This window comes from Reichenbachiella sp. MALMAid0571 (assembly GCF_040151475.1).
GTDB lineage: Bacteria > Bacteroidota > Bacteroidia > Cytophagales > Cyclobacteriaceae > CAXBNB01.
This window is the reverse complement of sequence record NZ_JBDKWG010000121.1, coordinates 1-57,671: the sequence shown is the minus strand read 5'-3', so window position 1 is coordinate 57,671 and position 57,671 is coordinate 1. Positions and strand designations below refer to the sequence as shown.

The following is a 57,671-nucleotide window of genomic DNA, read 5'->3' as shown; positions in this document are numbered from 1 at the left end:
ACTTTCTTCTGTAAACCAGTTGTTTTGATTTTGAACAGCCTGAAAAAACTCCTTATCATCACCATTCAAAAGTGCATCAATATAGTCTCCCAGTTGGACGAATGGCACAATTCTGTCTTTGTCTATCATATTTCGGAATTTATCGGATTAAATAATTCAAAATCTTTGGCGGGCAAAATTAATGTTTAATTTTGCACACTTAACTTTTTAAGTACAATAAACACAGAACAAAATGGCAATCATTATAACAGACGAATGCATCAATTGCGGAGCTTGTGAACCGGAATGCCCGAATACTGCCATTTACGAAGGAGGAATTGAATGGACCTGGGCAGGTGGCACAGCACTCACAGAAGTAGAACTGGAGGATGGAACAGAAGTAGATGCAAACGAAAATCAAGAACCGGTATCGGACGAACTTTACTATATAGTACCCGGTAAGTGTACCGAGTGTAATGGATTTCATGAAGAACCACAATGTGCAGCGGTATGTCCTGTAGATTGTTGTGTGGATGATCCTGATTATGAAGAAACCGAAGAAGAATTGCTTGCTAAAAAAGCATGGCTTCACAACGAATAGAAGCCATATAAATATTCGAATGAAAGGGAATGAGGAGATCATTCCCTTTTTTTATGCTTAAAATAATCCCTATTTATTATACCAATTGGTATTTTTTATATATGTTTGCCAGAAATTAATTTACCAATGCTCTCAAAAGCTGAACGTACTTCCCTGTTTATCATCGAAACTGTAGCCCCGGTATTCAACAAACACGGCTATATAGGCACCAGTATGGCTGAAATAACCAAAGCAACAGGGCTTACGAAGGGAGCTGTATATGGTAATTTTGCAAACAAGGAACAACTTGCTCTGTCAGCCTTTGATTTTAATATAAAAAAAATCTCTGAAGAGATGAGATCTTACACCAGAAAGGTAAAAACTCCAATAGAGAAGTTGTATGCAATGACTGAATTCTATAGAGGATACCACGATTACAGCAATACGTTGGGTGGTTGTCCCATATTAAATATAGGCGTAGATGCCAAGAACAATAATCCTCAGTTGCTTCAAAAAGTGCAACAGGTGATTACAGACTTTCAAAACAATCTCGTCTTTTTAATTCAAAAAGGGATAGATACCGGAGGAATAAAAGAGACGGTTAACCCAAAAAAATACGCCTATAGGATTTTTGCACTAATGGAGGGAAGCATTTTCATGGCTGTCACCATGAATGACAGAACATACTTACACGAAATGATGGATTTTTTGGACAAAATGATTGATGAAGAATTGAAAAAATAAAAAAATTTAAACATAAATATACCGTTTGGTATATTATAATCCTTTAAAATTATGATACGCATAATTAAACTCTATTTCAAAACGCTTTCCATGATTACACCTACTCTGGCCGGAAAACATGCATTTCTTCTTTTCCAAAAAACAAGGAAAAAAATTGTCCGAAAAAATGAAAGGCAATTTTACAACCTTAGCCGCCACTTTAGAATTTCCCATCATTTAGAAGACATTGATTGTTATGAATTGGGTGATCCTAAAAACCCTTTAGTACTGCTGGTACACGGGTGGGACAGCAACGCCGGAAGTATGGCTGCCATAGCCTTCCAACTGGTGGAACAAGGATATTATGTAGTAGCATTTAACCTTCCTGCTCATGGGTTTTCCAAACTTAAACGAGCCAATCTCAAAATTTGTCGGGAATATTTTTTGGCTGTAGTTGAAAAAATGTATCCGGATAAGCCCTTCTCGGTAATCGCTCATTCCTTTGGGTCTGCAGTCAGCACATTTTCTTTGGCCGACTCCAGATTCGATATTGATAAACTAGTCCTGCTAACAAACCCCAACAAATTCGGGGAAGTGCTGCAAGGTTATCAATCCTTTGTCAAATTAAGTGATAAGGCGTTCGAAAAAACTCTGGAAATGGCTCAAAAACTCATTGGGAAACCTGTTGCTGAAATGAATATTGAAGACATGCACAAGTCATTTAATTATAATAAGCTACTGCTCATTCATGACCGTCAGGATAAAGTTCTTCCCTATCAAAACTCTATTGCAGTGCATAAAAAATGGAACAACTCAGAACTGGTGACACTTGAAAGCATAGGGCATTACAAAATGCTTTGGAATGAGCATGTGATCAATTCGATTATGCGTTTTATAGCGTCACCTGAAGGTATTGAACTCAAAGAAAGTAAGTCAAAAATAGCCTCTTAATTATGAATGTTAATCCTGGCAATTTTATCCGGTTACTTCAAAATGTACTCTTGCCATTTCTTTTCCATTGATCGCAATAAACAGATAATGACCACCCGGATAATGCTTGCGTGTGGTCAGGTCTTTGAATGACAATTTCTTGTTGAATGAAACTGTCTGTTTTGGCTCAAACGTCAATTCAGATACGTGGAAAATCTTTTCCGATACTTTATCTGAAGCCTTCACATACCCCACCATGTAACCTACTTTCAATGAAGATTTCTTCAAATCCAAATTGGTGATTTTGAAATCAAATTGGAGTTCTTCCCCTATCTTCACCTCAACTTCGGATAAGTTCAGGTCAGAGACTTTTGCATTTACTTTTTCATTGAATCCAAAAATTCGAAGAGCCTCCTGATCGCCTTTCTTCAGCAATGTCCTCATCCCATGTTTAAGTATCCAGTCGGTTTTTGTAGAATTGCCAAACCATGATCTTGCAATTTCTAAAGCAATATCAGGATTGTCTTTTGTGAGGTCGTTGATGTTGTTGGCAACACTCCTTCTCACATATTCAGATTCGTCATTTTTTAGATTTTCCAAAATGGGTAAAACCGGTGAAGGATCTTTTTTGTATTTAGGTAACGCCATAGCCCAAGGCAATCTCGGCCTGCACCCCTCTGAAGAAAGCCTCCTTATGTGATGATTTTCATCTTTTGACCAAACTAACATTCTCTTCATGGCTTGCTCTTCATACTCAATGATAAAGGGCCTAATAGCAAATTCAGCACTAGAGTACCTGGTGAAATGTTCTAATGCATCCAGAGAAATATCCGGAGCATCCAGTCCATGTACCTCAACAAAATCAGAAAATACCATTGCAGTAAAACCATTGAATTTAGGTGCTATTATTTTCAGTAACTCTACTGCTACCTCATATTCCGGTAAAAAAACTCCAAGTGAAACCGATATATGTCTCATCCTGCCTTTGAGCTCTCTGTCTTCCCAATCTTTGTTTATAACTGCCTTATGGAAGCCCACGGAATCGAACAAAGGATATACACCAACAAGTTCGTCAGCCAGACGAGATACAAAATCAGAATCGAAATAGTTTTTAAGAGGTTTTGTCATATCAAAATTTATTGGATGTGTAAGTAGATGGTAAAACCATTCCTAAAGTTATACCCTTGAGAAGGATCAATATAATTCCAGCCTTCATGTTTAATATTTGTTCTTCACTGCATAGCGAAGTATCGTTTTCAACTTTTCAGCAGGAGTTTTTCGTGGGTCTGAAATATACACCTCGTGATGATGCCCACATATTTCTAATCCTTCGTTTGCCACATACTCCAATAATTTATCAATCGAGGGTTTCTCTTCCTCATAAGATCCTATGTGCATTATCTGAACAGATTTTCCCTCTGCGAAATTTTTCAAATAGACTTCATTCGCTAAAGAAATGTTTTTCTTTTGAATTACCTCAGCAATACAATCATCTACTTGTTTTGCTCCAACAAATCCCGGCATTCGTATGAGCAGCTCCCAAAACCATTCTTTTCTCGGTGTTTCGTCGAAAGAAAGGTCAGATTCTACCCACCAAAAACATTCGAGCTTGGGAACGACAAAATCCAGCCCGATCTGTTGGTATCCTTTTTTTACGACGTAAGCCACAGCATAGATGGCTGCAATGCTATCCATAAACAGATTGCCTTCCGGTGCTCCCATTCCAGACAATGACAAAAATTCACTTTCTTCCACATCTATTGTTTCAGGCCTTTTACCCGCTCTATAATACATAGGAAACTCTTTTTTTAAATCAACTTTTTGTGCCATCACTTCCATTACGATACCAGTTTAAAATGATCCATAAATACTACTTTTTCGAAAGAATTTAGCAACTCTTTGTGCTTGCCTTCTTCTCTCACTTTTTCAAACTTTTGAATAGCCACACTTGCAGACTCTGGATTTTCCCAAACTACATGGTCATAATAGACACCATCTTTGTTCAGTGAACTATAAGTATGATAAGAAACAATCCCACCAAATGACAGAATCAATTTCCTGAAGTTTGGTATGATGTCATGGATAAAGCCGTCCGATAATTCCTTTTTAACCTCGTAAACGACAAGTTCTACTACCTGATCTTTCATATTGCTCTTTTAATTGTTTGTTTAAGACAAATGAAAAACTGCGGAGTGACAACCCTATGTCAGTGGTGATAAATTATTTTTTCTTGTATAGAATTTCCTGTAGCAAAACTGCTTCCTGAATGGTTTCACGTACCAAATCCATATCATAAGTCTGGCGAATATCAAACTCAATAAGCCTGACAAACTTACCATCCCCAGTCAAAAGACCATGAACATTGCTCAGTTGCGCACCCTGACAAAACCCTAAAGCCACTATATCCTTTTGTTTTGCAGGAATATACAAGTAACAAAGCCCCCTCAGGTAAGAATAAAACGGAACTTTATAATTGATTTTCTCTTCACATCCGGGCAAAGACTGAAGAATGATATCACGCAATTCAAACATCAGTTTGGCATGAGGTTTTGGCAGGTTCATTATAAAAGATTCTACTGCATTCATACCCAAATATGTGTCATCATGGTGACAACCCTATGTCAGCAGTAGCATAATGTACACTAAGTTCGTTCACAACCTTTACCACTTCTTCTCTTAATTGCGCAGGTTCAACTACATCTGCCTCTGCCCCGTACATAATCAACCATCTGGCAAAGTAGTTTAAATTCCCTACCATATAAGTCATTTCTACATATTCCACTTTTCTTTCTTCACTGACAAATCCGTAGTAATATTTTTGATCTGATATAAACCGTGCAACTTCAAATGAAACTTTTATTTTCACCTCTTGCACCTCACTCCCGTGCATTACACTTCTGATCAGGTGCTTGTATTCTCCATTAAATTTCGGCTCAAAGTGATCTTCTAACAACCGCAGTTTCATAATTCGATCCGTTCTGAAATCCCTCACATCCTGACGCAAACGACAGAAAGCTATCAGGTGCCAATGACCAGAGTAAAAAACCAAACCCAAAGGTTCCACCTGTCGCAGGTTACTCTTATCTGTATATTGGGAATAATAATCAAACTCCACCAATCTATGATTCACCAAGGCTATTTTCAAATCAGCTAAAAAATGATCGGGAAAGTTTTCGTTTTTCGGAACCTGAGGTCTAACAACGGAGATGTACTTGTCGAGATTTTCCACGAAATCTTTTTGTTCTCCCTTTAACACTGAATTGATTTTCATCAATGCACTATTGAAACCCGCAGAGACAGACTTGTCTCCCATTTTCTCCATAAGCTTGCCCGCCAATAAAATTGCACCTGCTTCTTCTTTGGTCAACATTACCGGCGGCAAATGGTAACCATCAACGATAAAGTAGCCTCTGCCCTGATCCAGGCCTATCGGTACTCCGGCTTCTCCCAAAGCCCGAATATCCCTGTAAACTGTCCTCAGGCTAATATCAAAATGGTCAGCAAGTTCTTGAGAAGAGGTAGCACTTTTGCTTTGCAGCTTTACTAAAATAGCGGTGAGGCGATCGATGCGGTTCATTGCACCAAATTATAGATTTATGATGACTTGTCAAATTATTAAAACCTTACGATTCAAGATATGATCAACTTAAGGAAAATCACAATAATACCTTAACAAAAAAACTACTGCATCAAAATACAGTAGCTTTTCCATCATTTCATCTTTGTTACAATCAATATTCAATTAAAAACTGATTGTTCTATTTCTGGCACATACACTTTTAAAGCTCCACTGTTACAAAAGAATTGGCTTCAGGGAAATTGGCAACCAAAGCCCAACCGGAAGTCATTTCGGTAAATGCAAAACCAATTGTTTCTCCAAGTGAACCCAAGGCTGCTTTCGGAATACTAAATTCAATTGCATTTTTTTCTGCCGATATGCTCACTGATCCTGACGAAACCAAACTAGCTCCCGATCCGGCTATGGCATTCCACCCCCAGCCTCCTGCCGGGTCAGTATGCTCATAAAAAGAACCCCATCCATTACTGACCATTGGGCCTTCAAACAAATAATCTGCACCTGAACCTTCCGACCACTGTGAATGCAAAAAGCCAGTTTGGATGTCTCCATCTGAATTGATGTACATATCCACCAATTCCATTTGCATATTGGTATTGCCTTCTAGATATACATTGACTTTTGAACCTACCGTCCAAATTTTCATGGTCTGAACAGAGCCATTTCCAGGAGTATTTTCTGCCGCTACTTCCACATGTTCCCAGTCATCAAACTCACCATCAATTTCTATATCTATTATGATGATCTCAGGAGCTACAATAGTTTTCGATATAAAATCTTCTCCACCTAATTCATTGGTAACAGTTAAGGAAACGAGTATTTCTCCTCCTATTCCGTAGGTATAAGTTGGATTTTCTTCATTAGAAATAAAACCAAGGTCTCCAAAATCCCACCTGTAGGTAGAACCGTTTTCTGAAAGATTGGTGAATGTAAATGTGCTTCCGTCATTTGCATAAGAAAAATCAGCAACAGGTTTAACTCCCATGTCACCATCATCGTCAGATGAGCAGCCGGCTACCAGCACAACCGCTACTATAGACATCAATAAATATATCTTTTTCATAATTATATTATTTAATTTTTTAAAACTCATTATTGCGTAATTATCAACGTGTGTAATAACTTATTCATTCCGGTCTCCTCTTCCCAAATCCCTTCATTTGCCAGATGAATACTAAAATCCGGCCTATCAGCCAGACTTGTGAATTGATCTTCGATTTTCAAAAGCAACTCATATTCTCCTGTAGGAATACCCGACAAATCCACTTCTTCTGCCAACGTATATTCGACCTTTGGAACAACACGACGTATATCAAAGTCCAATTCTACTTTGTGCAACTTATTGTCACTTTTATTTCGTAAAACTAGAAATGTGTTCTTCACATTGTAAACCGGAGCAAATCCAAAATTGCCCAGGGTTATTTTCAAATTATACATCTGGCCTAAACTAGTGCCTGGCTCAAGCTCTGAAGACAGCAATGCAAGCCGGTATCCAAGCTTCCTCTCGAAATCTTCGAAACAACTATTGGCTCTCCACAAGTCCAACACCGGGCCATACCAATCCAAATTGAGATACGACCATTTCAAAAGCGACATTTCCGTTTCGGCAGTATTGCACGAAGCAGAAGGAACACCACTAGGAGGGCATGTTTCTCCTCCTGTAGGCACAAACAAAGCTTCCTGACTAATGTACAACTTCTCTGCTTTGACATCCTGATAAGTACCATAGTCATCCGAACTACCCATAAAACAATCATTGTGAAAACCGATTCTCGCAATATTGTCAGAGGAGTAACCAACGTCAGCATTCATTGCTTCGGTCTCTTCGAAAAATTCCTGCTTAAATGCGGGAGTACGCAGCTGTAGTTTCACTTCGTTTGGCAACACTTCCAACAACTTGTTGATCACAAGTTTTTTGTTTTCCAATGTTGTTAAATTATTACTTGAAGTGTGCCACTCGCCCCATGCACCTATAAATCCAGCCTGAAAAAATGCGATAACATCGGCATTATCATGAAAAACAGGTTTAAGCTGATCCAAATGCCCTTCAATAACATTATAGGGAGCATCATCTTTTTCCATAGAATCTGTATATGCAAAACGCACAATACATTTGACACCTGCCTCCCTCATCCTTAGAAAATCGGTTTTAACCAAACTCAGCTGAGCATCACTTAAAGGCGAATCTTTAAATTTTTCTAAATAATAGACCCTCCACACAAGGCTCACATGTTCTTTCTTCAAATTATTGAGGGCTTCTACACTCACAGGTGTACCTTCAGAAAACACAGACCAGGCATGCACAAAACCACGTTCCGGATTGGAGATCACTTCATCGGTAACTTCATAGATGACCTCTGACTTTTTTACCGGTTCTACCTCTCCTCCTCCACAGCTAATTATCATTAGAGCAGAAAGAAGGAATACTATTGATTTATACTTCATAATTTCAAATCAACTTTAAAAATTAGTGTGTATCCCGGAACAATTATGAGCCGAAACACACACTAACGTAGAATCAATTGTACTTTGGATTTTGTTTGAATTCTCCTTTTCCTTCGCTAATTCTTTCCAGAGAAAACGGGAAAACGTTTTTGTAGTCAGCACTCTCGCTGGCAGCACCATGAAGTAAATTGGCGTGCTCGGTGTATTTGTTGTGTCTGATTAAATCAGCACGATACTGTCCATTTTCACACCAGTACTCATGCGACCTTTCCACAAGAATCATCTCATTGAAAGCGTCAATATCTGAATAGTCTGCCAAATCCAAAGGATCTAACTGCGCTCTATCCCTGACGATATTCACCAGATCTATTGCTTCCTGACCAGGTGTTCCGGTTTTGTTCGCCAATGCTTCTGCCTTAGACAGCAACACATCGGCGTATCGATAAATAATCATATCAACAGTGGTCAATCCGGTATTTCTATCCTGATCCGTAGCTATTTTTAATGGAATAGGGCCGTATTGGATATTGGTTCCAGTATTGGATCTATTGTAGGTAATCCCATCCGTTCCTGTATATTCAGCAATTAGCATGGTTTTACGAATATCATTTGCTTCAAATGAATCATAAAACATCCAGGTACTTTGAATGGTACTCCATCCACCTCTACCCGGATAGTTTTCCGGTAGCACCATCAACTGCCATTGATTTTCGCTTGTTCCGGCATAATCAGCCGGAATCGCCCAGATCACCTCTTTGCTATCTACAGGTGCCTCTAAACCCCACAATCCTACATAATCTTCTTCAAGCTCATAATGATTCATGTCCATAATAGCATTGGCCTGCTCTTCTACATCTGCCCATCTTTTTTCATGCAAATACAGTCTGATTAAAAGCATTCTCGCCATTCCCTGGCTAAACCTGCCATAAGGAGTATCTGCGGGAGACTGCAAATCTTCAGCAGCAGCAATTAGATCCGCTTCTATAAAGTTGACCATATCTTCGTGCGATAGTCTGGCAAGTGGTGCTTCAATCAGCGGATTTTGCAACACCTCCAAAGGAGCTACTACCAACGGCCCATACATATCAAACAGTTCATAACACAACAAAGCCCTGGCACATCTTATTTCGGCTATGCCCTGTTTTTTTACATTTTCATTTACATCGGATTTTTCTATCCTGTCAATGCTCAAAGTCATTCGGCTGATTTTATTATGATACCAGTCATAGTAAAAAACAATACCTGTAGTGGTGGGATTGTAACTGTGAACTGATGCACTCAATTGAACACCAAAACCACCATGAAGTATTTCAGTAGTTGCATCAAGAACAAACATGATCCCCCTTTCGGAAGTAGAGTGGATACCATCCCACCAAGACCCCCTTAAAGGGTGATAAACAGAAGCCAGTATGGCTTCAACATCTGCTTCAGAAGCAGGAAAAATACTTGGGTTGATTTCATCAAAGTTTACGGGCTGAAGGTCTTGCTCACAACCTGTAAACAGAATGGCAAATAACCCAACCATGAATATTTTTAGATTTTTCATTTCTCAGTGTTTTGGATTAAAATTTCAGATCAATACCCAATGTAAATGTCCTCACATTAGGATAAGCAGCGATAATACCATCAGTTTCCGGGTCAATTCCATTGTATGGAGTGATAAGAAAAAGGTTTTGCGCATCAAACCTGATAGCACCGTTTGAAATTACATTTCCAAATAATTTATTGGGAATGTTGTACGACAAAGACAGGTATTGAAGCCTGACAAACCATGCATCTTGTAGAAAAAAGTCTCCTGCCGAATATTGAGAATATCCATACAAAGAACTAGGCCTTGTAGTAGAAGGATTTTCGGGAGTCCATCTATTGAGTACGCTTTTCAGTGCATTATACCCTTGTGAAACGGTTCCATCGGCAGTTACACCATAAACCAAATCGGTGCGATCTTCAATGCTTCGCCCAAACATTCCGTTGAAATGAAAATTCAATTCGAAGTTTTTGTACCTCAATGTGTTGCTAAATCCGGCAATAAATCCCGGATCAGAAGATCCCTTAAGTACCTGATCTGCCTGGTCAATAATACCATCGGGCTCCCCTAGCTTGATAAATCTTCCATTTTCATCCACCACAGGATCTCCAAAAGCGTCTCTTTTGAAACCGTCAAGGTCTTGAAGCTTTATTTGTCCCGGCAGCAATGTTGGCTGTGCAGCTACGGTTTCGCCTATTTGCATTATCCCGTCCGACAGGTAAAAAAACTGCGAACGGATAGGGTCATCAGCATTTTCAAAGATGGATGGTTTCCAGTCTGGAGCTCTTTCTTTCCATCTGTCCCGATATCTGGAAAAAGTAAACGTGCTTCTCCATTTAAAGTCCTGCTTGTTGATATTCACAGTGCTCAAAGTAAGTTCTACTCCTTTGCTTTGCGTTTTACCAATATTTGCCCAAACGGTATTTACTTCATGATAAGCATTTATTGGTTTTTCAGTCAGTAAGTCTGAGATTTCTCTGTTGTAAATTTCGAGTGAACCTGACACTCTACCCCTGTAAAAATCAAAGTCAAGACCTAAGTTAGTTTCAGTGGTAGTTTCCCATTTCAAATCAGGATTGTCCAATCGAGAGGCAAAAACCCCGATGATAGGTGACTCATTTGGATTCAAATAGGCTGGTTGTGCATAATAAGCAGCAAATGCATTGCCTCCGATATCTGCATTACCTGTTTGCCCGTGGCTCAATCTTAATTTCAATTGCGAAATTTTATCGCTGACACCACTCATAAATGCTTCATCGGCGATATTCCAACCTATGGCTGCCGAAGGGAAAATGCCATATTTATTGTTGTCTGCAAATACACTTGCTCCATCTTTACGTACTGTTGCAGTTAAAATGTATTTGTCTTTAAACACATAGTTAAGCCTTCCAAAGTAAGACACAAATTTATTTTTGGATTTGGTAGAACCTACCACTTTAGTGCCAGCTCCGGCATTAAGATTGTTCCATAAAAATGCATCAGTAATAAAATCATTGTTACCGGCATTTTTAGCTTCTGAATTGAAAGTTTGCTGAGAATATCCAACCAGCGCATTGAGACTGTGGTCTTCATTGAATGACCTTGAGTAATTCAAAGTGAAATCCAGAAGGTTATCATTTTTTTCCTCAGACCTTACAGACGCCCTTCCGTTTTCCAGATTGCCCCACAGTGTGGTTCGTGGCAAATAAGTATTTCTGGTACTCAATCCTTGATCTATACCAGTCTGAACCCTGGCAGTTAGTCCTTCAAATGGCTTTACTTCCAAATAAAAATTGGTCAACCTCCGGTCTATGCCACCTTCATCGGAAATAGTGAGCAGAGAATATGGATTGGGTTCCAGTGCATTATCAGGGTTGATTGGATAATTACCAAATTCATCAATAGCTTCGATGTGCGGGCCTTGTTGTATTGCAGAGCGAATGATTCCCGATTGTTCAAATCCGGCATCACCCAACTGAGTATTTTGATTGTTGATCTTACTTGCAGAAAGCTTGATCCCAAAATTCACGTATTTGTTAAGTTCCTGATCAATATTCAATCTAAACGAGTACCTCTCAAATGCGGAGTTTTGCATCACCCCGTTTTGATTAAAATAATTGCCGGAAAGCAAATATTTGGTAGTTTTAGACCCCCCTCTTACAGAGACATTATGTTGTTGGATAGTCCCGTCTCTGGTAACCAGTGAAAGCCAGTCTGTTCCAGCATCAGCATTTCTTATTTCCGCATCAGAATAAAACCTTTTAAATGGAATGCCATTGACCGGATCGGCATTTGCTTCTTCGAGGGTTTTGTCGCTATAAGGATACACCCTGTTTATATAAGACCATTGCTCCCATGCCGCTTCATTTCTTAGTTTCATCCATTCAGGTTTGTCAAAGGTGTCGTAGCTATCATTGTATTTCTGATAAGAAAAAGAAGACGAGTACTCTACTTTTACATCTCCTTCAAGTCCCTTTTTGGTAGTGATAAGAATCACACCATTGGCAGCTCTGGCACCATATATCGCTGTAGCACTGGCATCTTTCAATACTTCTACAGACTCTATGTCATTGGGATTGAATGAATTAAATATACTCTGAGTACCTCCATCGTACCTGTTGCCACTGGCAGGTTGCTGCAAATTGGTAATAGGAAACCCATCAATTACAATAAGAGGTTCGTTGCTTGCATTGATAGACGCAGCTCCCCTGATCAAAATATCCAACCCTCCACCGGGTTGAGCACTATTTTGGCGGATTTGCAAACCGGCAACTTTCCCTTTCAACGCATGGCCTATCGAAGCTGTAGATGACATTACCAGTTCCTCACTTTTCACGGATGATATCGCTCCTACTACATCTCTTTTTCGCTGAGTACCATAGCCTACTACAAGTACTTCGTCGAGTTGAGCAGCATCCACTTCCATTTGAACGTCAATGACACTTTGATTGCCTACAACTACCTCTTGTGTTTCATATCCTACAAAAGAAATGGTAATAGTAGCTCCGTCAGGAACCGATAGTTTATAATTCCCATCCAAATCTGTAGTAGTACCATTGGTAGTACCTTTCTCCACTATGGTAGCTCCAGGCAGACTCTCATTCTTTTCATCAACTACCTTTCCTGATATGTCAACATCCACAATAATGTTTCCGTAATCTTCTTCAATATCGAATTCAGAATCAGGATTGTGTGCCACATGGATCTGATTGTTAATCCTTTTGAATTTAACCTTATATTCTTTGGATATAACCCTCAAAAGATCTCCTAATGTACCCCTTTTAAACTTCAGGTTTACCTTTTGATTTTTATCAACCAAGGTTTCATTCAAAGCAAAAACAAACCCTGTCTCTGCCTGAATGGTAATCAGAACATCCGCCAGACTAGCTCCGGAAACATTTTGATTCCAGGTAATTTCATCAAGGCTTTTGGACTTAAATTGTGCATTGATGTCGCCTGCTACCAAAAGGCCACACAGTGTAGTTTGTATCACAATTCCGAAAAATGTCAGCCTGCTCATAAAGTACAGTTGTCTCAGTAAATTTAATTTCATAATTTTAAGCTTATTGATTTTACATTATTTTAATCAATGACAGTCTTGTTGGTTGCTGCATACCGTCCAAAGTTGAAACAACCGATAAGATGCCCTATAAGTCTGCGATTCCTTGGATTGCAGACTTTATTATTCTATGAGGTATTGTCTTTTATCATCTCTTTATTTTATTATGACTTTGTTTCCTTCAATTGTAAATGTGAAATTATTGGCAAAACTTATCCCCTGAAGTACATGCTGCAAAGAGGCATTTTCGTACCTGCCTGAAAACCCGCTTGCTATAGGATGTTTACCCTGCAATTCAAATTCTACTCCGTACCATTTTTCCAATCTTTCAATGATTTCATCAAAATCAGCTTTTTGAAATACCAAAATGCCATCCTTCCATGCAAAAAATTGATCATCACGTATTTCATAAGCCTTAAATTCACCAGTATTATGCATATAATCCACAACCTCATTGGCTTTCAATTCAGTGATAACTGTGTTTTTAGATTTGCTCTGATCAGAGACAGAAACCAAACCGGATTTGACTGCTACAGAATATACAGCATCATAAGGATATGCTTTGATGTTAAATGATGTACCTAAAACCCGAACGTTTAAATTTTCAGATTCTACAATGAAAGGACGTGAAGGATCTCTAACCACATCAAAAAATGCTTCTCCGATAAGTTTTATTCTCCTCTCATCTCCAAAGTTTTTGGGATATTCTAAATAGCTGTTAGAATTGAGTTTTACCATCGTACCATCGGGCAACCGGATTTGTGTCTTTTTTCCTTTTGGAGTGCTTTTAACTACTCTGTCGGAAAGCAAACCAATCTGATCACCATGCTCAATTTGTAAAACATAGAAACCAAATGACATTCCCAGAAGTAGAGCCACCATAGCAGCTATCTTCCATACCCTAAAAGATTTGCGTAATACTGTTTTTGTCTCTTTGCGATCATCTCTCAGGTCTAGTTGATCAGTGATTTTAGAATAAACCTCTTCAGAGTCATCCATTTTCCAATCCAACTGACTCTTTTCCCAGGTCTTTTTATAGGCTATAAAAATCTCCCTGTTTTCGATTGAGTGTTCGATCCAGTCGTTCAATTGTATTTCCTCATCAGGGCTGATGTCTCCTGCGAGTTTTTTTACGACCAAATTTTCATACTTGACTTCCATGTATAGTGTTATTTGCTGAAATATACGTTTGGGGGAATAAACAGGGAAAATTGAATTACCCCCCAAAAGGTTTTTTTATTTTTTCAACTATTGATAAATGCACTGAAAAATTCTGATAAGAAATTTCCGACTACTCTAAGAATATAAACTGGATTTTAACCTATAGGTAGAGCAAAACCGTCTCCAAATGCCTGTGAAAAACAGTTCTTATACACTTTTATGCCCGTAGTGATGATCCTGACTAAAAAGTCAGAAGCCAGGAAGATAATTTTGTAGGATTGTCTTTAAAGTAAGGAGTTAATTTTTCCTTCAACTTTTTTATGGCAATGTTCATTTGATTTTCTACCGTCTTAATGGACAAATCAAGCTGATCTGCCACTTCTTTGTATTTGAAACCATCTTCCCTAATCAAACCAAATATAAGTTTTGCTCTCGGTGGAAGGCTGTCGATAGCTATAGCTATCTGTGATGCCAGTTCTCTATCCATCATCGATATATCAGGCTGAAGAAACCCTTTAACATCCTTTTCTCTGACCTGATCCAGATCAACTAAAGAAAGTGTTTTTTTGTCTAAATAATTGATGGTCTGATTTTTAACAGCTCTAAAAAGATAGTGACTGATATTTTCAATTTCTGCTAATCTTTCTCTTTTTCTCCATACTTTGACAAATACATCAGAGACAATTTCTTCAGAGGGGCTATGGGATTTGACCAAACTCAACGCATAGCCATATAGCCGGGGATAAAAGTGATCAAACAACAATTTGAATGCAAATTCATCATCGTTTGAAATAGCTACTGCCCATTTTTGAATCTTTTCGTTCATATTTTGCCAAAAAATGCACTGAAGTAAAGATTGGCAATTTAGATGAAATTACACCAAATGCTAAACGTAACCTGCAACAGGTTACGTTGAGACAGGCTTCATCTGCTCGTATTTGCTATAATCAAGCCTTGATCAAACCTCAAATTTCCGGAAGATCATCTTTTACTTTCTCCCAGAAACTTTCATCAAACAAACGTGCACTCCCAATCAAAGCGGCATCTTCCATCAGCTTTGATATTTCGACTTTCAATTGAATATCGTTTTCTACTAATTTGTCTCTAAAAGAGGGATAAAAAAGATCAAACGCACGAGACACATTCCCCCCGATTACCAACACCTCCGGTTTGAATTTTTTAAGCCATGTAATCATGAAGTCTGCCATGTTTTCTCCAAATTCAATAAATAAATCATTGAATTGGTTGCCTTCTTCTGCCTTCATAGCCACTTCTTTCACTCCCTTTATTTTGATACCTGTCAACCGTTCATAAGAATTGACAAACCAACGGGTAGAAAAATAATCATCGGCTATAGCGTCTTTATAAGGAAGATGCCAAAAACAACCGTGCTCAGGCGCATCTCCTCTTTTTACTACAGGCAGGTCTCTATCAATGAGTGCAGACCCAAAACCTGTCCCCAGAGTAATGGAGATAGATCGTTCGGTATTTTTAGCTTCCCCAAACCAGGTTGTTCCTACAGCAAAAGCACTTGCGTCATTCATAAACCTCATTTCTATATCTTTTACACTCAAAAAAGGACTTAGATTGGCTTTAATATCTACATTGTACAGTTTCTCATATTTGTCAGTACCTTCAAACATGGCTACTCCCGTTTTATATTTGAATGGCCCGGGCATGGCAAATCCTATGCCTGCCAAAGAAGCAATATCAATTTTTTCAATCGTTTTGTTTATTGCCTTTGCCCAGGTTTCTAATATTTCATCTTTAGAACCTTTGTTGTTTACTTTTTCTTCTGCATGCGTATGTGCTATAGGCTGCCCGGATGCCATATCAATAGCACAACAGACAATATGACTTCCTCCTATATCTACCCCTATCCCTATTTTACTCATTTAAACTTATTTGCGATTGTATTGTAATATTTAAAAAATTGGTAATACTGACTACTGTTTGGTAAGGGAAAACGGCCTTGCCGCAGGTTTCTCTCCCCATTTTTTATTGGGTGTACTTCCCATATCAAATGTCAACTTACCTCCTTGTTGAATTTTATTATGGTCTATCCATGTGGTTTCAAAAGGTTGATTGTCCAAAGAAGCACTCTGAATGTACATATTTTGATCACTGTTGCTTTTGGCTTCAAGTGTGAATTTGTTTCCATTTTGAAGTGTCATAGTTACTTTGTCAAACAACGGACTTCCAAACACATATTGCGTGGTGGCAGGAGTAACAGGATAAAAACCCAAAGCACTGAACACATACCAGGCAGAAGTTTGCCCATTGTCTTCATCACCACAATAGCCATCTGAAGCTGAAGAGTAAAGTTTCTTCATAACTTCACGTACCTTTTCTTGTGCCTTCCATGATTGTCCGGCATAATTATACAGGTAAATCAAGTGCTGAATAGGTTGGTTGCCATGTGCATAGTTGCCCATATTGGCGATTTGCATCTCCCTGATCTCATGAATGGTAAAGCCATAATATGAATCATCAAACTGCGGTGGCATGGTAAATACTGTATCAAGCATCTGAGTAAATTCCTGATCACCACCCATGAGGTTTATCAGACCTTGTACGTCATGAAACACAGACCATGAATAGTGCAGGCTGTTTCCTTCGGTAAATGCGTCTCCCCATTTTAATGGGTTGAATGGCGATTGGAAAGTACCATCTTCGTTTTTTCCACGCATCAATTTACTTTCCGAATCATATAGTTTTTCGTAATTTTTTGATTGCTTGTAAAACCTTTCGGCTTCTTTTGTTTTGCCCATTTTGTCTGCCATTTGTGCAATGGCAAAATCAGCATAGGCATATTCCAGCGAGCGGGCAGCATTTTCTTTGATACCCACATCGTAAGGCACATATCCCAACTCATTGTAGTAATCCAATCCTTCTCTACCAACTGATTCCTCTGGCCTTCCTTCCTCTACATTTGCATTTTTCAACACTGCCTCAAACAATTTTTCAGCATCAAAATCCTTTACTCCTTTTACATAAGCATCGGCTATCAAAGAAGCCGAATTGGAACCAATCATACAGCCTCTGTGTCCCGGACTTGCCCACTCAGGCAGCCATCCTGATTCGTTATATGTATTGACCAAGCCCTGCATAATCTGAGAGTTCAATTCAGGATACATCAGATTGAAAAAAGGAAAAACTGCTCTAAAAGTGTCCCAAAATCCATTATCAGTAAACATATACCCTGGCAACACCTGGCCATTGTAAGGGCTGTAATGCACCACTTTATCGTCTTTGTCCAGCTCATAAAACTTTCTAGGGAATAACAAGAGGCGATACAAACAAGAATAAAAGGTACGCACATTATCAATATTGTCATCTTCTACCAACAGGCGTTGGAATTCTTTTTCCCAGGCCGCTTTCGCCGAAGATTTTACCTGTTCAAAAGATTGATTGCCTATTTCCCTTTCTAAATTAAGCTCTGCTTGCTCGGGGCTAATGAAAGACGATGCTATTTTCACATGTACCTGCTCACCTGTTTCTGTTTCAAAACCGATAATGGCACCTACATGTTCTCCTTCACTTGCAGTTGAATTTTCGTTCAGTTTCCATTTGTCTCCCCAGGTATGTTTCCACTTGAAATCTTTATCAAATACTGCAACAAAATAGTTGTGGAAATTATCAGGAACACCTCCGCTATTGTTTCTGCAATAGCCAATGATTTTTCTTTCTTCAGGAATAATCTTTACCATAGATCCTTCATCAAAAGCATCTAGAATAATATACGATTGCTCGTTTTCAGGAAAAGTAAACCTAAATATAGCTGCCCTTTCAGTAGGAGCCATTTCTGCCACCACATCATAATCAGCCAAATATGTTTTGTAGTGATAAGGTTTTGCTTCTTCAGCTTTATGAGAAAAATAGGAAGCTCTTTCTTCTTCTTTGTATTTCATCTTACCTGTAACAGCCATCAATGAAAAAGCAGCATAATCATTGATCCACGGGCTCGGCTGATGAGTCTGTTTGATTCCTCTAATAGTTTTATCATCATATTTATACGCCCAGCCATCACCCATTTTTGCAGTCTGTGGAGTCCAAAAATTCATACCCCAGGGAAGCGCAATGGCCGGGTAGGTATTGCCATTGGACAAACTAAAGTCGGAATCAGTACCCATTAATGGATTGGCATAGTCAACTAAATCGGTCAATTGTACTTTAACCGGATTATTCGAATTTGAATCATTTTCCTGTTTACAGGATGTAATCATGAAAATAATCACTAAACCAATCAATACACTTGTTACCACTTTTATATCTTTCTTCATTTACAATACGCTTGTTAAAGCCTTTAATTCGTTATATAATTCTTCTCTTTTCTCCTTTTCTAATTCATAGAGATTTGTTTTTTCTCCAAGATCATTTTCAAGATTATAAAGTTGTCCGGGAAAATTATCTCTTGTTTTTACAGAAGGATCATACCCATCTGTAAAGCCTCCTGACCCTTTACCATCAATAAATTTCCAATTGCCTTTTCTTATAGAAAACATCCTTTTCGAACTTTGATGTATAAAGGTTTCTCTGGTAGCCGGATGGCCGTTATCCTTTAATAAAGGTAAAAAACTTTGGCTGTCTTCTCTATCATTTACAGTAAGCGAAACTTGATTCATTTCTGCGAATGTAGCCAGCACATCTGTAAATGAGATCAATTTATCATTTACCGAACCCGGCCTGGCTATTCCTGGCCATTTAACAATGAATGGCATACGATGACCTCCTTCCCAGGAGTCTCCTTTCATTCCGGCAAGTTTACCCACGGCACTGTGATCATATTTCTCAACAGCATCTTTCCACCAAACCGGACCATTATCACTGGAGAAAAAAACTATTGTATTCTCATCTATTTTGGCATTGCGGAGAGCATCGGTAATTTGCCCAATCATAGCATCCACCTGCATGGTATAGTCTCCATACATTCCTGCTTTTGATTTGCCCTGGAACTCTTTTGAAGGTAACCAAGGTGTATGTGGAGCAGGAAGTGCCAGGTACATGAAAAATGGGTTCTTTTCTTTAGCTTTTCCGGAAATGTATTCCACTCCTTTTTTCGTGATTTGTCCCAACACTTTTCCATGCGAATAATCCGGAGCTATATTTCCACCACGATAAAAAGGGCCTTCTATTTTTCTCAAACCTGTTCCCGGAGAGCCTGCAATCGAATCAGTTGGATATTCTACTGGCAATTTATTTTCAATAAAATAGTATGGAGGGATATCCAAAGACGCTGGAATACCAAAAAAATAGTCAAACCCATGATCTAATGGGCCATTCATTAATTCTTCTCCTTCAACAGGTGATTTCTCATTGGGTATGCCCTGATGCCATTTTCCAAATACAGCAGTATTATAACCAACATTTTTCATCAGTGAGGCAATAGTTATCCTTTCTGGTGCTATCCTGCCTTCTTTATAATCTCGTTTGTTTTTAAAATGATATTGCCCCGTCAAAAGGCTATATCTGGAAGGAACGCATACAGAAGCAGGAGTATGTGCATCAATAAACCTAACTCCCTGATTGGCCAATTGGTCAATATTCGGTGTTGGTATTTTGCTTTCCTTGTTGTAGCACCCCAGATCACCATATCCTAAATCGTCAACTAAGATAAAAATCACATTTGGTGCTTGCAGCTCATTTTCGACCTGTTGCGAACAAGAAATAAAGATGGAAGCAACAAAACATGTCACAAAAACGGTTTTTATCGCCATAAAATTACTACTCATTTCTTACTGTGTACTTCCATTAAAAATGGGAATATTCTTTTCTGATCAGGCCAATTTCCTGTTACCAATTGTGGAATCATTTGTCCTTTGCCCTTAGGGATATACAAATTTTCCATTTTATATTCCTTCAAATTGGTATCTGTCACCTTCGCTGAATGCAAAACCGTACCGATTTGAATCTTAATCAACCCTCCGGCAGAAGCATCTACTTCCTCGACAAATTTAAAAACCAAATCATAGTACCCTGCTTCTGCAAACTCAACTTCCCATAATCCATAAACACCTGTACTTGCATACCAAACACCTTCCTGACCACCTGCGTCGTTTCTACTCAAGATAGTCGGGTTTTCAAACTTAGAGTTTACGATTGCCCCGGACTGATTGACAAGATTGGGACTGGTAATTATGTCCTTATACCATTCATCCATATTTGATTTCAATTCCGAAAATTTATCAGGCAATGAGGCTGACAAATCCTTTTGTTCATAGGGATCTTTAGACAAATCGAACAGTTCAAAAACAGCTTCGGAATTAGATTCAGGATTTTGGCCTACAAGCTTGTAATCTCCTTGTACTACAGTCATGTTTTGATATAGCACAGGATAACGACGATTCCAATACAGGTTTATCTCTCTGTCTTTCCATTCAGGAGTTTTCCCTTCAATCAGGGGCAGTAAATTTTTACCATCCAATTCAAGATTTTCCGGCAACTTCGCCCCACAAAGAACAGCCAAGGTTGGCATAACATCCATATGAGTAGTATTCACGGTGACCTCTCTATTCCCTTCAAATTTCGAAGGTAAACTCCAAAAGCTTGGCACTTTTACACCTCCCTGAAAAACAGAACCTTTGTTGCTTCTATGTCCGGCACGGTATCTCTGCCCCCAGGGGCCATTATCGGTCATAAAAATGACCAACGTATTGTCAATCAAATTTAATTGTTCCAGTTGATCCATTACTTTTTTTACATTGTCATCAATGTTAGTGACCATACCATATACTTTTCTGGCGATTTCCTTGTTGCTCTCATCCATGTCAGGAAATGGGCGGCTGTCATTTTCAAATCCCATACTTGGATCAATGTCTTTGTACATATCGTAATACTCATCCGGAAGTTGTAGAGGATTATGCGGAGCATTGAATGCCAGGTAAACAAAAAACGGGTCATTTTTATGGTTACCAATAAAATCAACTGCAGCATCAGCAAATACATCTGAGCAATATCCTTTTGTTTCTACCATCTCACCGTTTTTCCAAAGTGTCGGATCAAAATAGCTTCTGTCCTTTTTAGGAAAATTAGGCCAATCACCGGGCTGACCAATACCCCCTCCTAAGTGCTGTAAGGTTTCCTGAAACCCCTGATCATGTGGACGGCTGGGATAATTGTCACCCAAATGCCACTTGCCAAACATACCTGTAGCATACCCTGCTTCACTCAAAACCTCTGCAATAGTTACTTCACTTCCGGCCATTATTGCACCTCCATTGTAGGTATCATGGATGCCTGTCCGTAGCGAATGTCTGCCTGTCATCAGGCTGGATCGCGTTGGTGCACATACTGGTGATACAAAAAACCGCTCAAACCTGACGCTTTTTTTTGCAAGAGCATCAATATTCGGAGTTTTGATATGAGGATTGCCATAGAATCCTAAATCACCATACCCCTGATCATCAGTCATGATCAAAACTACGTTTGGCCTATCCTCAACTTTTTTTTCTGTTTGTTCTACCTGAGGTGAGCAAGAATAAATTAATACAGATAAAACAAGAATTAGTCTGTAAATATGCATGGAACAATTACGTTTGGTTATTATCAATTTTTCATTGGTTTATATCCGTTTACTGCATAAAACACAATATATAAGTAACAAATCACTGGCAGTAAAAAAGACAACTGAATACCGACAACATCAGCCAATAAACCTTGAATTGGAGGAACAAGAGCTCCGCCTACTATCATCATGACCAGTAAGGATGACCCCTGACTGGTGTGCTCTCCCAGGTCTTTGATGGCTAAAGTAAAAATATTAGACCACATAATAGAATTGAACAAGCCAATAGCTATAGCAGACCAAAATGCGATATAGCCATCAGTAAATACAACCAGCATCAACATTACTATGATGATAGAAGCAAACACTGCCAATATCCTGGATGGGCTCGATTTTCCAACAAAAAATGCTGCGTAATTGATCAATGCAAAAAGTAGAAATAAACCAATCTTAGAAAAGCTTAAAAATTCCATGTGGAAAATACCATTTTCATTTTTAATACTTGTAACAAGGTAAACCAATACAAATGCTGCGATAGCTACAGCAGCCATCAAACCATATTTTTTAGCCGTATCGGTAATTGATCCCATAGAAATAGAACCCATAAACCTGCCTATCATAGCACCACCCCAGTAGTACGATAAATAAACTCCAGCTTCAGCTTCTCCAAACCCCATGATATTTTCCAATCCAAAATAGTTGATCAGAAAACTCCCAATGGCTACTTCCGCACCCACGTAGGCGAAGATTGCAAACATCCCAAACCTTAACTGGCGGAACTTCAGTGCTCCTGCTCCTTTCAATATTTTCTCCTTATTTACAAAAGAAGGAAGGTTGACTCCCCTTACCAGCAATGCCAATACAATGAATGCCGAACCATAAATAACATAAGGTAATTTCAAGGAATCAACTGTAATATTACCATCTGAAAATACTTTGTAAATCAACAATGCCCCAATAAATGGTGCCAAGGTAGTACCAATAGAATTGTATCCCTGAGCCAGGTTCAATCTGCTTGAAGCCGTTTCCGGTTTTCCCAAAATAGCTGCATAAGGATTTGCTGCAATCTGTAAAATGGTAACTCCTGTAGCCAGCACAAATAGGGCACTCAGAAAAAAACCATATGCCTGAAACTGTGCAGCAGGATAAAATAAACAACAACCAACCCCACAAATCACAAGGCCTATTACAATACCATTTTTATAGCCAATTTTAGTGATCGGATCTCCTTTAGATACAGATACCAAAAAATAAATAAGCGAGACAATAAAGAAAGCTCCAAAGAATGCGAATTGCACCAATGCAGCCTGAAAATAGCTCAACTCAAATGCCGCCTTTAAATGAGGAATCAATACATCGTTCATCACAGTGATGAATCCCCACATAAAAAATAAGAATGATATGGTGATAAATGGTTTGGTATAATTCTGAGAATTATTCTCTTCATTGGATGATGCTGCCATCACGCTTGGTTGTGCTCCTGCCATAATTTTAATAGTAAGTTGATAGTTTAGTTTAAAGGGCAATTATATCTCAGAATGATCAATATCTTATAAAAAAGGGTTAATTGCTTTCCAACATATAAGAAAATCCACATTTTTCATATTGATAAAACTATTTTGACACAGTTGCCAATTGATTAAGATAAAAATATTCACAATAGTAATTCATTCGGCATTGTTATTGCAAACCGAAAAATTCCCCACTAATAAATGAAAACATCCAATCATTTAAACCAACAAAAACAGCATGTCTGGAAATATACTCAACAAATTTAATTTATCAATTACCTTATTTACACTGCTATATGCCAACTCGTATAGTCAGGGTCAACCTTCCGGCCCGGAACGCTATATTGCCACCAGGCCTATAGACGAGATGGTGATAGATGGAAAACTCGATGAGGAGTCATGGAAAAAAGCAGAATGGACCCAAAAGTTTGTAGATATAGAAGGAGATGCTAAACCAAAACCATTGTACGAAACCCAAGCCAAAATGCTTTGGGATGATGAATACTTTTACATCTCAGCAAAAATATATGAACCCCATATATGGGCTGAATACACAGAAAGAGATGCTGTTATCTTTCACCAAAATGATTTTGAGGTTTTTATAGACCCTGATGGTGATACTCATAAGTATTATGAATTTGAAATCAATGCTCTTGGCACTATTTGGGATTTGATGCTTATAAAACCATATAGAGATGGGGGAACATTTCTCAATGGATGGGACATAAAAGGACTAAAAAAAGGCATATACATAGACGGTACAATCAATGATCCTAATGACATAGACAACTACTGGACTGTTGAATTGGCTTTCCCATGGAAAGTACTAAAAGAAGCAGCCAGAAGAGTACCAAAAAATGACGATCAATGGAGGGTAAACTTCTCAAGGGTAAACTGGCGATTGGACACTGATGGAAAATACACCAAATCAATCAATCCTGACACAGGAAAGGGCTATCCTGAATTCAACTGGGTATGGTCACCTCAGGGGCGTATAAGCATGCACATGCCGGAAAAATGGGGAATTGTTCAGTTTTCCGATCAACCTGTGGGAAGTAAAAACATCCCGTTCATAGATCCTGATGGAGAAATGGAACAGCAACTGTTAAGAGAAGTCTATTATGCACAAAGGAAATTCCGCTCAAAAAATAAAAGCTACACTAATAATATTGAAGACCTCAACTTATCCGGATTAGATCAAAACAAGAGCAATAAACTAAAAATAGAGGCTACCTCCTCTCAGTTTGAAGCCACTTATCAATCCGACAACAATGATGTTTGGCACATTGTCCAGGATGGTAAAGTATGGAAGAATAGAACAAGGAAAAATTAATCAAGAAATAACCATTCAGTATCAAATGTCTGTAATCCTCTTTGAGTTTAAAGACATTTGATATTACAAAAATTATAGTTTAGTCAACTTCCTCAATCATTTATCCTTTCAAATACCATTACCCAGTCCTGCGGTGATGGTACATTTCTTTGGTAAGAAATAGTTTTCAACACACCATCATTGACTTTATGACCTGATTTGATCGGGTCTTGTTCAAACTTTCGCCCTGTAGCCGGATCAAAATAATAAACCCTCCAATCAACAGTCGGGTCAAGGTTTTTAATCATTGGACCTTCCCAGTTGTATATATTTCGTCGGGGGAGATAAATAAAACGAACTTTCCCAGATATCCCAGCTGCAAAGTAGGTGGAATCCGTCCATTCGGGATGTGTTTCAAACTGTGACCAGTTATATTTTTCCAGCAGTTTTTTGCCTATTCCCAATTGTGTGGAACCAGGGTAATTCATCCCTTCTTTCCATGTAGTCCAATCATATTCCTGTCCCCAATAACCAGTATGACCTGCATCACCCTCAATACCAGCATGCCAGATGCCGGCAGCACCATAGGTATGCCCTGCTGCACCACTGAGCATAAAGCTCCAAAACATGTGGCGTTGTATATATTGAAAGTTGGTTTGCATGTGACCTTCGTAACAGGCCTCACCACAAAGTACTGGTCTCTTTGGAGATGTTTCTAAGCAAGAATTCATCAAATCAAAAGTACGATTTACAGTTTCCATCCCATCGTGCCCAATGGCGAGCATATCAAAATCAAACATAGAATTATCCTGCAACATCTCGCGAGGATGTCCCGGAGCATGGTAACACATAATATGATTGTATGGATCTGTATCTTTGAGGTATTGTGCCAAGTCTGACCAAGGGCCATAGGAATCCTGTGCCTCTCCTCCAACCATCCACACCGTGGGATATGCTCCGTACCTGGCGATTAAGTTACGCCAATGTCTCTTGTATCCTTCCAGCCCAACTTGCATCAAAGTACTTTCTCCTCCACCCTGCGGACGCCCCCAACCACCCACAATTACAGGAACAATGCCAGCCTCCACCAAATGTTCAATACGTCTATCAGCAAAATCAAAGTACTTAGGATTGACAATACTGAAGTCCTTAGTTTCGTAAGGCAAACCTCCTTCGTTCTCCCACCGTGCTTCCATCATTTCCTCATCGGGATAAGGACCACAAACAATCTGGACTACATTGAAGCCTTTTGCCTTTCGGTCGGCCGTCAATTCCTGAAAACCTTCCCAAGTCATTCGCTTGCACAAGTTTTTCCACCAAGTATCTGCCAGCCAAAAAAACGGTGTACCATCGGCATGGGCAAAATGGCGCTTGTCTTCACTTATACCAATCACACCATGCTGGTACAGTTTATTCTCTCCTTGGTAGGCTGTAACCATAATACTTCCTTTTATCTCATGAAGCGTTTTGTTTTTCCTATCAGAACACTGTGTCTTAAAAGTGTGATTGCCAATTACATTTGATGCATAACGAAGAGACCATTTTTTGTCACCAGCCCAAAACATGGGAACCTTGAGTTTTTTACCATCTGGTTGTGTTACCTCTGCAATAAGTTCTATTTCAACAAATGGGTTTTCATAAGTTTTAGAAGAAATAAGGGTTATTGCGGCAACTCGGTTTGCTTCAACTGTGATTGCCTCTCCGGCTTGAACAACAAGCGAAATCCAGCAGGAAATTAATCCAGTTGTGAAAATAAATTTTAAGCCTGTCATAATTATATTATTTACTTTTTGCCGGCCAAAACAAACGCATTTAAAAATTCTTACAATCCCCAGACATGTTCTGGGGTCTGTTAGGATTAACTTCAATTTCAAGGGGTACCGTAACTGGTACGGTAAGGAGGTTTTTAGTTTTTAAATGTGTTTGTTTTGTTGTGTCTACGATTTTTTCATGCTTTTAAAAAGGTACTATGCAAACAAATCCAAAATCGGTTGGCCTTGCCCGTCAGGGGTGGTGTAAAATGGCCGGCCTTCAATGGTATAATGTGTCTCCGGATGGATGCCCAGCGCATGATAGATCGACTGGTGTACCTGGTCTATTACTACCGTTTTCTCTATTGACGAACAAGGCCTTTCATCGGCCGTTTTACCGTAAATCAAGCCATTCTTGATCCCTCCACCCCACATCAATATGGAACTGCCATCGGTAAAATGACGGTGCATTCCATAGAATTTCTCATCTTCGATAACATCAGGCTGATCCACCTGGTCTTTGATTTTTTCTCCGGGCCTGCCTTCTAAAATCGCATCACGGCTAAACTCACTGGCCAGTACAATGAGGGTACGGCCTAAGTGGCCAGTCTCATCCAAATCTTTGATCAATTGTGCAATAGGCCTGTCAACAAGTTCTTTCATTTTTACCAAACGAGAGTGCCCGTTTTCATGGGTATCCCATCCTAAAAACGGTTCGTATTCTGTCGATACACTTATAAATCTCGCTCCGTTCATTGCCAGCCTTTTGGCCAGCAAACAACCCTGGCCAAACCGACCTGTGTTGTAAGTGTCATAACTTTTCTTTGGTTCTTTCGAAAGGTCAAAAATCTCTGCCTCAGGAGAATTCAACAAACGATACGATTGCTCCATTGACCGCATCAGTGATTCTTTTTGATAATCACTTCCTCGTTCCATTACATGACTCTTGTTGGTCAGTTCCTTATAGAGCTTGTACCGGGCTTCAAATCTTTTCATAGACATGCCCTGGGGAGGACGTACGCTATCCAAACCACTGGAAGGGTCAGGAATCAGAAACGGGCCATATTCACTTCCCAAAAATCCCGCTGAATGAAAGGCTTTTAACTCTTCGGCCTCTCCTACTGTAAACCTCTGTCCCATCGCTATAAATGGTGGGATTACAGGATTCAAAGGGCCTTTTTCCTTAGCTATCCAGGATCCTATATGTGGTGCCTGTACCGACTGTGGTGGCTCATAACAAGTGTGCCAGTGGTATTGATGCCGGGTATGCAGAATATGCCCCAAATCTGCCGACCTGTACGAACGGATGATCGCACCTTTGTCCATCACACTGCCGATCGACTCTAATCCTTTGGAAAAATAAAGGTCATCTACAGCAGTGGGTACTTTTGGAAAAGTACTCAGTACCCTTTTGCTTTCTATACCCTTTTCATAAGGAGCATAAGCCTTTGGGTCGAAGGTTTCGGTATGTGCCATACCTCCGGCCATCCACAACAAAATAACGGTATCGGCGGTAGAGGCCATTTCAGCAGCCGTGCTGCATGAGCTCAAAAAACTAGCTGTTGGAATACTTGCTGACATGGCAGCCAGACTTGCTGCTCCCATTTTTTTTATAAATTCTCTTCTTGAATTTTCTGTTTGTAAGTCCATAGTACTAGTAAATAAATTGAAATTCAGGTAAAAGTAATGTAGCCCAAAACAGGTCTTGTACAACGTCCTGACCGGGCGTGTCTCCCAAAGTACTCAACATTACATTTTTTTCTTGTTTTGTGGGATTACGCCCCAGCGATTTTTGATATAGGTTTTCTACTATCTTTTCTCCATTTCCATCATAGTCCTGAAGCCATTGTGAAGCTCCTTCAGCCAAGACACTATTAAAGTATGCGCCATTTGTAAGCTCCAGGGCCTGTAGCAATGTCGCCTGATCGTCTCTTGTGGTAGCGACATTTTCTCTACTTGGCCTGCCGAGGGCTTTCATAAAAGGGTTTTGTTTCACCAAACTGGCTCTTGCAAATGCGTTTCCATCATCTTCAAATTTATAGTTGACCAGCTTGTCCCAATGCTTTTCCCCATAGTTTCTGGCTTTTTTCCACTCTTGATCTTCAAACTTTAAATCTATCCATCCTTCGGATGGCTGGGTGTCAGTACTTTTCCAATCTCCATTGGATTGTATCATGATTTCCTCTCCATCACCATATTGTATTTTAAGAGCAAACAAAATACCGGCAGGATTGGCAATATTTCCTTCGTTGATTCCTTCCACTGCTATTATATTGTCTCCGGCGGCCAACAGGCCTTTCAAATCCAGCTTATCTACTTTTCTCCAATCATCTCCCTGCGAAGCTTTTTTACCATTTACAAACAGGGTATAAGAATGATCCACTGAAATGAGTGCCTTAGCCATTGCTATTTCCTTTTGTGGAAGTGTAAAAACATTCCGGAAAAATCGTTTGCCCGGATCGGGCAGTACATCCCTGTCAAATTTAATCTCTCTGTGCCAAATTCTTCTCGAAGACAAGCCTTCCTGATTGGGATCATAGGCTACTGCGTAATACACAGGAGCAATGACCTGGCTGACTGCATCAGAAAATTGCTCGGCACTCATACGCCTGACAACAGGCCCGTTAAATACATATTTCTTCGACCTGATCTCTTCGGCGGCTTCATAGTTTGCTGTTGGAAGCTGGTATGCCCTGGAGGTCATAATTCTCTTAACCAAATGCTTCAAATCATACCCGGAGTCTATAAAATCAGCCGCCAACCAATCCAGCAAAGTGGCATCCCAGGGTGCATTGTCCATTTCGTCAACTGGTTCTACTATGCCTCTTCCTATCAGTCTTTTCCAAATACGATTGGTAATGGTTCTGTACAATCTGCCATTTTCAGGTTTCACCATCACTTCCGAGAGTTTCAGCAGTCGTTCTTTTATAGTTTCGGCTTCTACTGATCCGAGTTCTGTATAGAGAAAATTGACCTTAGCCATTTTACCAATAGGCTTGTCACAACGGTTGAGCTCCAACACAGAATCCGCAAAGATGGAAGCAAATCCATAGGATTGATCCAGTGTCAGGTTGCTGACAAAGCTATTGTGACAGGAAGCGCATTTTACGTTCACTCCCATCATCGATTGCCCAATGTTCTGGGCGGCCTGCATTTCTGTACGCTGACTGGCATTGACTACTCCTCTCCATTGTATCCCCTTAATAAATCCTTCAGATTTTTCTGTCGGGTTTACCAACTCTTTTACCATCTGGTCGTAGGATTTGTTTTCCAGCAATGAGTGGTACAGCCAGTCGGTAATTTGCTTTCGTCCTCCTGTAATAAATCCCGTTCCTGAATAATCATTGCGAAACAGGTCGTTCCAAAAACTCAACCAATGTTGGGTATAGTTGTGTTGATCGCTTAACAATTCATCTATGAGTTTACTTCTTTTGTCAGCACTTTGATTGTTTACAAATGCCTCTTCCTGAGCAGGCTCTGGCAACAGTCCGATTACGTCCAGATAAGCCCTTCTGATAAAAGTATGATCATCGACCACTTCAGGCCAATCCACATTGTTTTTTTCAAAATAAGCATCTATAATTTTATCGGCAGGATGATTAAGGCCACTCTCTGGCAATTCTGGTTTGGTGAGGGTCAACGGTGCTTCGGGAAATACCTTCAGTGCCTTGTCCGACCAATGGGCTCCATTTTTGATCCACAATTTGATCAGGGCAATCTCATTGGATTTCAATACTTTTCCTTTTTTGGGCATTACATCGTCATGATTGGGGGAAAGGGTGATGCGTTTATAGATCTCACTCTCTTCAGGCTTTCCTGCTACAATGACCGGGCCTGATTCTCCTCCTTGGAATACTCCCCGTTTGTTTTCCAGTACCAGGTCTCCTTTTTTCTTATTCTCACTATGGCACTGGTAGCAGTTGTGGGCAAAAATAGCCCGGACTTCCAGGTTGAGCTTGTCTTGTTCTATCTCTGATAAAGAATCGAGTTGGGTGAGCTGAGCCAATAACAAGGTGGTGTTTTCATTGTCGTAGGTATCGGTATTTCCAGGCAACACCCCGGTAAGAAAATCCTCACCATGGGTAAGATTCGCTCCAAGATGGCCTGTAACGGTCAGTGACACCACCGTAACAACCAGTGCTGCTCTGTACAAAAAGTAGTTGGCTAACTTTCCTTGCAGGGTTTTCATTAAAAACAATGAGGTAATGGCCGAAAATACTGCTGTGGCTATCCCTAAATATTGATGGGTCTGCACCAAATCACCGGTGTAATCGTCAAAAGTCCGTAACAACAAACCCAAAATGGTAGCCATCACCGCAAACAAGGCTCCCATATACACCATCCAATTGATCCCTTCCCTCAGCCCTACTCGCTTACCTCCTATGGTAAGGCACTCTAAAAACAATGCGACTACCAACAAACCTATTGGGAAGTGAACCGCCAACGGATGCAGGCGACCTAAAAATTGAAGTATCCAACTCCATGCATTTTCATTCATAACTATTAAAATAAAAAAATATTCTTAATGAAAGTATTATATACTTTTGGTGATATATACAAATGTAAAACTATTCATGGTGACTAAAATTGTCATTCGTAAAATAATGAATACCAACAATAAGCTTACCAAAAATAGATTTAATTCGAGTCACTGTAATATTAAATAGGTTGTTGTATTTAAAATGAGGCTGTCTCAAAAGTCAAATAATTCCCAGATTTATTCTGGGATCTGTCCTAGAAACAGCTATTGCTGCGTTTCTAAAGAGATGCCGGAACAACTTGCCTAACGGCAGTCAGGAGTCCGGCAACTGTTTAACTTTTGAGACAGCCTCATCATTACTAAAGATTTATTGTTGATAACCCTGATTTTGTGTGAGTTCTTTGTTTATTAATCTTTCCGATGCAGGAATAGGAAACAAATATTCATGCGGTTGGAAAGAATATTCCGCTGAAGTAAAACCAAAACCACCTCTGCTTGTGGTAGGATTAGCCTTTTCAATTTCTCCATAGGCATTTAAAAATGTTGCCAACTCATCCGGAGTGTGGGTTCTTTTTAAATCAAACCACCTGTGGTTTTCAAATGCCAATTCCACCCTTCTTTCCTTGAGTACCGCCGTTCGAAAGGATTCTTTGGTTAAACCATCCAACTCATCCAGCCCTGCTCTTTTACGAACTTTATTAAGGTGAGTATATGCACTTCCTGGCCCGGACTCCTCATTGATTGCTTCTGCCAGCATGAGCAATACATCTGAATACCGGATCACTGGCCAATTGTCATCTGGACGGTCTTGTATGCTATGATCGTGATAATACTTCTTAATAAAAGGAATAGCTACCCAGTTATCATCCTGATCAAAATAACCCTCCGCCAATGACACATCCTTTCTCAAATCGTCCTCTTCATAAGCCGCAATCATATCGAGACTGGGTATATTCCACCCACCACCACTTACACCAGGGAAAGGAATGACTAAACCATCAGATTGTCGAGGGTAAAAATTATATGTAAAACCACTTTGCTCTCCAAGGTCATTGTCGCCTTGAAATTGGACGTCAAATATAGATTCAGCATGATTTTTCATATCAGGATCGAAAACATCATAATAATCATCCAGCAAATCATACCCTAAAGTAAGCACCTGCTGAAGTGTGGTTACTGCACTGCCATAGTTTTTTCTGGTAAGGTACACTTTGCCAAGCAAGGATAGAGCAGCACCTTTAGATACTCTTCCTATATCGGAAGCATCCAGAGTTGGAGGAAGCACTGAAGCAGCATCTGTAAGATCACTTTCAATCTGAGCGTATACATCTGATGCAGGTGATCTGGCATAAGTCCAGGCTACAGAAGGCTCATCTATTGGTTCTGTAAGAAGAATAACATCTCCAAAATGCTGTACGAGCTGAAAATATAAATACGCTCTGATGAATTTTGCCTGACCTTCAAAACCTGACTTGGCGTTTTCATTAATATCAGCTCCAGGAAGACGTTGCAAAACAGTATTGACATTAACCAACTGTTGATATAATGATTCATACAAACTCTGAACATTTGAAGTACCCTCAATATATTGCCAATATTCAAGTGTTTCAAGTCCAGGCCCATTTCCCCTATTCTCCACGTTATAGTGTAGCGTGGTATTGTCAGAAATAAATTCACCAAACTGCCATTGGTTGCTAATTATAGTCTGTAGTCCACCGTAAAGCGCATTAACTGCCTGATCAAACTGCTCTTCCGTCTGGTAAAAAGTACCTGCATTCAGACGAGTGGGATCAGATTTATCGAGAAAGTCATCGCTGCATGATAAACATGACATGCATATTGCTATACTTACTATTTTATATATACTTTTCATAAGAAATCAATTTTAGAAGTTTAATTAAAATTAAAACCTGATGCTTGCCCCCAGGGTCACTATCCTGGGAACCGGATATGCCTCATCATCATCTCCAAATGATCTTCCATCGCTTCTGTCGATATCAACATTATTTCCCGGGTAATTTGTAACAATAAGCAAGTTGTCAATGTTGAAATAAAACCGTGTGCCTGCAAGTACCGGAGTAGTAGAAGGTAAAGTATAGCCAAGCGTTATGCTCTTTACCCACATGTGACTTGCGTCATAAATGTATCTTGAGTTTGTTTCCCGTTCCCATTTCCAATGACTGGAAGTTGGTATCCAACCATTACCAGGATCCTCAGCAGATTTCCACCTGTTTTTGGCTTCTGCCAAAATATTGAAGACACCATCCATATTCAATGTGGTTTTTTCAATCTGTCTGGAAATATCATAATCCTGAGCCCCGGTAAATAGTACATTTAAATCAAACCCTTTGTAGTCTGCACCAAGAGTCAAACCCCAGGTAAAATCAGGATGTGGGTTGCCAATTTCAACCATATCTCCTCCGGTGTTGCTGTACGAAATAATTCCGTCATTATTAATATCGGCATACTTATATACTCCAGGAATAGCACCATCCTGAACAGGCGATGCGTCTATCTCAGCCTGAGTATTGAAAATACCTAACATCTGATATCCGACAAATACGCCAATAGGACGACCCACAGTAGAGCGGTTGTAAGTACCGTAGAAACCACCTGTCCATAACTCATCGTTATCTCCGTTGATTTCCAGCACTTTATTTTTATTGAAAGCAATGTTAAAATCACCTCGCAATCTTAAGTCCTGTCCGACATTCGTCCTGTATCCAATAGCCAGTTCAAGCCCTTTATTTTCTACTTTTCCAAGATTGGTCAAAGTAGAACTAAACCCGGTAATAATTGGAAGCGGTGCACTCAACAGCATGTCATTGGTAATCTTTTTATACAATTCTGCTGTAAATGACAATTTGTTGTCAAATGCCATCAAATCAAGCCCAATGTCAAGTTGGTCTGATTGTTCCCAACCCAAATTGGTATTGACAAACCCGCTTAGCTTTTGCCCTGAAGCATACTGCCCTCCAATAATGTAACCCTCTGTGCTTAGATTACTTGAATTATTGTATTCACCGATATTATTGTTACCAGTCACACCAAAACTGGCCCTTAGCTTTAAATCAGATAAAAAGCTTAAGTCCGACATAAATGCTTCCTCTGAAAGCCTCCATCCTACTGATACAGCCGGAAAAGTTCCCCAAAGATTATTTTTTCCAAATCTGGAACTACCTTCCCGGCGATAAGACGCTGACATCAGGTACTTGCCTTTGTAACTGTAATTTAATCTGGCAAAATAGGCCAGTAAACTCCAGCTTGATTCACTGGAACTGGTAGTTGTGTTCTCTGCATTATCCAAAAATCTTATTTCATCATCCGGAAAAGTATTGCCAGTTCCCGATAACGACCTATCTGTTTGTTCCTGCGAAGTATAACCCAACATCACATCAAATTGGTGGTTTTCGATACTCTTCGAATAAGAAAGCAATTGATCTGCGGACACATTAATCCAATTTGTATAGCTTTCTGCTAAAGTTGCATTTCTTGGTGGTGCCTGATCAAAACCTGTCCCAGCCAAAGTAGAAGGCCTGAACTCATTTCTTTTGAAATTGGTAATGGATGTATTTACCGAAGTTCTAAACTTAAAATCCTTCAGAAATGTGATTTGCATGTAACCATTGCTGGTGAGGTTGCTTCTACCCTGTGTATTTTTAGTCTGATGCAATTCCATTACAGGATTGGCAGAACCAAACGTACCGCCATTACCTCCTATATAGTCATTCCAACTTCCGTCCTCATTGAATACTGGTTCCCGTGGATCTGCCCACAGTGCCTTTCCAATTATTGCGTCACGATTTGTTGTATTAGCAAAACGTTCATTGGAGTGTGATCCTACAATGTTCAATCCCATCGAGATAAAATTGTTAATCTTCCCGTCGATATTCGCTCTGATATTGAAACGCTCAAAGTTGGTTTTGATAACAGCACCTTCCTGATTTAAATAGCTGACTGAAACCAACGATTTAACATCTCCCTTGCCGGATGAAAGTGTAACATTATAATTTTCAAAAGCGGCATTGTGGTTCATTATTTCATCAAACCAATCTGTTGAATATTTAGTTTGCTCGGGATACCTGTAGTTCTCAGGTATATCATCAATAGACGGCACCCCATTTCCTGCAAGTATCGATTTCTCAATAAATTGCTCTTTTCTCCATTGGGCATATTCAGGCCCGCTCATCATTTTAACCCTTCTGGAATCAGGAATATTCTGAAAGCCGTAGTTTGCTGAAGCTGTTATAGACACTTCGCCTTCTTTAGCTCGCTTTGTGGTGATAAGCACAACGCCATTGGAACCTCTGGCACCATAAATGGCAGTAGAAGCGGCATCTTTCAATACAGAAATACTCTCAATATCATTAGGATTCAGGTTTTTTCCCATCTCATTTCCAACCGGAAAACCATCAACAACATACAGGGGACGCTGATCTGTACCCAGTGAACTAACCCCACGAATCATAACACTCATTTCCTGTCCTGGAGTACCTGATCCTTGAGTAACGACAACACCAGCAGCCTTTCCCCGTAAAAACCGGGCAGCATTAGAAGCTGGCTGATTCCCCATATCTTTCATATCAACTACAGATACCGCTGAGGTGATATCCGCTTTTCTTTTGGATCCATATCCTACTACAACCAATTCTTCAAGCTGCTGCGCATCTAGTCTCATTTGAACGTCTATCACTGTTCTGTTGCCTACCGGAATTTGTTCTGTGATGTAGCCAACAAAACTGAATAATAGAATAGCATCTGTATCAGCCTCAATAGAGTATTTGCCATTGACATCTGTAATCATTCCCGTGTTTGATCCCTGGACCCGCACAGTAACACCTATCATTGGTTCTCCCATCTCATCTGTGATTACACCCGTAAGTTTTATCGGTTCTATAGCGGTTTTAATTTTAACTTCTCCACCATTTTTCTTTTTAGACTGGCTTACATTTATCGTTTGGTTTACCTGCTTAAAATCTAAGCCGGTTTGCCTTGCTATCTCATACAATATCTCATAGACGGAAGTCTTATCCTTTGATGTATTTATATAATTAAGCTTTTTCAAATCTTTGCCATTGTAGGCAAACTTATAATCCGTTTTAGATTCAATTTCCCTAAGTATGGCAAACAGCTTGGTTTGAGATGATTCAAGGGAAATAGATACTTCTCGAATGCTCTGAGCTTTTTGAGCATTTACTATATCAGCCAGTAGAAGATTGAGGCTGATAGTCTGAATAATGATAATCAATAATGAATACTTCATCAAAGTAAACAATTGTTGTAAAAGATTACTTTTCATATCTTTGTGTTTTATTTAACATATAGTTTAAGTGCTTGAAAGAGGGCAATCCCTGAGAAAGTTTACCTTCTGCCAAGCCGATTTAGATAGTAACATTTCTTAAATGTTACTATCTCTTTTTAGAGTAGATCATTCTGTCATATTCGGTTTATGTTTAGTGATAAGTGATAGTTACTTTTTGTTCTTTTATGGTGTATTCAAAATCCATGGTAAAGCCAATAGAGAGCAATACACTATTCAAATCCATTTTTATAAATTCTCCTGAATAATCCCAGGTCAGAGAAGGTTTATTGGTTCTGGTAATATCCACATCGTACCAGTTTTCCAAGGTGGAAAATACGTCATCTTCATCAGCTTTCTTAAATACAATAGTCTGGTCTTTCCAGCCAAGTATTAGGTCATAATCAAACAGTCCTGTAACAAATTCCTGAGTTTTGGTAAAATATCTGGTATCTTCTCCAGGCTTTAGTATAATATCCGGTTCTTGATTTTTAGAATCGCCAGACACCACTACTTTCCCTGTAGCCAAAGCAATATGAACTGCTTCGTTTCTGGTATTGATATTAAATGAAGTACCCAATGCAGTGGTAGTCACACTTCCGGTTCGCACCTGAAAAGGACGGTTGCTTTCTTTTGCCACTTCAAAAAATGCCTCCCCTTCCAATATCACCAATCTGTTTTCTTTGGAAAATTGCTCAGGATAGGTAAGCTTGCTATTTGCATTGAGCACCACCTTAGAGCCATCTTTAAGGTATATTGTTGACTTCTGACCTCTTTGGGTTTCTTTGTTCACCATAGCGATATGCTTGGGCACATTGCTTTTTTCCGTCTTCTGTTCATCGAGGCTGTTATATCCTACTATTGAAGCTATAACTAATACAGCAACAGCCGCATAGCGTAAGCATTTCCTCCACAAACTAATTCCTTTCTGCTCCTTCTTTGTTTCAAACCTGCTGATAACTGTTTCTGAATTCAACACATAAGTATTGTCTTTTGCTTCATCAAATTCATCATTTTTACTTGCTTGCTCCAGTATCTTCCAAATGTCTTCAACCACCTCATCTTTTAGCTGATTGTGTTCCAATGGAAATTTCTTTAAGATTTCTTTTGCTTCCTTCACTTCCTGAAGCTTTTCAGGGTATTGTTTGAGCCAGTTCTCCCAAAAGGTGTTTGAAGCAACTGTGGGATTTAACACCCACTCCCTAAACTCAGGATTGAGTACCAAATCTTCAGCGGTATAAGAAGAGTACTTCATAGATATTCAGTCATTTACACTATAATGTATCTGACCTGCAATATCTATTCAATAAAATGAATCTTTTTTTGAAAAAACTAAAAGATGACCTTTTTGAGCTGTGAAATGGCCTTCCAGGCCAGCGTATAGATAGAACCAACGCTTATCGACATGATGTTTGCCACCTCCTCATAAGACAATCCTTCATGAAAAATCAAAGTAATGACTTCCTTTTGACGGGAAGTCAGTTTACTCAATGCGAGTTCAACTTTCAGCTTGTTTGCTATTTGATCTTGTGCTCTTATGAGTTCATCTTCGAATGGAAATGAAATATGCTTTTCGTAAAAATCAAACTGAGAAGCCAAATTCTTTATCTTCTCTTCTCTGGCTCTGTAGTGATTGATTTTCCAACGGAGTGCTTTCAGTAAATAATACCTGATGTTGTTGGTTGCCGACAGGTTTCGACGAGATTTCCATATTTCCAAAAACAACTCCTGAATGCAATCTTTTACCTGCTCTTCATCATGAACAATGCTCATTCCATAATTAAACATGTCCTGCACATTATTCCGGTATATCAACTCATAAGACTTCAAGTCTCCGGATTTGAAGTGATTCCAAAGCTCGCTATCCGTAACCTCGATAGTAGTATCGTGTTGACTTTTTAAGAGTGATTCGTGCATAGTTTAGACCCATAGATGATTACAGGCAACACGTAATTTATAAAAAATAACCAACAAAACTATATTTCATAAAGTGGGGACAGGACAAACGCATTTAAAAATTCTACTATCCCATGACCTGATCAGGGGCCTCTTAGGGTGAGCTGTGACTCCAAAAGATACCGCAACAACTTGCCTGACGGCAGTCAGGAGTGCGGTAAGGAGATTTGTCTATTTAAATGTATATATCCTGCTGCCTTCACACTCTTTTTCGTATCATCACCTATAATGCCTACTTTTGCAGGCATTTTAACTCATGAGATTTGAAAAATTTTGAAAACCTCGGCATACGCAAAGACCTGATCAAGAGCCTGAACGAGCTGAATATAGTTACACCCACCGAAATTCAAAGTGAAGTGATCCAGGTACTGCTAAACAACAATACCGACCTGGTAGGACAGGCTCAAACAGGCACTGGAAAAACAGCAGCTTACGGCCTGCCTCTGCTGCAAAGGATCGATCCAAAACTCAATGAAGTGCAGGCACTCATTCTATGCCCTACCAGAGAACTGGGACAACAGGTAGCAAAGCAATTGTTTAAATTCACCAAATACACCGAAAAAATATTTACAGAAGCGGTATATGGTGGAGCGAAAATAGAAAATCAGATCAATGCACTCAGAAGGCCGACCCACATCGTGGTAGCTACTCCCGGCAGGTTGCTCGATTTGGTGAGGCGAAAAGCAGTCGATATCAGAAAAGTAGAAACTATAGTACTCGATGAAGCAGACGAAATGCTGAGTATGGGTTTCAAAAAAGACCTGAATGAAATCCTGCAATTGGTTAAAGCCGTGAAAAGCAAATGGCTTTTTTCTGCAACCATGCCACACGAAATCAAACAAATCGTAAACGAACACCTCTCACCTGATGCTCACAGAATAGAAATGAACACCAAAAATGTGGTGAATAAAAACATTGAACATCAATTTGTGATTTGTGAAGGAGAAGACAAACTCCATGTGCTGATCCAGTTTTTACAAACCCAGCATAAAAACCGGGGAGTAGTATTCTGCAAAACCAAAGCCGCCACCCAGACACTTGCCAAACAACTGATCTCCAAAAACATAGCCGCAGATGCCATCCATGGCGACCTGCTGCAAAAAGAAAGAGACAAAGTGATGCGGGCATTTAAAAATGAAAGCCTGCAAATACTTATAGCCACTGACCTGGCTGCCAGGGGCATTGACATAGAAGCCCTGGCGTATGTGGTACACTACCAACTGCCAGACAAAGAGGAATACTATACCCACCGAAGCGGCAGAACGGCCAGAGCCGGGAAAAAAGGCATCTCACTCTGTATCGTGACTTCACCAGAAATGAAGCAAATCAAATACTTCGAAAAAGCGCTAGGAATAGGCTTTAGCCAGATCAGGCAAGTGAGGTAAGTTCAGGCAGGTGAGGTAAGTTGAGAACCTGCTCTACTGCCCCTCTGGCGCGGAAGTTATTTCCGTGCCCCTTTTTGGGAAGTTATTTCCGTGCCTTATAGCAACAAAATCGTAGAATTCTTTTATTTTGTTTTGTGAGCGAAAAGTATAAGATTCGAGATCAAAGCAAACTGTATTTTGTAACCTTTGCTACTATGGCATGGGTAGATGCGCTATCACGATGGTATTATAAAGATATTTTTCTTGAAAGCATTAGGTATTGTCAAAAGGAAAAGGGACTTGAGGTTTATGCTTGGTGCATCATGAGCAACCACGTTCATTTGATATTGAGGAGCTCTGGTCAGCGCAAACCTCAGGATATTATCAGGGATTTTAAGAAATATACTTCAGTTCATATTTGCAAGGCGATCGAAGAAAATCAGCAAGAGAGCCGTAAAGAGTGGATGTTATGGATATTCAAAAGAATAGCTGCTAAAAGCAACAAGCACAAAAAATATGCTTTCTGGCAAAATAATTACCATCCGATAGAATTAACGGGCAACAAGGTGATGGAACAGAAACTCAACTACATCCATCAAAATCCAGTGGAAGAACGAATAGTATATCGTCCGGAAGATTATATTTATAGTAGTGCAGGTGGAAAAGGCTTGTTGGATGTAACAATGATAGAATGAGGGCACGGAAATAACTTCTGCGCCGAGGCGGTTCACCAAATAGAAGGTTGCATTTTCTGATAAGTGTCAATTCATACCCTTTTCTCCTTAGTCTTGACAAGGTAATTGTTGTACTGGTATGGACTTGGAGCTACTGAATGATGACAATTTTGAAATAAGCGTGCCCTATAATAATCCTCCCTGCCTAGCCAAGATGTACTCCATCCTCCGTTTCACCCACTCGTTTTCCAGTACTTTTTCAGAAAGTTGCTTTTCATCAATATCAAAGCGGTATTGGTATTCTCCATCCATCAACAGCACCACTGTATTTAGCATTAGTAAACTCTCCATGCCATTGTTTGATGCCGCAAGTGTCTCAACAATCACTTGCTTTGGGTCTTCTTGCCCTGTAAGAGCCAGAAATTCCGCAGCACGGGTACGCACCAGCAGGTTTTCATCTTTGGTGAGCATTTTGGCATCCTGATAAAACAAACCGGCTTCTTGTCCAAAGCTACTGTAGACAATAAGTGCCCAATACTTTTTCATCGGGTTGTCAGAAGTCAAAGCTTCCTTAATCGCCGGGCTCGCCTCATCAAATGTCAACAGGCTCAGGTCAGAGATGTCAATCAACTCGGCTATTTCAGTTTTATTCTTTTGCCCAAATGCCACCGGATTTTGAAATGCTCCTTTGCCCAATTCCGATTCGGGGTAAAAACTCAAATCGGGCATGCCTTTTACCCATTCTGTTAGCAGCTCTCGCAGTGCTACCACCTTGTCATAATAGGCAGGATCGTTAGCTAAGTTTTTCGTTTCATAAGGATCCGCCTCCACATCGAACAATTGTTCGGCTTCCCTGGGTTCAAAAAAATGTTTTTGTACCTCATTCAATGTCCCTTTATGGTAAAGGTCATGCCACTCCTGATATGCCAGTGATTTGTATCTATAGACATTGTATAGCCCATCTGGGTTAAATGGCTGATAGTTGCGCAGGTACTTGTATTTTCCTTTTCTGACTGACCTGACCAGATCATATTTTTCATCAAATCGATCAGCATAACCAAAAGTTACATCCTTCTTTTTCAATGCTTCCTGATCCACATTCTTTCCTAAAAATGGTTTACCATCCATGCCTTCAGGCACTTGCAAACCTGCCAATGCCAACAGAGTCGGTCCAAAATCAATAAAACTCACAAAATTGCCAACAGTAGAGCCTACATCAATCCCGACCAGATCTCTGTATTTTTCAGGAATCCTCACCACCAGCGGAATATGCAACCCCGTTTCGTACAAATACCCTTTACTCCCTGGCAATACCCCACCATGATCCCCAAAATAAAATACAAAGGTATTTTCCAACAGACCATCTTCTTCCAATTCTTTCATCACTCCTGCTACAAACTCGTCATTTTTCAACATCTTGTCACGGTAATAGGCATTCGTAAACCTGAATGTTTCCGTATCCGGATGGTTGGGATTCACGAAAACAGAGTCCGGGTCAATGGTAGGTTTGTAAGTATCCATCAATTCTCTGTCAAAATGCAACCGACTCTCATGGGAATCAGTGTAAGTAATTTGGCTGAAAAATGGCTGCCCCTCTTTCCTGTTTCTCCAATGTGCCTTTTTGGATGATTCGTCCCAAACCTCATTACCACTCTCGGCATTGTAGTCTGTCTTGCTGTTGTTTACCGTATAATATCCGGCTTCACGAAGGTAAGCGGGAAACATTTGTAAACTATCGGGCATTGGTACTACACTGGACTTGCGGTGGAATTGCGTACCGATCCTGGGGCCATAACAACTGGTAGCAAGAGTGGTTCTGGCCACACTGCAAACAGGAGCATTTGAAAAAGCCCTTGAATAAATCAATCCGTTTTCAGCCAGTTTTTCAATATTAGGTGTGGCAATCCCGTGTTCGTCGAAGAGTTTAAGGTAGTGCTTCGAATTGTCTTCTGACATCAACCAGACAAAATTGGGTGGATCAATAACCAACTCTTTTTTTTCTTTGCACCCGATGGTGAAAAGAAAACAGGCAACAACCAATACTAGTTTGTTCATACGACAAGTATATTTTAAGCTCCAAAATACTAATATAGTAAAAAGGTGTTTAGCTCCCTTTTATACAGATAAATATTCCATTTGCAATGAATAGCTCTTAAGGCTTTATTTCCAGCTTGAACCCCACGCCATGATAGTTGATGATGTCAACCTTAGGGTCTTTTGACAGGTATTTTCGAAGTTTGGAAATGAATACATCGAGGCTTCTTCCTTTGAAGTAGTCATCCTCTCCCCAGAGTTTCATTAGTATTTCTTCTCTTTTGGTGACCACCTCTTTGTTTTCACATAAAAACTGAAGAAGTTCCGATTCTCTTCTGGTCAACTGGATCAGCTCGTCTTTGTATTTCAGGGAAATTTCGGAATTGTTAAAGGTATAGTTTCCAATTTCCCATACATTTTGTAGGTCAGCATTCGGGGACGATCTTTTTAAGAATACTTCTATTCGACAAATCAACTCTTCCATGGAAAATGGCTTGGTGATGTAATCGTCCGCCCCCAATTTAAATCCGGCGATTTTATCCTCATTGAGAGACTTTGCCGATAAAAAAATAATTGGAATTTGCTTATTCTTACTTCGGATTCTTTCAGCCACAGCAAAACCATCAATTTTAGGAAGCATTATATCCAAAATACACAATTCGAAAACACCATTTTCAAAAGCCTCCAACGCAAGTTCCCCATTGTCGCACAACTCCACCGCAAAGTTGTTCATCATCAAATTGTCCTTGATTACAAATCCCAATGCAGGGTCGTCTTCTACCAACAATATTTTATTTTGTTTCATAGCTATGGTTTGGGCAAAGTAATGCTAAAAGTAGTGCCTTTGTCGGGTTCACTCTGCACATCAATTTTCCCCTGATGTGCTTCAACGATCAATTTGACATAATACAAACCCAGTCCGAATCCCTTGATATTGTGCACATTGCCGGTAGGCACCCGGTAAAATTTCTGAAACACCAAATTGATCTGTTGTTTGGTCATGCCTGTGCCATTATCACTTACAGTAATTTCCAACCCGTCTGAAGTGTTTTTTGTTTTCAAATGAATGACAGGAGACTGACTACTGTATTTAATTGCATTATCCAATTGATTATGAATGATATTGGTAATGTGAAGTTTATCTACTAAAATAATTGGTTCTCCCGCCTTTTCTTCAAATATTATTTCACCTCCGCTCTCTGATATTGCCAGTTCAACATTTTCACATACCGATACCATTAAAGCATTGATATCCACTTCCTCTTTTGTCAATTGGATATCTCCATCGTCAAGGGTAGCAATTTGCAACACTCTATCCACTTGCTTTTGCAATCTGGATGCCTCTATGTGGATGATATTGGCATAATTCAACAAACGGTCAGGAGTACTGGCAATAGCAGGGTTTTTCAGTACTTCAGAAGAAATTGAGATTGTGGAAATGGGAGTTTTAAACTCATGGGTCATGTTGTTGATGAAATCAGTCTGGATTTCTGACAACTGCTTTTGCCGGAGAATCACAATAAATGTATAGGTAAAAAAGACCACCACTATTACCAATATACCTGACGAAAACACCCAAATCCACATCTGACCAACCATGTCAGCCGATTTGTTAGGAAAATAGACTCCAAAATAGTAAGCATCTTTATTCAATTCAGGAAATTTCATAATTGGCTCTATGTCTGCTTTGTTTTCGAGACTGATATAGTTTCCATAAACCATCACCTCACTGGCACAATCGAAAATACCATATTCAAAATCGCTGGTAATTTCTCTTTTCATAAACTCACTGCGCAACACAGATTCCAGAATACCGGGAGAAATTTTGTTATTGAGGTTGACGATGAAATAATTGGTAGAAAGCTGCTCAATCGGGTCAGGGGAAATTTCATTTCCATTGAGTTCGCAAAGGGTAGTCACGGCGTTGAGGAGTGCAATATTTACATTGTGTGTGAACTGCTTTTCCCGCAAATCAAAAGCCCGACGCACCCAAAACAACTGGATCACAACAACACCTGCTATGGATATAGCTGCCAATATTATAATGAGACGAAATGCCTTTCTGTTCATAATTGGTCTTGTTGCAAGGTGTCAAATTTTCCAATATTCCTTTGAATATAGGGGTAATTCAATGGATTTAACAATTCATTAACAAATTTCGTCCATGAACTGATTGATCACCTGTTGTACTATAACAAAGCAATATGACTATCCTGATATTCTTAAAAAAGTGAAAATCATACTTTAAAAGTAATGGTGAACTCAGTGCCTTCATTGATTTTGCTTTTGACATCAATATGCCCTCCCAGGCTTGTCACATGGCTGTACACCAGATAGAGTCCAATTCCCTTACTGTCTTTGTGGTCATGAAATTTTTGATGCAATCCAAAAATCTTACCTTTTACCTTATCCATATCAAACCCCATCCCATTGTCAGAAATGATTATTTGACTGACTCCATTACTTCTTTTTGAATAAATTGATATAACAGGTGGGCAATCGGGTCTGGAGTACTTTATGGAATTGGTGATCAGATTTTGAAATATACTCTTCAGGTAAGCATGATTAAACCTTATCTTTTCCAACTCTGAGAAATTGGAATTGATAGTAGTACCGGAAGTTTGTACCAAAGTATCAATTGATTGCACCACAATATCAAGTGACTCTTTCAAATCCAATTCGTCCTCATAAGCATGCAATTGCTCCGTCGTACTTATGGTATCTACATAATTATTTATTGTTTGCCTCAATCGCTCACTCGATGATTTCATCATCTCTATTATTTCTATTGTTTGCTTATCCTTAATCTTAGTAATATCCAAGAGGTTAAAAACTGACAATAAATTATTTATTGGAGACCTTAAATCATGTGATGTGGTGTATGTAAGTTGTTTTAGTTCTTTGTTGATGTTTGTCAGGTTAGTAAGCAAAGAATTCCTTTCCTCCTCAAAATTCTTTCTATGTGTTACATTCTTGGCAATAGCAAATATCAATTGGTCTTTTTCTACTGGATAAGACGTCCAGGATAGCCATACTACCTCCCCATTTTTCTTAATGTATCTGTTTTCAAAATTATATAAAGGGTTACTCTTAGTCAATTCGAACCGTACGTCTGCGGTAATGCGCTTGTCTTCTTCATGCACGAAATCATTGATAGGTCTGGAAAACAGCTCTTCGTTGCTATAGCCCAATAGTTTGGAAACTGCGGGGTTTATTTTTTTGAAATAACCATCATAACCCGCTATGCAAAGTATATCTGGAGACAACTCAAAAAAAAGATCCAGATTATATAAACCCTTCGAAATATGTTTTAAATCAATACTTTTACTCATCTAATCTCTACAGCCAATATATTATCACTCATTTGCAAATAACGGTTGTAAAAAGATAAACTTCACACAATCCGCTTCTAAATATAGAAAAAACAAGTGAATTTCAAAGTAATATTCAATTTTTGCCAATAAGCAAGCAGTGTTCTTAACTAGCTATACCACTTCATACTCCGGGCAATCCAATCTGATTTCCTTGTAAAGGAGTTCAATTATGAATAAGTTATAATAGAGTCATTTTGTGTCAAAATAGAGATGGTGTTTTACTGTATTATAAAAGAAATTTGCCATAGTCAACAACTATACTATGCATACTTATTATCCTATTCTGAGGCATAAATCAGCTTTCGGTTCATTATCTTTTTTGGTCTTGTTTGTTCTTCTCACATATGGCTGCAATAGCTTAAAAGAAAACACTCCTACCTCGGGCAATGATGAACTTTACCTACAACAAGATACAATATCAGGAACAATAAGTGTTTTTCATCAGGGTGTAAGTAAACCATTGGTTACTCAAAATGCCAAACCTGAATTCCGCCCCTACCTTCATCCGATAGCAGCACCAGATGGCAAAGGAATTCTTACCGAAGTTAGTCCTGAACACCACAAATACCAGACAGGTCTGTATTGGGGATTCACCAGAGTAAATGGAGGACAAATCTCTCAAGATAGCGTTCACAAATGGTTTTATAGGCCTGATAAACCTACCGCAATAAAAGACAGTCTTGGCAGGGATTTTTTCCATAATCCCGGAGAAGGCTATTGGAAACGCATTACTGCGGAAATCATAGAAGGTAAGGGACAAGAAGTGAGCTGGCAAACAATATATGATATGCTGGACGAAACCGGAAATAGCATATTGAGGGAAACGCAGATCTGGTCAATGAAAGAAGAAGATGGTAAATTTTTACTCGATTTAGAATGGCAGGGAAAAGCCTTAACTGATATTACTATTGGTGAATTTGACTATAGTGGATTGTTTTTACGTATGCCTTGGAAAGAAGGGATAGCTGGTCAGGTAGTCAACGCAGCACGCCAACGCAATGAAAAAGCAGAAGGCCAACATGCCTACTGGATAGATGCAGGCATGCAGGTAGATGGAAGAGAAGACCTGGCTCATATTACCGTTTTTGATCATACTGAAAATAATGAATTTCCTCAAATCTGGAGAGTGGACAATCAAATGGGTATTGGTTCTGCCCGCTCGCAAAAGGGAGACTGGCATATCAGGCAGGGTGAAACCGAGACCATCAAACATCAGGTAGTGGTGTACACTGGTGAACTAAATGACATTGCTCTGACTGAGCTCTGGAAAACTTATGTTGGCAACAATTCTATGTACTCCACTGCCAACCTTTGGCGTATTGCTCAGGAAGAAGGGCGCAAAGCAAAATTCTTAAAACCGGAAGAAGCTGCAGCTAGTATGACCTTACAGGAAGGATTCAAAGTAAATGCCTGGGCTGCTGAACCAATGATTACACAACCTATTGCTTTTTGCTGGGATGATAAAGGCAGGATGTGGATTGCAGAAAACCGTGATTATGAAACCAGAGGGACTGGATTTTCCAATTCCGGAGATAGTCGAATATTGATCCTCGAAGATACCAATGGTGATGGAACTGCTGACAGCCGAAAAGTATTTTTAGAAGGAATTCCTTTCCCTTCGGCAATAGCTGTAGGTTTTGATGGCTTGTTTTTAGGTGCCCCACCAAATTTACTTTTTGTTCCGGATAGAAATAAAGACGATATTGCTGATGTAGATAATATCGAAATTCGTCTTACTGGCTGGGGGATCAGAGACAGACACGAAACGATCAATAGTTTGCATTGGGGGCCTGATGGATGGCTTTATGGGCTGGAAGGCTTTGCTACTCCTTCAAAAATCAGAAAGCCCAGCGAAAAATCTCGTTTGTATGCACACAAAGAAGAATTTCCCGAAGATATATTGGATGCCGAAGGAGTGGATATCAACGGTGGAGTCTGGCGGTATCACCCTACAAAGGAGCGATTCGAAGTAGTAGCACATGGTTTCAGCAACCCCTGGGGTATAGATTATGATGCAACCGGGCAACTCTTCATCAGTGCTTGTGTAATTCCTCACCTTTTTCACGTGATTCCGGGTGGCATTTACCATCGTCAGGGAGGGCAACATTTTAATCCCTATATCTATCAGGACATCCAAACTATCGTCGATCACCGTCATAGATCGGCACATGGTGGTGCAAGAATCTATCAGTCAGATGCTTTTCCTGAAATCCATAAAAACCGTTTGTTTATGGCCAACATTCATGAACATGCCGTTTTATCTGATATCCTAAAACCGAAAGGGTCCGGATTTGTAGCGAGTCATGGCGATGAGTTCCTGATGGCCAACAATGCCCAATGGATTGGGTTCAGTATGGAAATCGGACCGGAGGGTGGGCTCTATGTATTGGATTGGCACGATGCAGACATTTGTGGTCAGGAAGTTTTAAATAAAGAAACTGGCCGTGTTTTTCGAATCGTACCGCAGGATTCCCATGCCGAGCAATGGGAAGGACGCTATGAAGACCTCAATAACCTGACTGATGAACAGTTGGCTCTGCTTCAAACCAGTGAAAGTGACTGGCATGCCAGACGGGCCAGGATAATTTTACAGTATAGAGCAATCAAAGGAAAAATCAGTCAGCAGGCTTTGAATCAATTGAAAAAAATATTCGCATCAAACAAAAACACAGCTTATAGACTAAGGGCAATGTGGACATTGCACGTGGTAAAAGGTTTTTCTGAACAAGACCTTATCAATACATTGGAAGATGATCAGGAATATATCCGTGGATGGGCGATTCAATTGCTTTGCGAAGATCTAAAACCTTCATCAAAAGCATTAGCGATCTTTAAGGATATGGCTCTAAAGGATTTGTCTCCGGTAGTTCATCTCTATCTCGCTGCTGCTTTGCAACGGATTCCTGAGCAAGAAGCTCAATGGAAAATAATCGAAGGTTTACTGTCACATGAGACGAATATAGACGATCAGAACATTCCTAAAATGATTTGGTTTGGCTTAGAACCTTTGGTAGCTAACAACTCTGATTTAGCACTCGATCAGGCTGGTAAATCAAATATTCCAATGATCTCAGAATTTGTAGCAAGAAGACTGGTAGATGAAGATGAGTTGGAGGAATTAACCGCTTTTATACACACTAAGCCAAAAATGCTTTTGAGTTTGTTGAAAGGAATGCAATCTGGCCTTGAGGGTCGTTCTGATGCGAAACCTCCTGTAAATTGGACTGAAGTATATACAGAATTGAAATCCGACAAAGCAACAGCAACCATTGCCCTACAAATAGCGCAGCAATTTGGTGATGCCGAAGCTGCCCAACAGTACTTAACGACATTGAAGCAAACCAATGCGCCATTAAGCAAGCGTAGAATAGCTTTGGAGGGACTTGTAAAACAGCAAAGAAATGAGTTGATTGGCATTCTTCCTGGATTACTGGATGAATCTGAATTAAGAATAGATGCTATCAGAGCCATTGCGTCATTTGACCACCGACCGCTGGGTGAGTTGTTAATGTCAAAGTATGCAAGCTTTAACGCACAAGAAAAAACAGAAACTGTACAAACACTATCTACCCGATCCAGCTATGGAAAATTGGTGGTTAATGCATTAAAAAAAGGTGAAATTCCTAAAGGTGATATCCCTGCTTATGTAGCCAGACAGTTGCGTAGAGTTGTTGGAAATGGATTTGTTGAAGTATGGGGACCGATTGACCAACTTTCTGGCAATAAAGCTGCTACATTTAAAAAATATAAACGCATATTGACTAGTGAAGCTCTTTCAAAAGCAGATGCACGTAAAGGCCTAGACATTTTTAAAAGAACATGTGGCGCATGTCATAAACTGTATGGAGAAGGTGGAACCATTGGCCCTGAAATCACAGGAGCAAACCGATCAAACATAGACTACTTGTTGAATAATATAGTCGATCCAAGTGGCGAGATTCAAGATGACTACAAAATGGTGGTGATTACCAGTCAGGATGGACGCACATACAGCGGCAATGTAGCCGCAGAAAATGAACGTCAACTTACATTGCGTGTTATTGGTCAGGGACAGGTGATTATCAATAAATCGGATATACAATCAAGAGAGGAAACCACTTCATCCATTATGCCCGAAGGCTTATTGGAAACCATGACAGAACAAGAAATGCTAGATTTGATGGCTTATTTACAAACTAAAGAGCAGGTGGGATTTTAATGGATTAGAACTACCTTTAATATTGTTTGGTAGTAAAAAATAACGAGTTGAAATTTTGATACGGTACTGTATATTCCTAATAGTATTCTTTATACACTCATTTTCATCCTCTTGTCAGGACATTGTGGGAAAAATAGTTGATAAAAATACCCATACTCCTGTTCAATACGTCAACATTTGGTGGGAAAACACGACTAAGGGCACATATAGCAACAGTAACGGTACTTTTAGTATCTCCCGTATTGAAAATGGAACTCTGGCTTTAAGTTATTTAGGTTACCTAAATTTCAAATACAACTGTTGTGACTATATAGAAGACTCACTATTAATTGAATTGACTCCTAGTCCAAGGGTATTGAATGAAATAACAATCAAACCAGCGACCAAACCCAAGGTTAACAAATATGGTTTTGTTCAAAAATCACTTATACCCAACTGGTTTTCTGCTATGATCACAAAGGAGCAGATGTTACACTTGAAATTTACCCTTGAGAATCCTAAAGCAAAAGAAGGGTTCGTTCATAGCATTAATTTCAGAATTAAAGACATCCAGCCAAAAGGAAAAAAGTTAATCTTGACAGTTTATTTTTCAGATATCACTGATGACACTAAAATCTTGAATAGTGTTCCTATCCATTTAAGAATTTCAATGAAAGAGAGCCAACCTTTCTTTTCTGCCGACATTTCTGAATACGAAATACCATTTTCGAAAGAAGGTTTAAACATGCATTTTGTCCTCAATGGTTTAGTTAACGAAATTGAAGGCGAATTGAGACCCGGAATAGTTGATTTTCATTACAGTCAAGAGAAGGATAAAAAACAAATGACATTTATGAGGTATAGCCCTAATGTAAGTTGGAACAAAAGCGAAGATTTCTTTTACGACAATGGTCACTTTGACAACCTCAATGTATGGTTAGAAGTGGAACAATGATATTTTAATTTTCATCATTCTCCGCTATCCTTTTTAACATTCCATTAAAAACAATGCCATGAAAAGGATAAACAGCATACCAATACAATCTACCCCAGAGCCCCCAAGGTCTGAATGTAGCTGTTTGGACCAGTTCAGCCTCATTCAGCCTGAATTCGAGCCAGGCTTCTCCGGGCAATTTCATCTCTGCAAATAGCAGCAACCTACCCTCTTGCTTATCTGCAAACAGCACCCTCCAAAAATCAATCGCATCTCCGGCTTTTAGAGCATTCTCATTGGTTCTACCCCGTCTTAATCCTACTCCTCCAAACAATTTGTCCATAAAACCCCTCAACTTCCACAAACCATTTGCTGCATACCATCCATTGGTGCCGCCAATGCGCCATATTTTTTCTATACAATCTTGTCTGTTGTTGTATTTTCTTTTTCTGGAATCAATAAAACACCCATAAGATGGTACATTGATAAACTCCGAAATATTGAAATGAAGCCTCCCGCTTATTTGAGAGTCTTTCCAACTGGAAACAATTTCATTGCTCTCAATTTTTGCAAAAGCATGCATTAAAGATTCCCAGTAACTCAGTGGCTTTATGCTCAAAATTTCATTGAGGCGGTGGTCACGACAAACCACCTCTATCTTCATGCTATTGACGAGTGCTACCGCCAATTTATAGGAGGTAGAAGTCACAAAATAAAGCCAATAGGATGACAATCTGGGAGTCATCACCGGAACGATTATTATAATCCGCTTTAATTTTCTTGCTCTGGCAAAATCCAGCAGCATGTCTTTATAAGAAAGTACATCCGGTCCGCCAACATCAAAATTATCGTTGAATGTGGCTGGATTAAACAGGGCTTCAGATAAAAATTTGATAACATCAGAGATTCCTATGGGCTGGCATTTGACTTCCAACCATTTGGGCGTAATCATTATCGGAAGTTTCTCCACCAAATCCCTGATGATCTCGAAAGAGGCACTGCCTGATCCAATAATGATTCCGGCACGCAATGCGGTAAACTTATAATTGCCTTTGCCAAGCTCTACCTCTACATTTTTCCTGGAGCTTAAGTGCTTTGACAAATTGGATTCATTCACAATGCCACTCAGGTACACCACATGTTGCACTTTGGTGTTGTTCAACGCATTTCTAAAATTAACAGCAGATTGATACTCCAAAATTTCATAATCACTGGACCCACTCATCGAATGCACCAGATAATACGCCCCATCAATATCTTTGGGAATTTTGTCTAAGGTAGATTCCGCTAATAAATCTACTTCTATCACCTCTACATTTGGTAGCAAAGATGCAGGAGGATTAAATCGTTTGACATCCCGAACACAGCATACCACTTGGTAGCCCTTATCTACCAAAATAGGCAATAACCTCTTGCCAATGTATCCTGTTGCTCCCGTGAGTAGTACTTTCATTTGTCCATTTTAGACCCTCTGATATTATTATCCTTACAATTTAACTCAAATCTTAAGCCTAAAAATTAAGATCAAAGAAACTAACTGTTTAAAATAAAAAAAGTTTAGTAATGGTGACAACACCTATTATCAGGATGAAGACCAGCGACAATGTTCTGAATTTATCCTGAGGTATATAGTTCAATATTTTTTTACCAATGAATGTCCCTACTATACCTATGACCAACAAAAAAGGAACATATATCAAATCATGTTTGTGGATATATCCATTTTGATAGTACACAATCGTTCTGGTAAAATCTATCATGAAATCTATAAATGCCGAGGTGGCGATAAATACACTTTTTTCCAAACTAAATGCTGCCATGGTAAGTCCACGAATAGCACCTCCGGTACCTAGCAATCCGGCAGAAAAACCAGACAATGTTCCTCCTAAAATGGAATTCCTTTTGTTAGGAGCAATCACGATTTCCTTTTTCAAAAGAAAAAAGAGGCTAAGGGCAATGAGAAAAATACCAAGTGATATTTCCAGTTGGATGCCATCTATGTATTTTGATAAAATCCCCCCAACAATTACGCACAAAACAGACGGTACACCTATATATAACAAGAGGTTCTTATTCAATCCTTTTCTGAATAAAAATATCTTACTCAGGTTGCTGGACAGGTGAAAAATAGCTGTGAGTCCTAATACGGAATAGAAATCAAAGTAGAAGTTGCCAATTGGTACAAAAAACACCGAAGACCCAAAGCCACCGACGGTTCCTATTATTTCTGCCAAAAGAGCTAAAAACAAGAATATCAGATTGATTTTATCCATTTAGAAACAGGCATAATGTAAAATAAAGTTACTACAAGTAACCAGCCATTGGAAAGTAGTTTATTTCATTGATATTCCCTATAAAAGAGCTGAAAACAATAGTCAGAAGTTCTTTTTTAAGGTCCATGTCTTGCATCCAATCCGGAATAATCCCCCATGGGCAACTTTAATAGAGTACCTTTACCACTGGATTATTTATCTGTTGATCTCAATCATACCCTTCGCATTTTCACAGCGAACTGATAAAGTGCCTTTTCAATAAGCTCTTTTTCTATCATTGAACTCCCGGAATGCACACTTACCGCCGGAGGATTGCCCTTTAGACCAATCTTATTTGGCATCAGGCTTATCAATTTAGATAAGCAGTGTCCCTCACCTAAATAAAAAATATGAGCAAATTGACCATGGGAGTTATCGGCACTTCAAAAAAGGAAGATGAAAGACGTGTACCCATCCACCCAGAGCATTTGAAACGACTTCCAGAAAATATCAGACGCCAATTGATTTTTGAAAAAGGTTATGGTGCTCCATTCAACATCGATGATGAAGAAATAGCAAGCCAAACAGGTGGTGTGGCATCACGCAGCGAATTATTGTTTGACATTGGCTCGGTGATCATTGCAAAACCGATACTATCGGATTTGGAAGAACTCAAAGAAGGTGGCATTTTATGGGGCTATCCTCATTGCGCCCAGCAAAATGCGATCACACAAATAGCCATTGACAAAAAATTAACCTTAATAGCTTTTGAAGACATGTTTGTCTGGGGACCTAACGGTCAGGTTGGACGACACACATTTTACAAAAACAATGAGATGGCCGGGTATTGCGCTGTGATTCATGCGCTCCAATTGAAAGGTATTGACGGTCATTATGGCAATCAGAGAAAGGTAATTATTTTTAGTTTTGGTGCTGTAAGTCGTGGAGCGATCTATGCACTAAAAGCTCATGGATTTAGGGACATTACCATTTGTATTCAAAGACCGGATCATGAAGTGAGAGAGGAAGTTCTAGATGTGCACTATGTACGGATCAGAAATGGCAAAGGAAACGAACCTAGACTTCTGGTGGTAGAACACGATGGAACAGAACGAGCATTGTCTGAGCTGATCAGCGAATCAGAAATCATAATCAATGGCATCTATCAGGACACAGATGACCCGATCAACTTCGTGAATGAAGATGAAAAATCAATTCTAAAACCCGGAAGTTTAATCATAGATGTCAGTTGCGATGAAGGAATGGGATTTTATTTCGCAAAACCAACTACGTTTGAAAATCCTATGTTTTCAGTAGCTGGTATAGATTATTACGCAGTGGATCATACACCTAGTTATTTTTGGGAAAGTGCTTCCAGGTCTATTTCGGCTGCTATGATTGTACATCTACCCAATGTAATTGGTGGCCGTGACAATTGGAAGAATAGCGATACCATTCAGAACGCAATCAATATCGATGAAGGTGTGATACAAAAGGAAGCGATACTCAGGTTTCAAAATCGGCAAATAGCCTACCCACACTTAAGCAATTAAGGGTTTCACTGAAAAAATTAAAGGCTCTTGAACCTGTCTGATTGACCTTCAATTAAGCAGGTTCTAAAGTCTTTTTTGATTTTCTGTAAAGGAAAGAATTGAAGATATTTCTTTTGGCAAAACGGAATGGTTTGTCGGAATTGACCAATTTGGAGTACACATTTTTTGATACACCAAAATACTCATAAGTCGAGCCATCTTTAAATGACACTTCCAGCAAAAGTCCTTTGTGTCTGAAGTCCACTATGGCCGACTCAGTGGTCGTGGCTGTATATTCTTCAAGATTTGCTTTTACTGTTTCCGGGGCGATACTCACCAGAAAATGATAGGCATCTATGATCTGCTGGCTTTTTACTTCAGCTTCTGCGGCCTTTTCGTCACCAGCCTGAAACTTGTCAGGATGCCATTCTTTTACCAGATTTCTATAAGTGGTTTTTAATTCTTTAAGGTCGGTAGTTGCATCGGCATTAAACAACTTCCTGTATTCATTGACACGCTTCATAAATGGGTTTTTTCTAATTCAGCCGCAAAGTTAGGTATTTATATATTGGATATGATGGTACTTTGAGAAGTTATACTAATTCATAGTTTTTCAAAAACACCATCTCTGAGTGCCTTTACGGTTCAGATATGACACATGACTCTGACCCTAATAAATATCTTCTAAAGTAGTGGATTTGTAAATCAAATTCAAGCTAGCAGTTAGAGGCATACATTTATATCATTTGTTGAACGAACCTCCTTCGTCGGAAGCCCTTCGGGAATGCCAAAGAACTTCTAACTTCGGAGTTCACAAAATAAGAATTGAAGTTATGAAAAAAAAGTAAAACAATCATTGAAAAAGCATGTGAACAAGTACCTAATTTTTCACAGCAGTACAAAAAACTACACCGATCGGTAGTAGTATCAGGCAAGAGCCAGAGTACCTTGACCAACTATGCTCGCTGTTTGGCTCATATGGGATTGCACTTAAAATGTGACCTGTTGGAGCTCGATGACGAAGCAGTGCTCGATTACTTACATTATCTAAAAGACCAACATCATACCCCATCGGATAGCTACTTCAAGCACACCATATATGGATTACGCTACCTGTACCGCATTTATGAAAAAATAGAAAGCAGGATCATCCTACCAAGCATTGAACGACCCAAACAACTACCAGTAGTACTGAGCCAGCACGAAGTAAGGTTACTGCTCAAAGCTCCCAAGCTACTCAAACATCGCTTGGTATTATCACTCCTCTATGGCTGTGGCCTGCGTAATAGAGAACTATGCAATTTGAAGATCATAGACCTTGACCTGAATCGAAAGGTGCTTCATGTGCGTCAGGGAAAAGGACGGAAAGACAGGTATGTCCCTCTTTGCGATCTGTTGATACGAGGCGTCAAACGCTATTTGGATGCTGAACATCCGGTAGAGTACCTTTTCAACGGAAAAAGCAGAACGGGTCAATACATCGCTCTTACAGCTCCTGGTGTACGGTGGGCTGCACGAGAAGCACGACGGATTGCGGGCATCAAAAAACAAGTCACCGCACATTGTCTCAGGCACAGCTACGCCACTCATCTTTTAGAAATGGGTACAGACATTGTCACGCTCAAAGACCTGCTGGGGCATGAACACATACAGACCACCCTGCTCTATTTACATGTAGCTCAGATAAATAGAAGCTCTGCTTACAGCCCCTTAGAAAAGCTCTATGAGCACCAAGGGTAACGTTGAGCTGGCTCACATTATTGAAAACCATCGAAAACACCTTCCCGAACTCATCAGCAACAGCTGGAAGACCAGGACCCTCTACGCATTAGCTAGCTGTAGAACAGCCCTAATGGGTGGCCATATCGATAAATGTAATGATGCCAGCTGTGGCAAGCTCCACATCAGCTACAACAGTTGTAGAAACAGACACTGCCCCAAGTGTCAGGGGCACCTGCGTGAACGTTGGATGGATGCACGAGAAAAAGAACTCCTCAATGTATCCTATTTCCATCTCGTTTTTACCCTACCCGATAAACTCAACCAACTCACTATTGAGCAACCTGAGTTGATTTACAAGCTGTTATTTAACGTCTCATGGCAGGTACTCCATGACTTTGGACAAAACCCCAAGTACCTAGGTGCGCTCACTGGCATGATTGCGGTACTACACAGCTGGGGACAAAACATGAGCCTACACCCTCACCTGCATTGCATCGTACCTGCCGGAGGTGTGAGTAAAGCTGGTAAATGGAAAAATACCAGATCATCGGGTAAGCCTGGCTGCCGAAAGGCAAGCTTCCTTTTTCCTGTCAACCAAATGAGTAAAGTCTTTCGTGCCAAATTTGTAGCAGCACTGCGAAAAGAAATACAACTGGACAAAGCCCTCGCAGGTAAGCTATTTGCCAAACGGTGGGTGATCTATTGCAAGCAACCCTTCTTTGGAGCCAAACAAGTCATTGAATATTTGGGACGATACACCCACAAAATTGCCATGAGCAACAGTAGAATTCTTTCAATCGAAAACGACACAGTCACTTTTATGGCTAAAGACTATCGAAAAGCAGGTAAAAAAATGGTTTTGACCCTTAGCCAAAAAGAGTTTTTGAGACGCTTTGCTTTACACATTTTGCCCAAAGGGTTTACCCGTATCAGGCACTATGGCATCTTGAGCAGCTCTTCCAAAAAAAGATACAAAGCAATCATAGACCAGCAGATCGGAAGCTTCAAAAGACCTGAAGAAAAATCCCCAACTCTGCACCGAAGATGCCCTGCATGTAAAAAAGGCATCTTACAGACTGTATGTACTTTTGACCAAAGAGGTCCTCCAATAAATTGGATCAGTCAAATCATGAAGTGACAAATCAACGGCTGTGGACGTAACAATATACCTATGCCCAAAACAAAGAAAAATTAGCTCAATGAAGACATTTATCCCTGATTATTGCATCATTACCTGCTTGATGACCACCAAAGTAGAAAAAATAGTGACTCTAACTCCATCAAGAACACATCAAAGACCTACTTAAATCTACAGGTCAACCAAATCCACAGAC

General features: G+C 39.6%; 43 protein-coding genes (1 of these 43 running past the window's edge). 11 read left to right on the top strand and 32 right to left on the bottom strand.

The genetic code is table 11. From position 1 onward, the window contains the following. Positions 1-129, bottom strand: the 5' end (the start) of a protein-coding gene (locus tag AAOP42_RS08890) for an acyl-CoA reductase (RefSeq protein WP_349528141.1). It extends 867 nt beyond the left edge of the window; only the first 129 of its 996 coding nucleotides appear in the window; it begins with the start codon at positions 127-129; the stop codon falls past the left edge of the window. A gap of 103 nt (positions 130-232) precedes the next feature. Between AAOP42_RS08890 and AAOP42_RS08885 the strand changes: the two genes are divergently transcribed. The 3 genes from AAOP42_RS08885 to AAOP42_RS08875 all read left to right on the top strand — a co-directional run bounded on the left by AAOP42_RS08885 (position 233) and on the right by AAOP42_RS08875 (position 2,233). Then, on the top strand, positions 233-580 hold the full coding sequence (locus AAOP42_RS08885) for a 4Fe-4S dicluster domain-containing protein (RefSeq protein ID WP_349528140.1): 348 nt from the start codon (positions 233-235) through the stop codon (positions 578-580). Between the two features lie 126 nt (positions 581-706). Further along, positions 707-1,303 (top strand): TetR/AcrR family transcriptional regulator, encoded by a 597-nt coding sequence (locus AAOP42_RS08880; protein WP_349528139.1) that lies wholly within the window; start codon positions 707-709, stop codon positions 1,301-1,303. Between the two features lie 51 nt (positions 1,304-1,354). Beyond that, complete coding sequence (locus tag AAOP42_RS08875; RefSeq protein ID WP_349528138.1) at positions 1,355-2,233, top strand: alpha/beta hydrolase; 879 nt, start codon at positions 1,355-1,357, stop codon at positions 2,231-2,233. Positions 2,234-2,257: 24 nt separating this feature from the next. Here AAOP42_RS08875 and AAOP42_RS08870 read toward each other — a convergent pair whose 3' ends face one another. From AAOP42_RS08870 to AAOP42_RS08795, 16 genes are all read right to left on the bottom strand, one after another. Continuing rightward, positions 2,258-3,340 carry a DNA alkylation repair protein gene (locus AAOP42_RS08870; RefSeq protein WP_349528137.1) on the bottom strand — a complete coding sequence of 361 codons (1,083 nt, stop codon included), beginning with the start codon at positions 3,338-3,340 and terminating at the stop codon, positions 2,258-2,260. A 90-nt stretch (positions 3,341-3,430) separates the two neighbouring features. Continuing rightward, positions 3,431-4,051, bottom strand: coding sequence for a GyrI-like domain-containing protein (locus AAOP42_RS08865; RefSeq protein ID WP_349528136.1), 621 nt, complete (start codon positions 4,049-4,051; stop codon positions 3,431-3,433). Then, a complete protein-coding gene (locus AAOP42_RS08860) occupies positions 4,051-4,359 on the bottom strand; it encodes a hypothetical protein (protein WP_349528135.1) in 309 nt (102 codons plus the stop codon). The genes AAOP42_RS08865 and AAOP42_RS08860 overlap by 1 nt, the downstream gene beginning before the upstream one ends. A gap of 73 nt (positions 4,360-4,432) precedes the next feature. Beyond that, the gene (locus tag AAOP42_RS08855; protein WP_349528134.1) at positions 4,433-4,798 is read right to left on the bottom strand and encodes a DUF1801 domain-containing protein; all 366 of its coding nucleotides are present in this window, start codon (positions 4,796-4,798) and stop codon (positions 4,433-4,435) included. 16 nt (positions 4,799-4,814) lie between these two features. After that, positions 4,815-5,789 carry a helix-turn-helix transcriptional regulator gene (locus AAOP42_RS08850; RefSeq protein ID WP_349528133.1) on the bottom strand — a complete coding sequence of 325 codons (975 nt, stop codon included), beginning with the start codon at positions 5,787-5,789 and terminating at the stop codon, positions 4,815-4,817. A gap of 202 nt (positions 5,790-5,991) precedes the next feature. Beyond that, a complete protein-coding gene (locus AAOP42_RS08845) occupies positions 5,992-6,852 on the bottom strand; it encodes a PKD domain-containing protein (RefSeq protein WP_349528132.1) in 861 nt (286 codons plus the stop codon). A 29-nt stretch (positions 6,853-6,881) separates the two neighbouring features. Beyond that, positions 6,882-8,234, bottom strand: a complete 1,353-nt coding sequence (locus tag AAOP42_RS08840) for a DUF4832 domain-containing protein (RefSeq protein WP_349528131.1) — start codon at positions 8,232-8,234, stop codon at positions 6,882-6,884. Between the two features lie 73 nt (positions 8,235-8,307). Then, positions 8,308-9,780: a RagB/SusD family nutrient uptake outer membrane protein gene (locus AAOP42_RS08835; RefSeq protein WP_349528130.1), complete on the bottom strand. Its 1,473-nt coding sequence runs from the start codon at positions 9,778-9,780 to the stop codon at positions 8,308-8,310. Positions 9,781-9,796: 16 nt separating this feature from the next. Next, the gene (locus AAOP42_RS08830; protein WP_349528129.1) at positions 9,797-13,294 is read right to left on the bottom strand and encodes a SusC/RagA family TonB-linked outer membrane protein; all 3,498 of its coding nucleotides are present in this window, start codon (positions 13,292-13,294) and stop codon (positions 9,797-9,799) included. Between the two features lie 162 nt (positions 13,295-13,456). Next, positions 13,457-14,461: a FecR family protein gene (locus AAOP42_RS08825; RefSeq protein ID WP_349528128.1), complete on the bottom strand. Its 1,005-nt coding sequence runs from the start codon at positions 14,459-14,461 to the stop codon at positions 13,457-13,459. Between the two features lie 241 nt (positions 14,462-14,702). Beyond that, entirely contained in the window at positions 14,703-15,287 is a 585-nt protein-coding gene (locus tag AAOP42_RS08820; RefSeq protein ID WP_349528127.1) for an RNA polymerase sigma-70 factor, read from the bottom strand. A gap of 139 nt (positions 15,288-15,426) precedes the next feature. Beyond that, positions 15,427-16,356: an ROK family protein gene (locus AAOP42_RS08815; protein ID WP_349528126.1), complete on the bottom strand. Its 930-nt coding sequence runs from the start codon at positions 16,354-16,356 to the stop codon at positions 15,427-15,429. A gap of 51 nt (positions 16,357-16,407) precedes the next feature. Then, the gene (locus tag AAOP42_RS08810) at positions 16,408-18,744 is read right to left on the bottom strand and encodes a GH92 family glycosyl hydrolase (protein ID WP_349528124.1); all 2,337 of its coding nucleotides are present in this window, start codon (positions 18,742-18,744) and stop codon (positions 16,408-16,410) included. After that, a complete protein-coding gene (locus AAOP42_RS08805; RefSeq protein ID WP_349528123.1) occupies positions 18,745-20,193 on the bottom strand; it encodes a sulfatase family protein in 1,449 nt (482 codons plus the stop codon). It lies immediately after the preceding gene. Beyond that, positions 20,190-21,983 carry an arylsulfatase gene (locus AAOP42_RS08800; protein WP_349528122.1) on the bottom strand — a complete coding sequence of 598 codons (1,794 nt, stop codon included), beginning with the start codon at positions 21,981-21,983 and terminating at the stop codon, positions 20,190-20,192. The genes AAOP42_RS08805 and AAOP42_RS08800 overlap by 4 nt, the downstream gene beginning before the upstream one ends. Before the next feature lie 23 nt (positions 21,984-22,006). After that, complete coding sequence (locus AAOP42_RS08795; RefSeq protein WP_349528121.1) at positions 22,007-23,452, bottom strand: sugar MFS transporter; 1,446 nt, start codon at positions 23,450-23,452, stop codon at positions 22,007-22,009. 262 nt (positions 23,453-23,714) lie between these two features. Here AAOP42_RS08795 and AAOP42_RS08790 point away from each other — a divergent pair, with 262 nt between their 5' ends. Continuing rightward, entirely contained in the window at positions 23,715-24,809 is a 1,095-nt protein-coding gene (locus tag AAOP42_RS08790; RefSeq protein ID WP_349528120.1) for a carbohydrate-binding family 9-like protein, read from the top strand. A gap of 92 nt (positions 24,810-24,901) precedes the next feature. Here the strand turns inward: AAOP42_RS08790 and AAOP42_RS08785 are convergent, their stop codons facing one another. The 7 genes from AAOP42_RS08785 to AAOP42_RS08755 all read right to left on the bottom strand — a co-directional run bounded on the left by AAOP42_RS08785 (position 24,902) and on the right by AAOP42_RS08755 (position 38,235). Then, the gene (locus AAOP42_RS08785) at positions 24,902-26,560 is read right to left on the bottom strand and encodes a glycoside hydrolase family 140 protein (RefSeq protein ID WP_349528119.1); all 1,659 of its coding nucleotides are present in this window, start codon (positions 26,558-26,560) and stop codon (positions 24,902-24,904) included. 195 nt (positions 26,561-26,755) lie between these two features. Beyond that, the gene (locus tag AAOP42_RS08780; RefSeq protein ID WP_349528118.1) at positions 26,756-28,189 is read right to left on the bottom strand and encodes a DUF1501 domain-containing protein; all 1,434 of its coding nucleotides are present in this window, start codon (positions 28,187-28,189) and stop codon (positions 26,756-26,758) included. A gap of 4 nt (positions 28,190-28,193) precedes the next feature. Continuing rightward, positions 28,194-31,037 carry a DUF1549 domain-containing protein gene (locus AAOP42_RS08775; protein WP_349528117.1) on the bottom strand — a complete coding sequence of 948 codons (2,844 nt, stop codon included), beginning with the start codon at positions 31,035-31,037 and terminating at the stop codon, positions 28,194-28,196. A 349-nt stretch (positions 31,038-31,386) separates the two neighbouring features. After that, on the bottom strand, positions 31,387-32,892 hold the full coding sequence (locus tag AAOP42_RS08770; protein WP_349528116.1) for a RagB/SusD family nutrient uptake outer membrane protein: 1,506 nt from the start codon (positions 32,890-32,892) through the stop codon (positions 31,387-31,389). Positions 32,893-32,922: 30 nt separating this feature from the next. Further along, a complete protein-coding gene (locus AAOP42_RS08765) occupies positions 32,923-36,318 on the bottom strand; it encodes a SusC/RagA family TonB-linked outer membrane protein (RefSeq protein WP_349528115.1) in 3,396 nt (1,131 codons plus the stop codon). 154 nt (positions 36,319-36,472) lie between these two features. After that, positions 36,473-37,573 (bottom strand): FecR family protein, encoded by a 1,101-nt coding sequence (locus AAOP42_RS08760; protein WP_349528114.1) that lies wholly within the window; start codon positions 37,571-37,573, stop codon positions 36,473-36,475. Positions 37,574-37,650: 77 nt separating this feature from the next. Next, positions 37,651-38,235, bottom strand: a complete 585-nt coding sequence (locus AAOP42_RS08755) for an RNA polymerase sigma factor (protein ID WP_349528113.1) — start codon at positions 38,233-38,235, stop codon at positions 37,651-37,653. Positions 38,236-38,537: 302 nt separating this feature from the next. On the opposite strand from AAOP42_RS08755, the gene AAOP42_RS08750 reads away from it, so the two are divergent. Next, the gene (locus AAOP42_RS08750; protein WP_349528112.1) at positions 38,538-39,659 is read left to right on the top strand and encodes a DEAD/DEAH box helicase; all 1,122 of its coding nucleotides are present in this window, start codon (positions 38,538-38,540) and stop codon (positions 39,657-39,659) included. Between the two features lie 134 nt (positions 39,660-39,793). Next, positions 39,794-40,333, top strand: coding sequence for an REP-associated tyrosine transposase (locus AAOP42_RS08745; RefSeq protein WP_349528111.1), 540 nt, complete (start codon positions 39,794-39,796; stop codon positions 40,331-40,333). Positions 40,334-40,498: 165 nt separating this feature from the next. On the opposite strand, the gene AAOP42_RS08740 is transcribed toward AAOP42_RS08745, so the two are convergent. The 4 genes from AAOP42_RS08740 to AAOP42_RS08725 form a co-directional block, all read right to left on the bottom strand. Continuing rightward, positions 40,499-42,367, bottom strand: a complete 1,869-nt coding sequence (locus AAOP42_RS08740; RefSeq protein WP_349528110.1) for a sulfatase family protein — start codon at positions 42,365-42,367, stop codon at positions 40,499-40,501. A 97-nt stretch (positions 42,368-42,464) separates the two neighbouring features. Continuing rightward, a complete protein-coding gene (locus AAOP42_RS08735) occupies positions 42,465-43,151 on the bottom strand; it encodes a response regulator transcription factor (RefSeq protein ID WP_349528109.1) in 687 nt (228 codons plus the stop codon). Positions 43,152-43,153: 2 nt separating this feature from the next. Continuing rightward, on the bottom strand, positions 43,154-44,416 hold the full coding sequence (locus AAOP42_RS08730) for a sensor histidine kinase (RefSeq protein WP_349528108.1): 1,263 nt from the start codon (positions 44,414-44,416) through the stop codon (positions 43,154-43,156). A gap of 167 nt (positions 44,417-44,583) precedes the next feature. Then, the gene (locus tag AAOP42_RS08725) at positions 44,584-45,678 is read right to left on the bottom strand and encodes a PAS domain-containing sensor histidine kinase (protein ID WP_349528107.1); all 1,095 of its coding nucleotides are present in this window, start codon (positions 45,676-45,678) and stop codon (positions 44,584-44,586) included. Positions 45,679-45,982: 304 nt separating this feature from the next. Here AAOP42_RS08725 and AAOP42_RS08720 point away from each other — a divergent pair, with 304 nt between their 5' ends. Continuing rightward, positions 45,983-49,918, top strand: coding sequence for a PVC-type heme-binding CxxCH protein (locus AAOP42_RS08720; RefSeq protein ID WP_349528106.1), 3,936 nt, complete (start codon positions 45,983-45,985; stop codon positions 49,916-49,918). 124 nt (positions 49,919-50,042) lie between these two features. Continuing rightward, the gene (locus AAOP42_RS08715) at positions 50,043-50,852 is read left to right on the top strand and encodes a carboxypeptidase-like regulatory domain-containing protein (RefSeq protein WP_349528105.1); all 810 of its coding nucleotides are present in this window, start codon (positions 50,043-50,045) and stop codon (positions 50,850-50,852) included. Positions 50,853-50,856: 4 nt separating this feature from the next. Here the strand turns inward: AAOP42_RS08715 and AAOP42_RS08710 are convergent, their stop codons facing one another. The 3 genes from AAOP42_RS08710 to AAOP42_RS08700 form a co-directional block, all read right to left on the bottom strand. Beyond that, positions 50,857-52,284 carry an SDR family oxidoreductase gene (locus tag AAOP42_RS08710; RefSeq protein ID WP_349528104.1) on the bottom strand — a complete coding sequence of 476 codons (1,428 nt, stop codon included), beginning with the start codon at positions 52,282-52,284 and terminating at the stop codon, positions 50,857-50,859. 88 nt (positions 52,285-52,372) lie between these two features. After that, positions 52,373-53,104 (bottom strand): sulfite exporter TauE/SafE family protein, encoded by a 732-nt coding sequence (locus AAOP42_RS08705; RefSeq protein ID WP_349528103.1) that lies wholly within the window; start codon positions 53,102-53,104, stop codon positions 52,373-52,375. A gap of 212 nt (positions 53,105-53,316) precedes the next feature. Next, entirely contained in the window at positions 53,317-53,445 is a 129-nt protein-coding gene (locus AAOP42_RS08700) for a hypothetical protein (RefSeq protein ID WP_349528102.1), read from the bottom strand. Positions 53,446-53,493: 48 nt separating this feature from the next. Here AAOP42_RS08700 and AAOP42_RS08695 point away from each other — a divergent pair, with 48 nt between their 5' ends. Continuing rightward, on the top strand, positions 53,494-54,636 hold the full coding sequence (locus AAOP42_RS08695) for a N(5)-(carboxyethyl)ornithine synthase (RefSeq protein WP_349528101.1): 1,143 nt from the start codon (positions 53,494-53,496) through the stop codon (positions 54,634-54,636). Between the two features lie 52 nt (positions 54,637-54,688). Here the strand turns inward: AAOP42_RS08695 and AAOP42_RS08690 are convergent, their stop codons facing one another. Further along, positions 54,689-55,138 (bottom strand): KTSC domain-containing protein, encoded by a 450-nt coding sequence (locus tag AAOP42_RS08690; protein WP_349528100.1) that lies wholly within the window; start codon positions 55,136-55,138, stop codon positions 54,689-54,691. A 482-nt stretch (positions 55,139-55,620) separates the two neighbouring features. Between AAOP42_RS08690 and AAOP42_RS08685 the strand changes: the two genes are divergently transcribed. Both AAOP42_RS08685 and AAOP42_RS08680 read left to right on the top strand, forming a co-directional pair. Continuing rightward, positions 55,621-56,355 (top strand): tyrosine-type recombinase/integrase, encoded by a 735-nt coding sequence (locus AAOP42_RS08685; protein WP_349528099.1) that lies wholly within the window; start codon positions 55,621-55,623, stop codon positions 56,353-56,355. Further along, positions 56,339-57,475, top strand: coding sequence for an IS91 family transposase (locus tag AAOP42_RS08680; RefSeq protein WP_349528098.1), 1,137 nt, complete (start codon positions 56,339-56,341; stop codon positions 57,473-57,475). The genes AAOP42_RS08685 and AAOP42_RS08680 overlap by 17 nt, the downstream gene beginning before the upstream one ends. Positions 57,476-57,671 lie beyond the last annotated feature (196 nt).

Bases quoted from the DNA above. Each gene is read 5' to 3' on its own strand.
- AAOP42_RS08885 (WP_349528140.1), top strand. From the start codon at position 233: ATGGCAATCATTATAACAGACGAATGCATCAATTGCGGAGCTTGTGAA.
- AAOP42_RS08880 (WP_349528139.1), top strand. From the start codon at position 707: ATGCTCTCAAAAGCTGAACGTACTTCCCTGTTTATCATCGAAACTGTA.
- AAOP42_RS08875 (WP_349528138.1), top strand. From the start codon at position 1,355: ATGATACGCATAATTAAACTCTATTTCAAAACGCTTTCCATGATTACA.
- AAOP42_RS08870 (WP_349528137.1), bottom strand. From the start codon at position 3,340: ATGACAAAACCTCTTAAAAACTATTTCGATTCTGATTTTGTATCTCGT.
- AAOP42_RS08865 (WP_349528136.1), bottom strand. From the start codon at position 4,051: ATGGAAGTGATGGCACAAAAAGTTGATTTAAAAAAAGAGTTTCCTATG.
- AAOP42_RS08860 (WP_349528135.1), bottom strand. From the start codon at position 4,359: ATGAAAGATCAGGTAGTAGAACTTGTCGTTTACGAGGTTAAAAAGGAA.
- AAOP42_RS08855 (WP_349528134.1), bottom strand. From the start codon at position 4,798: ATGAATGCAGTAGAATCTTTTATAATGAACCTGCCAAAACCTCATGCC.
- AAOP42_RS08850 (WP_349528133.1), bottom strand. From the start codon at position 5,789: ATGAACCGCATCGATCGCCTCACCGCTATTTTAGTAAAGCTGCAAAGC.
- AAOP42_RS08845 (WP_349528132.1), bottom strand. From the start codon at position 6,852: ATGAAAAAGATATATTTATTGATGTCTATAGTAGCGGTTGTGCTGGTA.
- AAOP42_RS08840 (WP_349528131.1), bottom strand. From the start codon at position 8,234: ATGAAGTATAAATCAATAGTATTCCTTCTTTCTGCTCTAATGATAATT.
- AAOP42_RS08835 (WP_349528130.1), bottom strand. From the start codon at position 9,780: ATGAAAAATCTAAAAATATTCATGGTTGGGTTATTTGCCATTCTGTTT.
- AAOP42_RS08830 (WP_349528129.1), bottom strand. From the start codon at position 13,294: ATGAAATTAAATTTACTGAGACAACTGTACTTTATGAGCAGGCTGACA.
- AAOP42_RS08825 (WP_349528128.1), bottom strand. From the start codon at position 14,461: ATGGAAGTCAAGTATGAAAATTTGGTCGTAAAAAAACTCGCAGGAGAC.
- AAOP42_RS08820 (WP_349528127.1), bottom strand. From the start codon at position 15,287: ATGAACGAAAAGATTCAAAAATGGGCAGTAGCTATTTCAAACGATGAT.
- AAOP42_RS08815 (WP_349528126.1), bottom strand. From the start codon at position 16,356: ATGAGTAAAATAGGGATAGGGGTAGATATAGGAGGAAGTCATATTGTC.
- AAOP42_RS08810 (WP_349528124.1), bottom strand. From the start codon at position 18,744: ATGAAGAAAGATATAAAAGTGGTAACAAGTGTATTGATTGGTTTAGTG.
- AAOP42_RS08805 (WP_349528123.1), bottom strand. From the start codon at position 20,193: ATGAGTAGTAATTTTATGGCGATAAAAACCGTTTTTGTGACATGTTTT.
- AAOP42_RS08800 (WP_349528122.1), bottom strand. From the start codon at position 21,983: ATGCATATTTACAGACTAATTCTTGTTTTATCTGTATTAATTTATTCT.
- AAOP42_RS08795 (WP_349528121.1), bottom strand. From the start codon at position 23,452: ATGGCAGGAGCACAACCAAGCGTGATGGCAGCATCATCCAATGAAGAG.
- AAOP42_RS08790 (WP_349528120.1), top strand. From the start codon at position 23,715: ATGTCTGGAAATATACTCAACAAATTTAATTTATCAATTACCTTATTT.
- AAOP42_RS08785 (WP_349528119.1), bottom strand. From the start codon at position 26,560: ATGACAGGCTTAAAATTTATTTTCACAACTGGATTAATTTCCTGCTGG.
- AAOP42_RS08780 (WP_349528118.1), bottom strand. From the start codon at position 28,189: ATGGACTTACAAACAGAAAATTCAAGAAGAGAATTTATAAAAAAAATG.
- AAOP42_RS08775 (WP_349528117.1), bottom strand. From the start codon at position 31,037: ATGAATGAAAATGCATGGAGTTGGATACTTCAATTTTTAGGTCGCCTG.
- AAOP42_RS08770 (WP_349528116.1), bottom strand. From the start codon at position 32,892: ATGAAAAGTATATATAAAATAGTAAGTATAGCAATATGCATGTCATGT.
- AAOP42_RS08765 (WP_349528115.1), bottom strand. From the start codon at position 36,318: ATGAAAAGTAATCTTTTACAACAATTGTTTACTTTGATGAAGTATTCA.
- AAOP42_RS08760 (WP_349528114.1), bottom strand. From the start codon at position 37,573: ATGAAGTACTCTTCTTATACCGCTGAAGATTTGGTACTCAATCCTGAG.
- AAOP42_RS08755 (WP_349528113.1), bottom strand. From the start codon at position 38,235: ATGCACGAATCACTCTTAAAAAGTCAACACGATACTACTATCGAGGTT.
- AAOP42_RS08740 (WP_349528110.1), bottom strand. From the start codon at position 42,367: ATGAACAAACTAGTATTGGTTGTTGCCTGTTTTCTTTTCACCATCGGG.
- AAOP42_RS08735 (WP_349528109.1), bottom strand. From the start codon at position 43,151: ATGAAACAAAATAAAATATTGTTGGTAGAAGACGACCCTGCATTGGGA.
- AAOP42_RS08730 (WP_349528108.1), bottom strand. From the start codon at position 44,416: ATGAACAGAAAGGCATTTCGTCTCATTATAATATTGGCAGCTATATCC.
- AAOP42_RS08725 (WP_349528107.1), bottom strand. From the start codon at position 45,678: ATGAGTAAAAGTATTGATTTAAAACATATTTCGAAGGGTTTATATAAT.
- AAOP42_RS08720 (WP_349528106.1), top strand. From the start codon at position 45,983: ATGCATACTTATTATCCTATTCTGAGGCATAAATCAGCTTTCGGTTCA.
- AAOP42_RS08710 (WP_349528104.1), bottom strand. From the start codon at position 52,284: ATGAAAGTACTACTCACGGGAGCAACAGGATACATTGGCAAGAGGTTA.
- AAOP42_RS08705 (WP_349528103.1), bottom strand. From the start codon at position 53,104: ATGGATAAAATCAATCTGATATTCTTGTTTTTAGCTCTTTTGGCAGAA.
- AAOP42_RS08700 (WP_349528102.1), bottom strand. From the start codon at position 53,445: ATGCCAAATAAGATTGGTCTAAAGGGCAATCCTCCGGCGGTAAGTGTG.
- AAOP42_RS08695 (WP_349528101.1), top strand. From the start codon at position 53,494: ATGAGCAAATTGACCATGGGAGTTATCGGCACTTCAAAAAAGGAAGAT.
- AAOP42_RS08690 (WP_349528100.1), bottom strand. From the start codon at position 55,138: ATGAAGCGTGTCAATGAATACAGGAAGTTGTTTAATGCCGATGCAACT.
- AAOP42_RS08680 (WP_349528098.1), top strand. From the start codon at position 56,339: ATGAGCACCAAGGGTAACGTTGAGCTGGCTCACATTATTGAAAACCAT.